Source organism: Kitasatospora sp. NPDC056273, assembly GCF_042268845.1.
In the GTDB taxonomy this organism is placed as follows: domain Bacteria; phylum Actinomycetota; class Actinomycetes; order Streptomycetales; family Streptomycetaceae; genus Kitasatospora.
Genome location: NZ_JBHJSJ010000058.1, coordinates 1 through 49,314 on the forward strand (window position 1 = coordinate 1; position 49,314 = coordinate 49,314).

43 protein-coding genes are annotated in these 49,314 nt (G+C 74.6%); 18 read left to right on the forward strand and 25 right to left on the reverse strand.

Going from position 1 to position 49,314, the window contains the following annotated elements; genetic code table 11:
• Positions 1-115 precede the first annotated feature (115 nt).
• The 4 genes from ACFCY1_RS34335 to ACFCY1_RS34350 form a co-directional block, all read right to left on the reverse strand.
• Positions 116-2,137, reverse strand: a complete 2,022-nt coding sequence (locus ACFCY1_RS34335) for an amino acid transporter (protein WP_375877115.1) — start codon at positions 2,135-2,137, stop codon at positions 116-118.
• A gap of 250 nt (positions 2,138-2,387) precedes the next feature.
• A complete protein-coding gene (locus ACFCY1_RS34340) occupies positions 2,388-4,019 on the reverse strand; it encodes a multicopper oxidase family protein (RefSeq protein ID WP_375877116.1) in 1,632 nt (543 codons plus the stop codon).
• Positions 4,020-4,165: 146 nt separating this feature from the next.
• The gene (locus tag ACFCY1_RS34345; protein WP_375877117.1) at positions 4,166-4,651 is read right to left on the reverse strand and encodes a hypothetical protein; all 486 of its coding nucleotides are present in this window, start codon (positions 4,649-4,651) and stop codon (positions 4,166-4,168) included.
• Between the two features lie 94 nt (positions 4,652-4,745).
• Complete coding sequence (locus ACFCY1_RS34350) at positions 4,746-5,639, reverse strand: LysR family transcriptional regulator (RefSeq protein WP_375877118.1); 894 nt, start codon at positions 5,637-5,639, stop codon at positions 4,746-4,748.
• 143 nt (positions 5,640-5,782) lie between these two features.
• Between ACFCY1_RS34350 and ACFCY1_RS34355 the strand changes: the two genes are divergently transcribed.
• The gene (locus ACFCY1_RS34355; protein ID WP_375877119.1) at positions 5,783-6,856 is read left to right on the forward strand and encodes a YncE family protein; all 1,074 of its coding nucleotides are present in this window, start codon (positions 5,783-5,785) and stop codon (positions 6,854-6,856) included.
• 37 nt (positions 6,857-6,893) lie between these two features.
• Here ACFCY1_RS34355 and ACFCY1_RS34360 read toward each other — a convergent pair whose 3' ends face one another.
• Positions 6,894-7,940, reverse strand: a complete 1,047-nt coding sequence (locus tag ACFCY1_RS34360) for a VanZ family protein (RefSeq protein WP_375877120.1) — start codon at positions 7,938-7,940, stop codon at positions 6,894-6,896.
• Positions 7,941-8,341: 401 nt separating this feature from the next.
• On the opposite strand from ACFCY1_RS34360, the gene ACFCY1_RS34365 reads away from it, so the two are divergent.
• The 10 genes from ACFCY1_RS34365 (at position 8,342) to ACFCY1_RS34410 (ending at position 18,056) form a co-directional block, all read left to right on the forward strand.
• Entirely contained in the window at positions 8,342-8,482 is a 141-nt protein-coding gene (locus ACFCY1_RS34365; protein WP_158077701.1) for a hypothetical protein, read from the forward strand.
• A gap of 34 nt (positions 8,483-8,516) precedes the next feature.
• Positions 8,517-8,834, forward strand: a complete 318-nt coding sequence (locus tag ACFCY1_RS34370; RefSeq protein ID WP_375877121.1) for a hypothetical protein — start codon at positions 8,517-8,519, stop codon at positions 8,832-8,834.
• Positions 8,835-9,017: 183 nt separating this feature from the next.
• Positions 9,018-10,658, forward strand: a complete 1,641-nt coding sequence (locus ACFCY1_RS34375) for a Rieske 2Fe-2S domain-containing protein (protein ID WP_375877122.1) — start codon at positions 9,018-9,020, stop codon at positions 10,656-10,658.
• An 11-nt stretch (positions 10,659-10,669) separates the two neighbouring features.
• Positions 10,670-11,740, forward strand: a complete 1,071-nt coding sequence (locus tag ACFCY1_RS34380) for a glycosyltransferase family A protein (RefSeq protein ID WP_117487059.1) — start codon at positions 10,670-10,672, stop codon at positions 11,738-11,740.
• A complete protein-coding gene (locus tag ACFCY1_RS34385; protein ID WP_241852879.1) occupies positions 11,737-12,834 on the forward strand; it encodes an NAD(P)-dependent oxidoreductase in 1,098 nt (365 codons plus the stop codon). Before ACFCY1_RS34380 ends, ACFCY1_RS34385 begins: the two co-directional genes overlap by 4 nt.
• A 20-nt stretch (positions 12,835-12,854) precedes the next feature.
• Entirely contained in the window at positions 12,855-13,874 is a 1,020-nt protein-coding gene (locus tag ACFCY1_RS34390) for a decaprenyl-phosphate phosphoribosyltransferase (protein ID WP_375877123.1), read from the forward strand.
• Complete coding sequence (locus tag ACFCY1_RS34395) at positions 13,868-15,031, forward strand: endonuclease/exonuclease/phosphatase family protein (protein WP_375877124.1); 1,164 nt, start codon at positions 13,868-13,870, stop codon at positions 15,029-15,031. The genes ACFCY1_RS34390 and ACFCY1_RS34395 overlap by 7 nt, the downstream gene beginning before the upstream one ends.
• Positions 15,024-16,064, forward strand: coding sequence for a glycosyltransferase family 2 protein (locus ACFCY1_RS34400; RefSeq protein ID WP_375877125.1), 1,041 nt, complete (start codon positions 15,024-15,026; stop codon positions 16,062-16,064). Before ACFCY1_RS34395 ends, ACFCY1_RS34400 begins: the two co-directional genes overlap by 8 nt.
• Positions 16,061-17,122 carry a YbhN family protein gene (locus ACFCY1_RS34405; RefSeq protein WP_375877126.1) on the forward strand — a complete coding sequence of 354 codons (1,062 nt, stop codon included), beginning with the start codon at positions 16,061-16,063 and terminating at the stop codon, positions 17,120-17,122. The genes ACFCY1_RS34400 and ACFCY1_RS34405 overlap by 4 nt, the downstream gene beginning before the upstream one ends.
• Positions 17,097-18,056 carry an aldo/keto reductase gene (locus ACFCY1_RS34410; RefSeq protein WP_375877127.1) on the forward strand — a complete coding sequence of 320 codons (960 nt, stop codon included), beginning with the start codon at positions 17,097-17,099 and terminating at the stop codon, positions 18,054-18,056. Before ACFCY1_RS34405 ends, ACFCY1_RS34410 begins: the two co-directional genes overlap by 26 nt.
• Positions 18,057-18,120: 64 nt before the next feature.
• Here the strand turns inward: ACFCY1_RS34410 and ACFCY1_RS34415 are convergent, their stop codons facing one another.
• The 3 genes from ACFCY1_RS34415 to ACFCY1_RS34425 all read right to left on the reverse strand — a co-directional run bounded on the left by ACFCY1_RS34415 (position 18,121) and on the right by ACFCY1_RS34425 (position 20,624).
• Positions 18,121-19,098, reverse strand: a complete 978-nt coding sequence (locus ACFCY1_RS34415; RefSeq protein WP_049656999.1) for a helix-turn-helix transcriptional regulator — start codon at positions 19,096-19,098, stop codon at positions 18,121-18,123.
• Between the two features lie 177 nt (positions 19,099-19,275).
• Entirely contained in the window at positions 19,276-20,094 is an 819-nt protein-coding gene (locus ACFCY1_RS34420) for a hypothetical protein (RefSeq protein WP_074002485.1), read from the reverse strand.
• On the reverse strand, positions 20,091-20,624 hold the full coding sequence (locus ACFCY1_RS34425) for a SigE family RNA polymerase sigma factor (protein WP_375877128.1): 534 nt from the start codon (positions 20,622-20,624) through the stop codon (positions 20,091-20,093). Before ACFCY1_RS34425 ends, ACFCY1_RS34420 begins: the two co-directional genes overlap by 4 nt.
• A gap of 228 nt (positions 20,625-20,852) precedes the next feature.
• Between ACFCY1_RS34425 and ACFCY1_RS34430 the strand changes: the two genes are divergently transcribed.
• Together ACFCY1_RS34430 and ACFCY1_RS34435 are read left to right on the forward strand one after the other, a co-directional pair.
• Positions 20,853-24,251, forward strand: a complete 3,399-nt coding sequence (locus ACFCY1_RS34430) for a S8 family serine peptidase (protein ID WP_375877129.1) — start codon at positions 20,853-20,855, stop codon at positions 24,249-24,251.
• Positions 24,252-24,470: 219 nt separating this feature from the next.
• Positions 24,471-24,872 (forward strand): YccF domain-containing protein, encoded by a 402-nt coding sequence (locus ACFCY1_RS34435; protein ID WP_375877130.1) that lies wholly within the window; start codon positions 24,471-24,473, stop codon positions 24,870-24,872.
• Positions 24,873-24,960: 88 nt separating this feature from the next.
• Here the strand turns inward: ACFCY1_RS34435 and ACFCY1_RS34440 are convergent, their stop codons facing one another.
• From ACFCY1_RS34440 to ACFCY1_RS34475, 8 genes are all read right to left on the reverse strand, one after another.
• Positions 24,961-25,392, reverse strand: coding sequence for an SRPBCC family protein (locus ACFCY1_RS34440; RefSeq protein ID WP_375877153.1), 432 nt, complete (start codon positions 25,390-25,392; stop codon positions 24,961-24,963).
• Positions 25,393-25,456: 64 nt separating this feature from the next.
• Entirely contained in the window at positions 25,457-27,088 is a 1,632-nt protein-coding gene (locus tag ACFCY1_RS34445) for an AMP-binding protein (protein ID WP_375877131.1), read from the reverse strand.
• 141 nt (positions 27,089-27,229) lie between these two features.
• Positions 27,230-27,469: a chaplin gene (locus tag ACFCY1_RS34450; RefSeq protein ID WP_079272115.1), complete on the reverse strand. Its 240-nt coding sequence runs from the start codon at positions 27,467-27,469 to the stop codon at positions 27,230-27,232.
• 98 nt (positions 27,470-27,567) lie between these two features.
• Entirely contained in the window at positions 27,568-27,942 is a 375-nt protein-coding gene (locus ACFCY1_RS34455; protein ID WP_375877132.1) for a hypothetical protein, read from the reverse strand.
• Complete coding sequence (locus tag ACFCY1_RS34460) at positions 27,939-30,509, reverse strand: Hsp70 family protein (protein WP_117487068.1); 2,571 nt, start codon at positions 30,507-30,509, stop codon at positions 27,939-27,941. The genes ACFCY1_RS34455 and ACFCY1_RS34460 overlap by 4 nt, the downstream gene beginning before the upstream one ends.
• Before the next feature lie 31 nt (positions 30,510-30,540).
• Positions 30,541-31,308: a nucleotide exchange factor GrpE gene (grpE, locus tag ACFCY1_RS34465; protein WP_375877133.1), complete on the reverse strand. Its 768-nt coding sequence runs from the start codon at positions 31,306-31,308 to the stop codon at positions 30,541-30,543.
• Positions 31,305-31,727, reverse strand: coding sequence for a hypothetical protein (locus tag ACFCY1_RS34470; RefSeq protein WP_049656716.1), 423 nt, complete (start codon positions 31,725-31,727; stop codon positions 31,305-31,307). The genes grpE and ACFCY1_RS34470 overlap by 4 nt, the downstream gene beginning before the upstream one ends.
• Positions 31,728-31,853: 126 nt before the next feature.
• Positions 31,854-36,080, reverse strand: coding sequence for a hypothetical protein (locus tag ACFCY1_RS34475; RefSeq protein ID WP_375877134.1), 4,227 nt, complete (start codon positions 36,078-36,080; stop codon positions 31,854-31,856).
• 292 nt (positions 36,081-36,372) lie between these two features.
• Here ACFCY1_RS34475 and ACFCY1_RS34480 point away from each other — a divergent pair, with 292 nt between their 5' ends.
• Positions 36,373-38,169: a hypothetical protein gene (locus tag ACFCY1_RS34480; RefSeq protein ID WP_375877135.1), complete on the forward strand. Its 1,797-nt coding sequence runs from the start codon at positions 36,373-36,375 to the stop codon at positions 38,167-38,169.
• A 46-nt stretch (positions 38,170-38,215) separates the two neighbouring features.
• On the opposite strand, the gene ACFCY1_RS34485 is transcribed toward ACFCY1_RS34480, so the two are convergent.
• Positions 38,216-38,758, reverse strand: coding sequence for a hypothetical protein (locus ACFCY1_RS34485; RefSeq protein WP_375877136.1), 543 nt, complete (start codon positions 38,756-38,758; stop codon positions 38,216-38,218).
• A 154-nt stretch (positions 38,759-38,912) separates the two neighbouring features.
• Positions 38,913-41,159 (reverse strand): heavy metal translocating P-type ATPase, encoded by a 2,247-nt coding sequence (locus tag ACFCY1_RS34490; RefSeq protein ID WP_375877137.1) that lies wholly within the window; start codon positions 41,157-41,159, stop codon positions 38,913-38,915.
• A gap of 311 nt (positions 41,160-41,470) precedes the next feature.
• Between ACFCY1_RS34490 and ACFCY1_RS34495 the strand changes: the two genes are divergently transcribed.
• Both ACFCY1_RS34495 and ACFCY1_RS34500 read left to right on the forward strand, forming a co-directional pair.
• On the forward strand, positions 41,471-41,752 hold the full coding sequence (locus ACFCY1_RS34495; RefSeq protein WP_049651130.1) for a metal-sensitive transcriptional regulator: 282 nt from the start codon (positions 41,471-41,473) through the stop codon (positions 41,750-41,752).
• Between the two features lie 82 nt (positions 41,753-41,834).
• Positions 41,835-42,752, forward strand: a complete 918-nt coding sequence (locus ACFCY1_RS34500; RefSeq protein WP_375877138.1) for a hypothetical protein — start codon at positions 41,835-41,837, stop codon at positions 42,750-42,752.
• A gap of 139 nt (positions 42,753-42,891) precedes the next feature.
• Here ACFCY1_RS34500 and ACFCY1_RS34505 read toward each other — a convergent pair whose 3' ends face one another.
• Positions 42,892-43,593, reverse strand: a complete 702-nt coding sequence (locus ACFCY1_RS34505; RefSeq protein WP_375877139.1) for an NAD(P)-dependent oxidoreductase — start codon at positions 43,591-43,593, stop codon at positions 42,892-42,894.
• Positions 43,594-43,716: 123 nt separating this feature from the next.
• On the opposite strand from ACFCY1_RS34505, the gene ACFCY1_RS34510 reads away from it, so the two are divergent.
• Positions 43,717-44,433, forward strand: a complete 717-nt coding sequence (locus ACFCY1_RS34510; RefSeq protein ID WP_375877140.1) for a TetR/AcrR family transcriptional regulator — start codon at positions 43,717-43,719, stop codon at positions 44,431-44,433.
• Between the two features lie 223 nt (positions 44,434-44,656).
• Here ACFCY1_RS34510 and ACFCY1_RS34515 read toward each other — a convergent pair whose 3' ends face one another.
• The 3 genes from ACFCY1_RS34515 to ACFCY1_RS34525 form a co-directional block, all read right to left on the reverse strand.
• Entirely contained in the window at positions 44,657-45,160 is a 504-nt protein-coding gene (locus tag ACFCY1_RS34515; RefSeq protein ID WP_375877141.1) for a hypothetical protein, read from the reverse strand.
• 155 nt (positions 45,161-45,315) lie between these two features.
• Positions 45,316-46,245 carry an SDR family NAD(P)-dependent oxidoreductase gene (locus tag ACFCY1_RS34520; RefSeq protein WP_049651126.1) on the reverse strand — a complete coding sequence of 310 codons (930 nt, stop codon included), beginning with the start codon at positions 46,243-46,245 and terminating at the stop codon, positions 45,316-45,318.
• A 40-nt stretch (positions 46,246-46,285) separates the two neighbouring features.
• Positions 46,286-47,173, reverse strand: a complete 888-nt coding sequence (locus ACFCY1_RS34525; protein ID WP_375877142.1) for an SDR family NAD(P)-dependent oxidoreductase — start codon at positions 47,171-47,173, stop codon at positions 46,286-46,288.
• Between the two features lie 72 nt (positions 47,174-47,245).
• Here ACFCY1_RS34525 and ACFCY1_RS34530 point away from each other — a divergent pair, with 72 nt between their 5' ends.
• The gene (locus ACFCY1_RS34530) at positions 47,246-48,184 is read left to right on the forward strand and encodes a LysR family transcriptional regulator (RefSeq protein ID WP_375877143.1); all 939 of its coding nucleotides are present in this window, start codon (positions 47,246-47,248) and stop codon (positions 48,182-48,184) included.
• A gap of 12 nt (positions 48,185-48,196) precedes the next feature.
• Here ACFCY1_RS34530 and ACFCY1_RS34535 read toward each other — a convergent pair whose 3' ends face one another.
• The 3 genes from ACFCY1_RS34535 to ACFCY1_RS34545 form a co-directional block, all read right to left on the reverse strand.
• A complete protein-coding gene (locus ACFCY1_RS34535; protein WP_049651123.1) occupies positions 48,197-48,550 on the reverse strand; it encodes a hypothetical protein in 354 nt (117 codons plus the stop codon).
• Entirely contained in the window at positions 48,547-49,020 is a 474-nt protein-coding gene (locus ACFCY1_RS34540) for a hypothetical protein (protein WP_375877144.1), read from the reverse strand. The genes ACFCY1_RS34535 and ACFCY1_RS34540 overlap by 4 nt, the downstream gene beginning before the upstream one ends.
• A 91-nt stretch (positions 49,021-49,111) precedes the next feature.
• On the reverse strand, positions 49,112-49,276 hold the full coding sequence (locus tag ACFCY1_RS34545; RefSeq protein ID WP_375877145.1) for a hypothetical protein: 165 nt from the start codon (positions 49,274-49,276) through the stop codon (positions 49,112-49,114).
• Positions 49,277-49,314: the final 38 nt, after the last annotated feature.

The window sequence follows — 49,314 nt, forward strand, 5'->3', positions numbered from 1 at the left end:
CCGCTCACCAGGAGCGGACGGGCCGGGGCGGACGGGCCGGGGCGGACGGGCCGGGGCGGACGGGCCGGGGCGTTACGGGCCGGGGCGTTACGGGCCTCGCAGCAGAGGCAGGCCGTCAGCCGACGTGGACGCGCGGGCGGCGCGAGCGGTCCGGCTCGGCCTCGCGCAGCACCTCGCGGGTGACGGGTGCGACCTCGCCCTGTCCGAACAGGAAGAACCGCAGGAACTGGGCGAAGGGGCTGCCCTCGGTCCACTCGAAGTAGAGGTGCGGCTGCTGCCCGGTGCGGTCCCGGATGTTGAGCGCCAGCGCGGCGAGCGCGTTCGGGATGCTGGAGCTCTCCAGGGTGAGCACCCGGTAGCGGCCGTGCAGCACCTCGCCGCGCACGGTCAGCGCGGCCTCGAAGTCGGAGGCGTCGCGGACGGTCACCTCGACGAAGACCAGGTCGTCCTCGCCGGGGATGTCGTTGTCGGCGCGGATCTGGTGGATCTTGTCGCGGTACTCGGCGAGGTCCCGGCTGTTCGGCTCGTTGGCGATCAGCCGCAGCGGCCGGTGGGCGTAGTCCCTGATGAAACGTTCCGCCACGTCGTCCAGGGCGACGCTGGTGACACGCAGCTCGAAGGCGCGGCGCAGCCGGGAGAGCAGCGAGACCAGGACGATCCCGGCGATGAAGCAGGCGCCGATCTTCAGGCCGTCCGGCCGCTCCAGGCAGTTCAGCACGGTGGTGTAGAGGAAGATCGCCGCGATGACCGCGAAGGCGACCGTCCAGCCGCGCTCGCGCTTCTTGTGCGCGGCGATGGTCACCGCGATGGCGGCGGAGCTGATCAGCACCAGCACGCCGGTCGCGTACGCGCCGCCCTGGGCGTCCACGTCGGCGTCGAAGATCCAGGTGACCAGGAAGCCGATCAGGGTCAGCACGATCACCATCGGCCGCACCGCGCGGGCCCAGTGCGGGGCCATGCCGTAGCGCGGCAGGTAGCGGGGCAGCAGGTTGAGCATGCCCGCCATGGCGGAGGCGCCGGCGAACCAGAGGATCGCGATGGTGGAGAGGTCGTAGACGCTGCCGAAGGCGCCGCCGAGGTACTCGTGGGCCAGGTACGCCAGGGCACGGCCGTTGGCGTCGCCGCCGGCCTTGAACTGGTCGGCCGGGATGAGCAGCGTGGTGATGAAGCTGGTGGCGATCAGGAAGCAGCTCATGATCACGGCGGCGGTGGTCAGCAGCTTGCGGGTGCCGCGGATCCGACCGGCCGGGTTCGCCTCGGTGTCGTCGGGGTCGCCCTTGATGTGCGGCATCACGGCGACGCCGGTCTCGAAGCCGGACAGGCCGAGCGCCAGCTTCGGGAAGGTCACCAGGGCCACGCCGACCATGACGATCGGGTTGCCGTGCTGGGCGGTCAGCGCGTCCGTCCAGTCGGTGACCACGTGCGGCGCCGAGACGATCTTCCAGAGGCCGACGGCCACCACGACCACGTTCAGCACCAGGTACGTCCCGACCAGGAACACCGCCAGGCCGATCGCCTCGCTGAAGCCCTTGAGGAAGACCGCGCCGAGCAGGGCCACCAGGACCAGCGTGATCACCACCTGCTTGCCGCCGAGGAAGCCGGTCAGGTGCGGGTTCTCCACCAGGTGCGCGCTCGCGTCGGCGGCGGACAGCGTGATGGTGATCAGGAAGTCCGTCGCCGCGAAGCCGAGCAGCGCGAGGACGAACAGCTTGCCCTTCCAGAACGACAGCAGCCGCTCCAGCATCGCGATCGAGCCCTCGCCGCGCGGGCTCTCCTTGGCCACCCGCCGGTAGACCGGCAGCGCGCCCAGCAGGGTGACCACCACCAGCACGATGGTGGCGATCGGCGACAGCACGCCCGCGGCCAGGGCGGCGATGCCCGGCTGGTAGCCGAGCGTCGAGAAGTAGTCCAGGCCGGTCAGGCACATCACCCGCCACCAGCGCTGGCCGGCGGGCGTGCCGTGCGCGGCGGAGTCCCCCGCCGCCGCGCCCCCGGTCGGCGCCTCCGGGGCACCCTCGTCGGCGGACTGCCGCGCGGGCTTCTCCGCGGTCACGTCCTCCAGCAGCCAGCTGCGGAGGCGTATTCGCGCCGACGGCGCGTCCGACTCCGCCGTCTCCGTCGAACCCGACGAAACCACCTTGCACCTCTTGTTTAAAGACCCCGTAAAAACGCCGTCGGGCGACGGCAGTGCGTCAGGCTATGCGACCGGCGTTAAGGATCCGCTACCGGGCCGCGTTAAGAAATCGTCATGACGCCGCAGGTCGGCGCCGGTGGCACGCCGGAGTGCGCCGGGTGCCGGAGACTGCGGGACCCCGAACCGGCGGAGCGGTTCGGGGTCCTTTCGGGGTGGAACCCGGGCACTTTCGCGCGGGGGGGGGAGTCCGCGATCAGGGCCGGTAGCCGAGGACGGTCATCATGCCCGTCTCCGCGTGGTAGACGTTGTGGCAGTGCACCATCCACAGGCCCGGGTTGTCGGCGTCGAAGTCGACGGCCAGGGTCGTGCCCGGCAGCACCACCGCGGTGTCCTTGCGCGGGCCGTCCCCGGGCAGCACGAAACTGTGACCGTGCAGGTGGACGGGGTGCCACATGGCGGTGCTGTTGCGGAACTCCAGCCGCACCCGCTCGCCCGCCGCCACCGGGTAGCGCTGCGCCGGGTCGTACCGGCGGCCGTTGAACGCCCAGTCGGCCTTCGCCATCCCGCCGGTGAGCTCCAGCCTCACCGTGCGGTCCGGCGCCTTGGCCGGCAGCCGGACGTCCGGGGCGGCCCTGAGCTGCCCCGCGGTGACCAGCCGACCGTCCAGCTCGGCCGGGCGGACGGCGGCGTCGGGCGCGGCGCCGCCGCCGGTGCGCAGCACGGCCAGGGCGGTGGCGTTCTTGCCCTCGGCCAGCGCGGTGAGCGGGAAGGCGCCATCCTTGGCGGTCACCAGCACGTCGTAGCGCTCGCCCATGCCGAGCAGCAGCGCCTGGGTGGTGGCCGGTTCGACCGGGAAGCCGTCGGTGTGGGTGACGGTCAGCTCGTGGCCGCCGAGGGCGACCCGGTAGGCGGTGTCGCCGCCCGCGTTGACCAGCCGGATCCGGATCCGGTCGCCGGGCTTGGCGGTGAAGGTCTCGGGCGCGGTCGCGAGCCGGCCGTTGACCAGGTGGAACGGGTACGCGACGTCACCGGCGTCGCCTCCCAGCAGCGGGCTCTGAGCGCCCATCAGCATCCGGGACGGGCCGGCGGCGTTCGGGGTGCTGCCCGCGCCGGGCGTCCCCGCCATGTCGTGGCCCGACATCCCCGTCATCCCCGGCATGTCGTGGGCGGAGCCGCCCGAGTGGTCCATCCCGCCCATGCCCCGGGCGAGTTCGGCGAGGACGGCGTCCGGGGTGCTGCCGTCGACGCCGTCCACCCAGTCGTCCAGGACGACGACCCACTCCTTGTCGTAGGCCAGCGGCTCCCTGGGGTCCTCCACGATCAGCGGGGCGTACAGGCCGCGGTCCTGCTGGACGCCGGAGTGCGGGTGGAACCAGTACGTGCCCGGGTGGGCGAGCGCGAAGCGGTACTCGAAGGAGGCGCCGGGCCGGACGTCGGCCTGGGTCACGCCCGGCACGCCGTCCATGTCGTTGCGCAGCGCGAGGCCGTGCCAGTGCAGCGTGGTGGGCTGCGGCAGGTGGTTGGCGAGGGTGACGGCGAGCGTGTCGCCGAGGGTGGCGCGCACCTCCTGGCCGGGCAGGCGGTCGCCGTACGCCCAGCTGCGGACGGTGCGGCCGCCGAGGTCCAGGGTGGTCTCGGTGGCGGTGAGCGCGACCTTCCGCTCCGGGCCGGGGTTGCGCCGGGCCTCGGCGGCGGCGACCTCGGGGCCGTTCGGGGCGAGGTAGCCGGCCGGGGCGGCGGCTCCGGTCGTGCCGCTCGTGGGGCCGTGGTCCATGGCCCCGTGGTCCATGCCCTTCATGGAGCCGGAGGAGCAGGCGGTGAGCAGGCCGGTCCCGGCGGCGGCGAGCGCGGCGCCGAGGACGGTACGACGGGTGGGTGTGCGCATGGCGGAATGCACCTCGTGCGGTGTGTGGGTGTGCAGGACGTCGCGTCGGCCGTTCCGTGCGCGGGCGCTCCAGGGCGCGAGCGGGCGCGTGGACGTGCGCGCGGGCGCTCCAGGGCGGGCACGGGCACGGGACGGCGGGCGCGCGCCTACTGGCGCAGCACCGAAAGCCGGGTGAGGAGTATCCGCCCGCCCCCGGGCGGGGGCAGCGCGCGGACGGCCCGCAGCAGTCGGGCCCGTACCTCGGCGGCGGCGTCGCCGCTGCGGCGCAGCAGCGGGCCGGCGAGGAGCAGCACCAGGGTCCAGCCGGCCAGGACAGCGAGGCAGACCGCCATCGGGTCCATGCCGCCGGCGATGGTCGGGTCGACGGCGGAGGCGGCCGAGATGGCGGGGTCGACGGCGGAGGCGGCCTCCATGGGCGTGGCGGCCGGGCCGTGGTGGACGGCGGCCGCGGGGTGCGCCGGGTGCACGGCCGAGGCGTGCGTCCCCGCTCCCTCGTGCCCGCCGGAACCACCGTGCCCGCCGCCCGGATGGCCGAGCGTGTGCATCGTCACGATGCCGAACAGCAGCGCGGCGAGCAGCAGCAGGCGCGGCGCCCACGGCACCGGCGGACCGAACGGCCGTGACCGCACCATCCTCCGCCTCCTGTCCCCAGCCGCCGCCATGTACCCCGGCAGGGTATCCCGGCCGCACGCCGCGGACCGAGCCGGGGCGCACCCCCGCGGGGGGCTACTCCGGCCCCAGCACCGCGGCCGCCACGTGCTCGCGGAACCAGCGGTGCCCCGGATCGGCCGAGTTGCGCGGGTGCCAGGCCATCCCCAGCTCCAGCGGGGCGAGTTCCAGCGGGATCGGGAAGGTGCGCAGGCCCAGCGCGGCGACGGTGTCCGGCAGCCAGTCCTCGGGGACGAGGGTGACCAGGTCGCTGTCCCGGGCGAGCAGCATCGCGCCGGTGTGGCTGGGCACGATGACCGCCACCCGGCGCCGGAGCCCGAGGTCGGCGAGCCCGGCGTCGATCGGGCCGAGCCGTTTGCCGCGCCGGGAGACGCCGATGTGGTCGGCGGCGGCGAACCGGCGGGCGGTGATCCGGCGGCCGTCGAACAGCGGATGGCCCGTCCGGGCGAGGCCGACCAGGGGAACGCGGAGGAGCTGCCGGGTGCGGACCTCCGTGTCCAGGTGGCCGAGCACGCCCAGTTCGACGTCCACCAGCCCCTGCCGCAGCGCCGGCCCGTCCTCCAGCGCCTCCGGCAGGAAGACCACGTCCACCCGCGGGGCCTCCGCCCGGACCCGCTCGACGAGGGCGCCCGCCGTCCGTACCAGCATCAGTTCACCGGCCTGCAGCGTGAAGGTGCGGTCGAGGTGGACGGGGTCGAAGCCGGCGCCGGGGCGCAGCACGCTGTCGCAGCCGTGCAGCAACGCGCCGACCTCCTCCCGCAGTTCGAGCGCCCGCGGGGTCGGGACGAGGCCCTGCCCGGCGCGCACCAGCAGCGGGTCCTCGACGGCGCGGCGCAGCCGGGCCAGCATCCGGCTGACGGCCGCCGGCGAGGTGCCGAGCCGCTCGGCGGCGCGGGTCACGCTGTTCTCCTGGAGCAGGGCGTCCAGCGCCCGCAGCAGGTTGAGATCCATCGGCCGTCCGCTCCTGACCTGGGTCTTTGCATTCCGGGCAACTATCCGATGCCGATCCTTGCATGGCTCCCGCCGTGGCTGCCGACGACAGTGGAAACGACCGCGAAACCGCGAGACCGCGAAGCCCTCCCCGAGGAGTCCTCATGTCGCAGCCCTCCCGCACCGACCGCACCGAGCGTGCCGACCGCACCGACCGCTCCGGCGACGTCCTCGCCGTCGTCAGCCAGAGCGGCTCGAACATCCTGTTCTTCGACGCCGCCACCGACCGGCACCTCGACACCGTCCGGGTCCTCGCCGAACCGCACGAGCTCTGCTTCGACCCGACCCGGCGGCTGCTCTGGTGCACCAGCGCCTACCGCTCGGGCTACTACGGCGCCAACAGCGGCCGCCGCACCGAGGTGACCGTCATCGACGCCGACACCCGGCGCGTCGTCGACGTGGTCGACCTCGCCCCCGAACACGGCCCGCACGGGCTGGCCCTGGACACCGCCCGCGGCCGGCTGTACGTCAGCATGGAGGGCGGCCCGGACCGGCCCGGCGGCGTCGTGGTCATCGACACCGGGACCCGCCGCCCGCTCGGCCGGATCGACACCGAGGCGCCCGGTCCGCACTGGTTCGCCATCACCCCGGACGGCCGGACCGGCTTCGCCACCAACAAGGAGGCACCCTTCGTCTCGGTCGTCGACCTCGACCGGGGCGTGCTGACCGCCAAGGTCGAGGTCCCCGGCAGCGAGGGCCTGGCCGTCTCCCCCGACGGCGCCCGGGTCTACGTCGCCGGCCCGTACTTCTCGACCACCGCCACGCCCGCCCCGACCCCCGGCATCCGCGTCATCGACGTCGCGACCGCGTCCGTCACGGACGTCCTCCCGACGGACTCCCCGGCCCTGCCGGTCCACCTCACCCCGACCGGCAGGCTGCTGGCCGGCGAGGTGCGCAGCGTCCCCGAGGCCGGCTCCCCGCTGGGGCGCCAACTCCCCGGCCGTCTCACGGTCTTCGCCGCCGACGGCCACCAGCGGCTCGGCTCCGTCGAGGTGGGCCTCTTCCCGCTCACCGTCACCTCCTCCCCCGACGGCCGCCTCGCCTACGTCTCCTGCGCCGTCTCCTCCACCGTCGACGTCATCGACCTGGAGGCGCTGGAGCCGGTGGCCCGACTGGAGGTCCCCCGGCTCGGCGAGGCGGGCGCGCACGGCCTGGCGTACCTGCCCCGCCCCGCCTGAACCCCGGGACGGACCACGGGAGTTCGAGGAGCAGGGACTACGAGGCAGCTGTCAGGATGCGGCCGTCGGCGCCCACGGTCAGGTCGAGGCGCACCGCCGGCTGCCCGGCGGCCGTACCCTCGCGGCGGTAACCAAGCGTACGGGCAGCGCCGTTCGGGCCGGCGGGGGTGACGGTCGGGGTCAGGCCGGCGATCCGGTCGGCGAACCAGGTGTCGGCGAAGGCCCGGCCGGCGGCGACGACCTGCTCCGGGGTGAGGGCTGGCGAGCCGGCCGCGTCGGCTGAGGGCGTGGCGGCGGCGACGGCGAGCAGACGGCCGCTGGGCTGCTCGATCCGGAGGTCGCCGCGGTCGGTGCTGACGTCCATGATCTGCTGGGTGAGCCCGGGGTCGGCGGTGGTCGTGGTGGTGTCCACCAGCGTGCGCGGGCCGAACACGCCCTCCGCCACCCGCTGCGCCGTCGCGATGTCGTCGGACGGCGGAGCGAAGAGGCCCGGCGAGTCCCGGTACGTGCGGATCCCGAAGTGGACCACCAGCCCCGCCCCCGCCAGCCCGACGGCGCCCAGCACCAGCCCGTGGACGAGGTCCCGGCGCAGCCTGGGCAGCCCGCGCCGCCGCGCCAACAGCCAGCCGGCGGCGAGCAGCGTCCCCAGCAGCGCGCCGGCCGCGTTGTCGACGAAGTCCGCACCGTCGCAGGCGCGTCCGGTCCCGAGCAGGGTCTGGACGACCTCGGTGACGGCGGACAGCACCGCGCAGCCCGCGAGCACGGTGACCGGCCGTCGGAAGAGCAGCACGCCGAAGAACGCCAGCGGCAGGTAGAGCGCGATGTTCATCAGCCCCTGCTGCGCCGTCGCGTCGGCCCACATGCCGGGCCCGATCGTGCAACTCGGCGGCCCCGAGTACCCGGTGGCCGTCGGTGTCAGCGTCACCGCCAGTTCGCCCGCCAGGCTCAGTCCCCACAGCACCGCCGTCGGGACCGCCATGCCTCTCCGGCGGGCCCACCGGGCGGTGCCGAGGGCGAGCGCCGACCCGAGGACGGCGAACACGAGCAGGAGGGCGGGGACGGCCGAGTAGCTTGCTTCGATCATCAGGTCTTCCGGGTCAAGGGTAGGCAAAGGAACGCTACCCCAGCCGTGGCACCGGCCTGCTCCGGCCCCGGACCCACCCTCAGGTCCCTCGCGAGACCGAGCCGTCCACGCGAGGGACCTGCACGTATTCCCTCCCGGGGGCAGCCGCCGGCTGTCCGCATCGCGGAACGCGGGACGGCGGCGGGCTGACACCTTCCGCCTGACCGAAACCTGCCAAGTCGACTGCCGCGCAGCTCATCCGGGGTCGGCGCGACGTCCCCTTCCTGGCCCGAAGCTGCCACGCGTTTGGTGTCACCCTGAACCCGTGTGAGCGCACCGGGGCCCGTGCGAATCTTGGGACCACCGAGGCCGCGGACGAACGAGAGCGGCCCGAAACCCCCCAGGATTCGGAGGACTTCCCCATGTTCACCTCCGCGCGTTCCCGCGGCCCCGTACGCCGGACGACGACCGGGCTCACCACCGCGCCGGTCGCCCCGCTTCCCTTCCGCCCGCTCCCGCAGGCCTTCCCGGCCGCGGTGGGCAGCGGCTTCTCCTGGGGCTGACCGGCCGGTTCCCCCAGAGCTCCCAGGACTTCCGGTGCACCTCGTCGGCGTGCTGCTGACCGCCGCGACAGGCGGGTCGGCGGGCGCCCGGCCGACCGTCGGGGCCGTGCTCTCGGCCCTGGACAGCGTCACGTCCGCCCGCGACGGCGTCGAGCACCTCCACGTCCACATCACCCCCCGGGGTGTCCGGTTGACCTTCTACCTCGCCGGCTGCGACCTGACCGACGCCGTCGGCCGCGCCATCGCGATCGCCCACCGGGCCGTCGCCGGCCCGACGGCGCTCGCCCGGTTCGCCGTCACGGACTTCAACGTGCTCGACCGGCCCGCCGGCCCGCGGCGCGACACCCACTGACGGCCGCTGACGACCGCTCACGGCCGCTCACGCCCGTCCACGGCCGCCGACAGGGCCCACGGACGGCCACTGACGCCCGCCCGGACGGCACCGCGGCCGCTCCCCCAACGGTGGCTCCCCCCACGGCCGTTGCCTCTCCCCGGCCGCCTCCTCCTGAAGTCGCTCGACCGCCATTGGAGACTCATGCGCATCACATCCGTCGGCCACGCCGGCCTGCACGTGGAGACCAGTGCCGGGCGCATCCTCTGCGACCCCTGGTTCAATCCGGCGTTCTTCGCCTCGTGGTTCCCGTTCCCCGACAACGAGGCGATGGACACCGCCCAACTGCACACCGCGGAGTACCTGTACGTCTCCCACCTCCACCACGACCACTTCGACGCCGAGTGGCTGCGGACCCGGATGTCCAAGGACACCGTCGTCCTGCTGCCGGACTACCCGGTCCGCGACCTGCGGACGTCCCTGGAGGACCTCGGCTTCCGCCACTTCGTCCAGACCCGGGACCTCGAACCGACGCAACTGGACGGCGGCGTCCAGGTGATGGTCAACGCCCTCACCTCGCCGACCGACGGCCCGATCGGCGACTCCGCGATCCTCATCGACGACAACGGCACCCGGATCCTCAACCAGAACGACGCCCGCCCGGTCGACGAGCCCCGGATCAGGTCCTTCGGGCCGCTCGCCGGGCACTTCCTCCAGTACTCCGGGGCGATCTGGTACCCGATGGTGTACGACTTCCCCGCCCGGATGAAGCAGACCGTCGGCCGCCGCAAGCGCCGCAACGGCATGGCCCGCGCCCTGAACTACGTCGAGCAGTACGGCGCCGAGCACGTCTTCCCGTTCGCCGGGCCGCCCTGCTTCCTGGACGAGGAGCTCTTCCACCTCAACGACCTGGACGGCGACGACGCCAACATCTTCCCCGACCAGTGGGTCTTCCTCGACTTCCTCCGCGAGCGCGGGGTGACCAACACCCACCTCCTCCTGCCGGGCACCGTGGCCGAGTTGGGCCCGGACCGCAGCTGCCGACTGGAGCAGGTCGACGAGCGGACGGTCGCCCGGATCCGCGACGACCGCACCGGCTACCTGCGCGAGTACCAGGCCCGCCGGGCCGATCGGATCCGCGCGGAGAAGGCCGGCTGGCCGACCACCCGCACCGACCTGCTGACCGGCCTGCGGGAGTGGGTGGAGCCGCTGCTGCAGTACGCCGACCGCACCTGCGAGGGCATCAACGGCCGGGTCCTGGTCGAGGTGGTGGACACCCCGGACGCGACCGGAGCCGAGGAGGGGGCCGACGGCGGGACCGGAGCCGGGACCGCACCCACCGAGCAGATCCTGTTCGACTTCCTGGACCGCCGGGTGGCCCGCTGGGCGGGCGAGGAGTGCCGCTACCGCTTCGAGCTGCCCCGGCCGCTGGTGGAGCGGATGGTCGCCGAGCGCTGCCCCGACTGGGCGAACGAGCTGTTCCTGTCCTGCCGCTTCAAGGCCGCCCGCAAGGGGCCCTTCAACGAGTTCGTGACCACCTTCTTCGCCTCTCTCTCGACCGAGCGGATGGCCTATGTCGAGGGCTACTACGCGGAGTTGAGCCAGACCGAGGAGCGCGCCCGGGCCGGCGACCACGTCGTCCAGCGGCTCTGCCCCCACCTCAAGGCGGACCTGGTCCGGTTCGGCTCCCACCGGGACGGCATCCTCACCTGCCGCCTGCACGACTGGGAGTTCGACCTGGCCACCGGCCGCTGCCTGACCAGTGACGACCGGAAGATCATCAGCGAGGCGCGGGTCAACCCGTCCGACGATGACCCGGACCTGCCCGAGATCCCCGCGGCCTGAACAGGACAGACATGACCCTTCCCCTGGTGTCGGTGGTCATCCCGCTCTACAACGACGCCCGCACACTGCCCGCCTGCCTGGACGCGGTGACCGCCCAGACCTACCCCAACCTCGAGATCGTCGTGGTCGACGACGCCAGCACCGACGACTCCGCCCTGGTGGCGGAGAAGTACCCGTGCCGACTGGTCCGCCAGGAGCGCAACGCGGGGCCCGCCGAGACCCGCAACCGCGGTGCCCGGGAGGCCCGCGGCGAGATCGTGTTCTTCCTGGACGCCGACGTCGGCCTCTCCCCGACCTCGGTCGCCGCCGCGGTGGAGCGCCTCGCCGCCGACCCGGAGACCGGGTCGGTGTGCGGCATCACCGCCAAGGAGCCGCTGCTGCCGACCACCCGGGTCGGGGACTACCGGATCCTCCAGTCGTACTACTGGCGGATCAGCTCCGAGGGCACCGTCACCCCCTGGTTCTCGGCCCTGGCGGCCATCCGCCGGTCGCTGTTCCTGGACTCCGGCGGGCTCAACCCGGCCCTGCGCCAGACCGAGGAGATCGACTTCGGCGTACGGCTGTCGGCCACCCACCGGATCGAGCTCAGCTCCGCGGTGGTCGGGCGGCACAACGACGAGGAGCAGCTGTCCGGGCTGGTCCGCAAGCTGTTCCGCCGGGCGCGCCTGCGGGTGCCGCTCTACGTGGACCACCGCGGCTTCATGCGCGGGTTCGAGACCCGCTCCCGGGCCGTCGCCGCGCTCGCCGCGGCCGGCGCGGTGGCCTCGCTGCCGCTGGCCCTGGTGTCCCGCCGGACGCTGCCGGCCACCGCCGCCCTGGCGGCCGGCGCCGTGCTCGCCGACCGCGGCTTCCACGCCTTCCTGGTCCGCGAGCGCGGGGTACCGACGGCGGTCGCGTACACCGCCCTGCACTTCGCGGCGGGCACCGCGGTGACGGCGGGCGCGGCGGTCGGGGCCGGCCAGTGGCTGCTGAGCCCGCGGTTCCGGCGGCTGTACCGGCGCCAGGTGCCCCCGGCGGGCGCCGCCCGTCCGCCGCTCGCCGGTGCCCCCGGCCCGACCACCCCGCCGGCAGGCCGCCCGTGACCACCGACAGCCCCGTGACGCCCGACGGCCCCCGCCCCACCGCCCGACCCCAGCGCGTACTGCTCACCGGCGCGGCCGGCTTCCTCGGCAGCGCCCTGGTCCGACGGCTCGGCAGCTCGCCCGTCCACCGGGTGGTCGCCCTCGACCGCCGCCCGCTGCCGCCCGGACTCGCCGCCCTGCCCTCCGTGGAGGCGGTGGTCGGCGACGTCCGGGACCGCACCCTGCTCGGCCGGCTGGCGGCCGAGGCGGACGTGGTGGTGCACGGCGCCGCCGCGCTGCCGAGCCACCCGGCGGCCGAGATCCGCTCGGTGGACGTCGACGGCACCCGCACCGTCCTGGACGCCGCCCGGCGGGCCGGGACCGACCGGGTGCTGCACATCTCCTCCACCGCGGTGTACGGCCTCCCGGAGCGCACGCCGACCCCGGAGACCCACCCGCTGGTCCCGGTCGACCCGTACAACGCCGCGAAGATCGCGGCCGAGCGGCTGTGCGCCGACTACCGCGACCGGGGCATGTGCGTGCCCGTCCTGCGCCCGAAGACCTTCATCGGCCCGGGCCGGCTGGGCGTCTTCGCGATGCTCTTCGACTGGGCGCTCGACGGCCGGGGCTTCCCCGTCCTCGGCGGCGGCCACACCCTCAACCAGATGCTGGACGTCGAGGACCTCTGCGACCTGGTGACCGCGGTGCTGACCCTGCCGGGCGAGCGGGTCAACCGGGAGTTCAACGTCGGCGCGGCCGAGTACGGCTCGTTCCGCGAGGACTGCCAGGTCGTCCTGGACCTCGCCGGCCACGGCAAGCGGGTCGTCCCGCTGCCGCTCGGCCCGGCGAAGGCCGCCCTGCGGACGCTGGCCGCGCTGCGGCTGTCCCCGGTCTACGGACGCCTCGTCCAGAAGCTCACCCGGGACTCCTGCGTCGACATCACCGACGCCCGCGAGGTGCTCGGTTTCACCCCCCGCCACTCCAACGCGACCGCCATCGAGCGCAGCTTCACCTGGTACCGCGCGAACCGGTCCGCCGTGGCCGGCACCACCGGCCGGACGCACTCCGACCGCTGGCGCGAGGGTGCCCTGCGCACGGTCAAGGTCCTCTTCTGACAGCAGCGAAGGGAACGGAAGTGAGTACTGCGAGCGAGTACCGCAAGGGCCTCGTCGGCCCGCCGGTGCATCCGCCCGACGGGGCCACCGGCCCCCCGCCCGCCGACCTGCCCGAGGAGCCCGGCGGGTCCGGGCTGCCCGGGGAGCCCCGGCGCGGCTCGCTGGTGCGCGGCCTGCTCCGGCTGGTCAGACCGTTCCAGTGGCCGAAGAACGCGGTCGTCCTAGTGCTGCCCCTGCTGGCGTCCGGCGCCTCGCCGTGGCCGGCCGTCGCCGACGCCCTGCCCGTCCTGGTCCTGTTCGTCCTCGCGTCCTCGGCCACCTACGTCGTCAACGACCTCGCCGACCGGGAGCGGGACCGCCGCCACCCGGTCAAACGCCACCGCCCGATCGCCTCCGGGGCCGTCCCGGTCCCGGTCGCCATCGTGCTCGGCGCCGTCCTCTACCTCGCCCTGCTGGCCGGCTCGGCGGCCGCGGGGGCCGCCGCGGTCCCCGTGCTCGTCTACGCGGTCACCAACATCCTGTACAGCTTCGTCCTCAAGCACGTCTCGGTGGTCGACGTCTTCGTCATCGCCACCGGCTTCGTGCTGCGGGTCTGCGCCGGCGCGATGGCGGCCTCCGTCCCGATCTCCTCCTGGTTCCTGCTCTGCGTCTTCTCGGTCTGCATCCTGCTCGGCTTCGGCAAGCGCCGGCACGAGCTGACCTCGGTGCAGGGCGGGCCCTCGGAGCTGCACCGGCCGGCCCTGCGCGCCTACTCCGTCCCGTTCCTGAACAGCATGGTCACCTTCGCCGCCTCGGTGACCGTGCTCGCCTACGTGTCCTTCCTGCAGAGCGACGCCGCGGCCGGCGGCATGCGCCAGCTGCGGATCCTGCTCTCCACCCCGCTGGCGGTCTTCGCGATCGCCCGCTACCTGCAGATCCTGCTGGTCAGCGAGGGCGGCGGCGAACCGACCCGGACCCTCTTCACGGACCGGACCATGCTCGCCGTCGGCGGACTGTGGCTGACCGGCTTCGGACTCCTGCTGGCGGTGCAGTCATGGTGACGGCCCCCCAGCCCGGGCGCTTCGCGCTCCCCCGGCCCCGACGGTCCTGGTTCCTCGCCGACCGGGCCGCCACCTGGCCGGTCCGACTGCTGGCCGCGGTGAGCGCCGGGTGGCTGCTGTTCTGCGCGCTCCAGGAGGCCCTGACCGGCCGGGCCTGGTTCTGGGTCGTCCCCGGGGCCGCCCCGCCCCCGGTCCTGCTCGGCGTCCCGCTGCTGGTGCTGCTGGCCGCGCTCGCCGTCCGGCTGCGCCGCGGCCGCGGCCGGGTGCGCTGGCCCGCCGTCATGGGCGTGCTCTCGCTCGCCGTCGGGCTGGACCAGTCGGGACTGACGCTGGCCGCGGCGACGGCCGACCGGACGGTGCCGCCCGGCGCGATCCACGTCGTCGCGCAGAACACCGAGTACTGGGGCTCCGACGTGGACCCGGACCGGTTCTACGCCTACCTCAAGGCCCAGAACGCCGACGTGTACCTGCTCCAGGAGTACCTGCACTGGGACGACGCGGCCGGCGCCGACGGCGCCCGCGAGGTGGACGACACCGCCCGGCTGAAGCGCGAGTTCCCGGGCTACCAGGTGGTCACCCGGGGCGAGTTGGTGACCCTCTCCCGGTTCCCCGTGGTGGCGCAGCCACCGGTCGGCCCGGACCAGGAGCTGCGGGCGCGCGGGGAGGGCGACTGGTCGCGCGTCTTCGCCGGGGCCAAGGTGCTGCGCACCGACCTCGCGGTCAACGGCTCGGTGATGTCCTTCTACAACGTCCACATGCTCGTACCGGTCGCCTACGGGATGCCCCCGCAGGACTTCCCGGCCGACGTGCACCGCCGGCAGCGGGAGCGCCGGCAGCAGTTCGACGGGCTGGTCCGGGACGTCCGGGCCAACCCCGACCCCCTGTTCATCGCCGGCGACTTCAACACCAACGCCGGCATGGGCGACCTCAACGAGCTGCGCGGCCTCACCCAGGACGCGGCGGACGCGGGCGACACGGTCCTGCCGATGTCCTGGGACGCCGGCAGCTGGCACGACTGGTGGCGCTTCGACTGGGCGTTCACCGCACACGGCTCCCGGACCCACCGCTACTCGCTGAGCAGCCCCGAGGGCACATCCGACCATCTCCGCCAGGACGCCTGGATCACCGGGCCCGCAACGGGAGGCACACATGGCTGATCCGGACGCACACATGACCGGTTCGGAGGCACCCACGGCCGGCGCACGGCCCACCGTGTCGGTGATCATCCCCAACTACAACTACGAGAAGACCATCGCGGCGGTCGTCGAGTCCGCCCTCGCGCAGACCTACCCCGTGCACGAGGTGCTCGTCGTCGATGACGGCAGCTCGGACCGCTCTCCGGAGATCGTCCGGCGCTACCCCGTCCGGCTGATCACCCAGCGCAACGGCGGGGTGTCCGTCGCCCGCAACCGCGGGGCGGCCGAGAGCACCGGGGAGATCCTGTTCTTCCTGGACTCCGACATCGCGCTGGACCCGGACGCGGTCGCGAACGCCGTGGCCCTGCTGGCGGAGCAGCCCGACCTCGGCTGCGTCCACGGGGTGGTCGGCAAGCGGGCACTGTTCGACGACGGCCCGGTCGAGCGCTACCGCGTCCTGCACGAGTACTGGTGGCGCCGGCGGGCCACCGGCCGGGTGCGCACCGTCTTCTTCGCCATGTGCGCCATCCGGCGGGAGGTGTACGAGGAGATCGGCCCGCTGGACGAGACCCTGCGCGAGTCGGAGGACGTGGAGTACAGCGAGCGGCTGGCGGCGAAGTACCCGATCCTGCTGACCGAGCGCATCACCGGCCGGCACGACGACGTGGAGCGGCTGGGCGCGCTGCTCGGCGAGCAGTACCGGCGCTCGCAGCTGCTGGTGGCGTTCGCCGGCGCCCACCGCTTCAGCCCCGGGGCGCTCAAGGCGAACCGGATGCCGGGGGTGCTGGCCACCGCCGCCACCTGGGGGAGCCTGCCGCTGCTGCTGCTCACGCCCAAGGCGGCCGTCCTCCCGGCGCTGGGCGTGGCCTGGTTCGCGGTGGCGGACCCGGGGCTGGCCCGGTTCGTGGTGCGCGACCAGGGGCTGCGGTACTACCCGGTGTTCGTCGGCTACCACTTCCTGCTGCACACCGCACTGGTGGCGGGCGTCGCCCGGGGCGCGGTACGGGCGCTCACCGAACGCGGCTTCCGGCGGCCGCGGCACCCGGCGTCATGACGGACGGTGTCACGAAGGACGGCGTCGCGACGGACGGTGTTACAGCGGACGCGTCCGGGGTCGGTCCGGGAGCCGGCCCGCCGCGGGGCCGGCGGCGGCTGCTGACCGCCGTCCTCCTGGTGGCCGGCATCGCGGGCCTGGTCGCGGTGGCCCGCAACGACGCCTGGAGCCTGGTGACCAGGATGGCGGACGGCTGGTCCCTGGCCCTGCTGGCGGTGTCCGTACTGACGAACGTCGGCGGGCTGCTGCTCGGCCTGCTGTCCTGGCGGGCCGTCCTGGACGACCTGGGGCCGCCCGTCGGGCTGTTCGGCAGCGCCCGGATCTTCTTCTGCGGGCTGCTCGGCAAGTTCCTCCCGACCCCGGTCTTCGGGCTGCTCGCGCACATCCAGCTGGGCGCCGAGTACGGGGCCACGGCCGGACGGATGGTCACCACCTACGTGGTCAGCCTGGGCATCACCATGCTGACCGCCTGCCTCGCCGCGCTCGGCATCGCGCCCGCCGTGCTCGGCGGCAACACCTGGTGGCTGGCCCTGCCGGTCCTCGTCCTGCTCTGCTTCGTGGTCCGTCCGGGCCTGATCGGCGCGGCGGTGGAACACGGCGCCCGGCTGTTCCGCCGGCCGCCGCCGTCCGGGCGCAACTCGCCCCGCGCGGTGCGGGTTTCGCTCGCCCTGGCCCTGCTGTCCTGGTTCTCGGCCGGCCTGCACCTGTGGCTGATCGTGGTCGCCCTGGGCGGGCCGCCCGGCCGCTCGCTGGCGGCCTGCGTCGGGGGCTTCGCGCTCGCCACCGTGGCGGGCACGCTGACGATCGTCCTCCCGGACGGCCTGGGCGCCCGGGAGATGGTCCTGGTGCTGTCGCTGTCGACGGTGATGCCGGTCTCCACGGCCGGCGCGGCCGCGATCGTCTCCCGGCTGGTCTGCACAGTGGCCGAACTGGGCACCGCCGGGGTAATGATTCTGGTGACCAGGTCGCGGCGGGGCACTGCCCCGGCCGCGCCCGGCGACACCACTGCCGATCCCCCTGGAGGGAAGACTGATGCGGTACCGCAGCATCGGAGTTGACGGCCAGTCGGCCAGCGTGCTCTGTCTCGGCGCGATGACCTTCGGCACCACCGTCGACGAGGAGACCGCGACGGCGATCCTCGACCGGTTCACGGAAGCCGGCGGGACGTTCATCGACACCTCGAACAACTACGCCTTCTGGGCGCCCGGTGCGAACGGCTACGAGAGCGAGGAACTGCTCGGCCGCTGGACGGCCCGCCGCGGCAACCGCGACGACCTGGTGCTCGCCACCAAGCTCGGCGCCCGCCCGGTGCCCGGACTGCCCTTCCCCGAGCACATCGAGGGCCTGTCCGCCCGCGCGGTGCGGGAGGCGGCGGAGGGCAGCCTGCGCCGCCTCGGCACCGACCGGCTGGACCTGTACTACGCGCACGTGGCCGACCCGGCCACACCGGTCGAGGAGACCATGGGCGCCTTCGCCGGGCTGGTCGCCGACGGCAAGGTCACCGCCCTCGGGTGCAGCAACCACAGCGCCGCCCAGCTGGCCGACGCCAACGACCTTGCCGCCGACCGGGGTTGGCCAGGCTACCGGTGCGTCCAGCAGCGCCACAGCTACCTGCGGCCGAGGCCCGACGCGGACTTCGGCGTCCAGAAGCACGCCGACGAGGCCCTGCTCTCGTACCTCGCGGCGCGGCCCTCGATGGCGCTGCTCGCCTACTCCCCGCTGCTCGGCGGCTCGTACTGCCGCCCGGACCGCCCGCTGCGCGCGGAGTACGAGCAGCCGGAGACGAAGGCCCGGCTGGCCGTACTGGCGGAGGTGGCCGAGGAGACCGGCGCCACCGTCAACCAGGTGGTGCTGGCCTGGCTGATCGGCCACCCCGTCCCGACCGTCCCGGTGGTCGGCGCCAGCTCCGTCGCCCAACTGGAGGAGAGCCTGGGCGCGTTGGACCTCGTCCTCGACGAGGAGCAGCGCCGACGGCTGGACACCGCGGCCTGACCGGACCTCCCTCCAGCCGTCGGGGCCTGTCGTGCGGGACAGGCCCCGGCCCCGTGCCCGTCGGTCAGAGCCAGCCCTCCTTGGCCGCGCGCACCCCCGCCTCGAACCGGCTGCGGGCGCCCAGCCGGTTCATCAGCTGGGAGCTCATCCGGCGCACCGTGCGCAGCGACAGCCCGAGCCGCCGGGAGGCCACCTCGTCGGTGCAGCCGATGCTCAGCAGGAGCAGCAACTCCCGTTCCTGGGGCGTCAGATCGTGCTCGTTGCGGCGCGGGTCCTGGCCGAACGGCGTGCCCGCCGCCCAGAACTCCTCGAACAGCAGGGCCAGCGCGCTCACCACCCCCGGGGTCCGCACCTCCAGCGCGCCCGCGCGGCCGTCCTGCGGGTCGATCGGCACCAGCGCGGTCTCCCGGTCCACCACCACCAGCAGCAGCGGCAGGAAGGGCACCGTGCAGGCCTGCCCGCCGAGCCGGGTGAACCAGCGGACGTACTCCAGCGTCGCCGGGTCGTTGCGGAAGCTCTCCTGGTAGACGCTCCTGATCCGCACCCCGCGCTCCAGCGCCTGCCGGTCCAGCGGCTCGCTGGCGTCCATGGTGTCCGGCAGTTGGGCGCCGCCGGGCAGCAGCGACAGGCACTCGCGCTCGGCGGTGGAGGCCAGGTCCTCCAGCCGCTTGCGGACCATGTCCAGCCCCTCCAGCCGGTGGATGACCTCGTACCGCGAGGCCCGGTTGGCGTTGAACCGGGCGCTCAGCGCGGTCACCGCCTGCTCGGCGGACTCGATCTGCCGCTGGCGCCGGCTGAGGTCAGCGGTGGCCCGCGAGAGCAGGAACCCGAACCCGACGTCCGGATTGAACGGCACCGCGTCCCGGCAGCCGTCCTCCAGGTTCACCAGGTCCAGCTCGGCCAACCGGTTCAACGCGACCCGCACCCGCTCCTCACTCCACCCCAACCGCTCGGCCATGTCGACGACCCGGAACCCCGGCTCCTCCACGATCAGCCGGTACACCGCCTCCGCCGACGGTTCGATGCCCAGCACCTCAAGCACAGCAGATACCCCCGTATGGTCCCGCTCGTCACCACAGGGAGGCTAAGCCAGCTAGCCGACTAGGTCTATACCAATATTTCTCGGATGCCCACCGCCCCGCCCCGGGGGCCGACAGCACGGGTCACGCCCCGCCGGGCAGGCGCACGGCGGGGCGGACGCGTCCCGGGCCGCGGCCGGTCAGAAGCGCCAGGCGGGGTCGTCGGCGATCGCCAGCAGCTCGTCCGTTCCCAGGCCCGCGCCGGACGCGCCGGCCCACTGCTGGAGCGTCACCGTCCGACCGTCGGCACGCTGCACGCGAACGTACTGGGAGACGCGGCCGCCCTGCGGGAAGGTCAGCGTCATCGCCTCGCCCCGGGCGCCGCCCGGGAGTTCGGCCACCTGGCAGTTGGTGCGCGGGGCCGCCTCCTGCGGCGAGGGCACGCCGGGGCGCGGCGTGACCTTGGGCAGGGCGATCGTGGCGCAGAGCGGTACGTTCGGGGCGTCGGCGGTCCGGTCGGCGCCGCCGACGAGCTCCACCTGGCCCACCGGGGACGCCCAGTCGACCCGGAAGGTGCGGCCGGGGATGTCACCGCCGCGCACCGTCGTGCCGCCGCCCGCCGGAAGGAGCCCGGCCAGGGTGGCGCCCAGCTGCTCACTGCTCCAGCCGGTGGGCCGGCCGCCGCCGGGGCCGAAGGAGTCCGGTCGCAGCGGTTGCGGGGCGTCGCCGGCCGCGCCGGCCAGGGTCAGCGGGCCGGTCAGCGGGTCGGCGGCCACCGCCGTGCCGCCCGGGTCGTGGGCGGCACCGCCGGTCGGCAGGCCCCCCAGCAGGGCGGTCAGAGCCGCGGCGGCTGCCACCCCGGCGCCGGCCCGCACGGCCAGCCGCACGCCGCTGCGGCGTCGTCCGGCGGCCACTGCCGCGTCCACCGAGTCGGCGGGCAGTGGCGGTTCGGTGCCGAGTCCGGTGGCGAGCAGGGCCCGCAGCTCGTCCTGCCCGTCGAGGGCGTGGTCATGTGTCACAGCAGTTCCTTCAGGGGGGTAGGGGTGACGGCCAGTTCGTCGAACGGGTCGGTCTCGCCGAGCAGCTCGCGCAGCCGGGCGAGAGCCCGGAAGGTGTGGCTCTTGACCGTGCCGGCGGTGCAGCCGAGCGCCTTGGCGGTGGCCGCGATGTCCAGGTCGACCCAGAACCGCAGGACCACCACGGCCCGCTGACGCGGCGGCAGCGCGGCCAGCGCGGCCCGGACCTGGAGGCCCAGCGAGGGGTCGGCTCCCTGGCCGGCCCGGTCGGGCAGCACGGGCGTCGGGTCCTCGTGCCGCCAGCGGCGCCGGGTGTGGTCGATGCAGGACCGGGTCAGCACCCGGTGGGCGTAGGCCTCCAGGTTGGCGATCCGGTGCCGCCTTCCCCACACCGCGTACAGCTTGGTCAGTGCGGTCTGCGTGATGTCCTCGGCGTGGTGCCAGTCGCCGCACATCAGGTACGCGGTCCGCCGCAGGTGCGGCAACCGGTCCTCGGCGAAGCCGCGGAACTCCTCCAGGTCTGCGCTACGCACAGGGCGTGCCCTCCGTTCGTCTCTGCCCTCTCCGACGGAGCGGACCCGCTGCCGGGATGTCACCGGAGGGGGAAAACCCGAGGGAACTTTCTGACGGGCCGTGACATCCTCTGCGGCCCCCTGCTCCGTCGATCCAGTGGCAGGGCCGACGAGCGGCCCGCCGAATCCAGGGCATCGCCCCACTGAGAGGACACTATGCAAGGCATACACAGAAGAGGCCCGAGGCGGGTGGGCCGGTGGCCGGCCGTCGCGCTGGGCGCGGTGCTGGCGGGGACGACCGTCGCCCCGGCCGGCTGGGCGTCGCCGGCCGAGGCACCCGCCGGGGGCTCCGCACCGGCGGCGGGCCGGCCGGTCCGGGTGACCCTGGTGACCGGCGACCGGGTCACCGCCCTGGTCGGCACCGACGGCGGGGTGTCGCTGGTCGCCGTACAGCCCGGGCCCGGACGCGAGGACGTGACCTTCACCCAGCGCTCCGGCGCCCCGGGCACGCTCACCCTGCTCCCCGCGGACGCCGTCGAGCCGCTGAGCACCGGGCGGCTGGACCCGCGGCTGTTCGACGTCGCCGGGCTGATCGCCCAGGGCTACGACGACGCGGGCACCGCCGAGCTGCCGCTGATCCTCGGCTCGGACCGACCCGGCGCCAAGGGGTTCGCCGCCGCCGCGCCGCCGGCCGGGGCCACCGTCGTACGCACGCTGGAGAGCGTGCACGGCGTGGCCCTGCGCGCCCCGAAGGCCCGCACGGGCGAGCTCTGGCAGCAGCTCGCCCGGCCCGGCGCCGGGCTCGCCGCGAGCGGGGTGGACAAGGTCTGGCTGGACGGCAAGGTGACCGCCGCGCTCGACCGGTCGACCGCGCAGATCGGCGCCCCGCAGGCCTGGTCGTCCGGCTGGACCGGCAAGGGCGTCAAGGTCGCGGTGCTGGACAGCGGCATCGACCGCGGGCACCCCGACGTGGCCGGCTCCCTCGGCGAGAGCTCCGACTTCACCCTCGCCGACCCGGCCCGCGAAGGCCCCACCCCAGTGGCCTCCGACGCGGACGGCCACGGCACGCACGTCGCCTCGATCGTGGCGGGCACCGGCTCCGCCTCCGACGGCCGGTTCAGGGGCGTCGCCCCCGAGGCCCGGCTGCTGGTCGGCAAGGTGCTGGACGACGAGGGCAACGGCCAGGAGTCCTGGGCGCTCCAGGGCATGGAGTGGGCCGCGGCCCGCGCGCCGATCGTCAACACCAGCTTCACCGGCGCCGCCACCGACGGCACCGACCCGCTGGCCCAGGCCGTCAACACGCTCTCCGCCCGCTACGGCACGCTCTTCGTCGCCGCGGCCGGCAACAACGGCCGGCCCGGCACCGTCGGCACCCCCGGCTCGGCGGACGCCGCGCTGACCGTGGGTGCCGTCGACCGCGACGGCTCGCTGGCCGGCCTCTCCAGCCAGGGCCCTCGCACCGGCGACCACGCCGTCAAGCCGGACCTCACGGCACCCGGCATCGGCATCGTCGCCGCCCGCGCCGCCGGGACGGACGGCCAGAACCCGGTCGGCGACCGGTACACGGCCATCTCCGGCACCTCGATGGCGGCCCCGCACGTCGCCGGAGCCGCCGCCCTGCTCCTCCAGCAGCACCCGGACTGGAAGGGGCCGCAGCTCAAGGCCACGCTCGTGTCCTCCGCCGCCCCGCTGGCCGGGCGCGGCGCGTACGAGCAGGGCGCCGGGCGGGTCGACGTCGCCCGGGCCACCACCCAGGAGGTGTACGCGACCGCCGAGGGCACCGGGATCCGCCTGGACGACGCGTCCGACGCGGCCCCGACCAGCCGGACCGTCACGTACCACAACGCCGGCGGCACGCCTGTCACCCTGGACCTGGCCGCCCGGTCCACCGGGCCGGCCGGCGGGTTCACCGTCGCCCCCGCCCGGCTGACCGTCCCGGCCGGCGCCAGCGCACCGGCCACCGTGACCGTGGACCCGGCCCGGATCGCCGCGGGCGCCTCGCTGACCGGCCGGGTGACCGCGACCGGCCCCGGCGGCACCGCCGTCACCACCCCGTACGCGCTCACCCGCGAGGCCGTCCGGCACGACGTCACCGTCACCGCAGTCGACCGCGACGGCGCTCCGGTGGGACCGGGCACCTGGATGACCCAGTCGATGATCGGCCTGGTCAACCTGGACACCCGGGAGTCCTTCCCGCTCCGGTTCACCGGCGGCACCGCCACCGCCCGGGTACCCGAGGGCCGCTACAACCTCGGCGGCAAGCTGGTCACCCCCGGCGCCGGGACCGCAAGCCCGACGTCCACCCTGTTCCTCCAGCCCGAGCTGGAGCTGCGCGGCGACACCAGGATCGCCGTCGACGCCCGGCAGGGCAGGCAGCTGACCGTCACGGTGCCCGGCCGCGCCACCACCGGCTGGTCGCTCTCCGCGGCCTACTGCTACCGCACCGGCGGCGACGAGGGGTGCGCCGACTCCTTCGCGGCCATCGGCCGGCCCGGCAACCTGTACGTCATCCCCGGCGGCCGACCCGGCGCCGGCCGGCTGGACTTCACGGCGCAGAGCGTCCAGAACGGCCCGCAGCAGCAGAACGGACGGCTGCCGGACCGCTACGACCTGCTGGTGCACACCACCGGCGGGCTCCCGGACCCGGCCTTCACCGTCGACCCCGGCGAGCTGGCCACCCTCAACACCCGCTACTTCGCCCAGGCCCCCGGCACGGCGGGCGACTTCAGCAGCTTCGCGGAGGCCGGCGGCGTCGGCGGCCTCAGCATCGCGGAGCCGAACTTCGCGCTGCCGGCCGTCCGCACCGAGTACTTCACCGTCAAGGACCAGCGCCGCGAGACGACCTTCGGCCAGAACGCCGGGCCCGGCGGCGAGATGGTCCCCTCCACGGTGAGCCAGAGCGGTGCCCTGCGCTGCGCGGCCGGCGAGACCTGTGCCGAGCGCTGGAACGCCGCCGTCATCGGACCCGGCCTCGCCCCCGGCCAGGGCGGCGCGGCCACCATGGCCCGCACCAGCGACGGCTTCCTCACGCTGGCGCCGCAGCTGTTCAGCGACGCCTCACCCGGCCACATCGGCTCACCGTGGACGCGGCGGCTGGACGACACCATCCGGATCGACCTGGAGCGGGACGGCAAGCGGATCGGCAGCAGCGCACGGGAGTCCGCCGACTTCGCCGTGCCGGCCGGCGACGCCACCTACCGGCTGACCGCGAAGGCCACCCGGTCCGAACCGTGGGCCGCGCTGTCCGGCACCGTCGAGGCGGTCTGGACCTTCCGCTCGGGAGCCGTCGCACCGGGCCCCGGCGGCGCCCCGCGCAGCACCCCGCTGCCGATCCACGCGGTCCGCTTCACCGCCCCGGTCAACCCGGACAACCAGGCGCCGCGCAAGCAGCACACGCTGCTCGCCGCCGTGGAGCGGCAGAGCGGCGCGCCCGCCGCGACCGTCGCCAGCCTGGAGGTCCAGGTCTCCTTCGACGACGGCGCCAACTGGCGCAACGCCCCGGTGCAGCCGGGCGACAGCGGCTACCGGGTCACCGTCGACCCGCCGGCCGGGACGGGCGGCTTCGTCTCGCTCAGGGCCGTGGCCCGGGATGCCGACGGCGGCTCCGTCGAGCAGACCACGCTCCGCGCCTACCGGCTGACACCGTGAAGCGGGCTCGGTGGCCCGGGGGTCTCCCCCGCGCCACCGAGCCGTCGGGCCGCCTCGCACCCGGCCCCCTTCGGCGGGCGCCGAACCCGAAGGAGTCCCTGTCCGGGACTGCTACCCGGACCGATCCCTGAGGCGCGACCCCTAAGGGCGTAGACACGCTCACCAGCGGGCATGGCACGGTTGCAGTGCAACGTCATCAGCCGTGAGAAGGTACCGATCATGAGTGCAGTGAAGTTCATCCTCAATGTCATCTGGTTGGTTTTCTGCGGCATTTGGATGGCTCTTGCCTACGTGCTCGCCGGAATCATCTGCTGTGTACTGGTCATTACCATCCCGTTCGGCATCGCCTCCTTCCGGATCGCCGGCTTCATCCTGTGGCCGTTCGGGCGGACGGCGGTGGAGCGGCCGGACGCCGGGCCGGCGTCGTGCGTCGGGAACGTGATCTGGCTGGTCTTCGCCGGGTGGTGGCTGGCGATCGGGCACCTGGTCACCAGCATCCCGCTGTTCCTGTCGATCATCGGCATCCCCTTCGGGTGGGCCAACCTCAAGATGATCCCGATCTCGCTGATGCCGCTCGGCCGCGAGATCGTGCCGACGGACCGGGAGTGGGGCGCGCGGTAACCGGGACACGGACCTCGACGGCCGGCGACGGGCAGCATCCCGCGCCGGCCGTCCGCGTTCGCCGGGGGGGGTGGCAGGGGGGCGGGCGTCAGCGGCCGAGGCGGGACTCCAGGGTGCGCAGGTCCGCGGTGAGGGCGGACCGCACCGGGCGGGACATCAGCGGGCCGGCCAGGCGGCGGCCGCCGCGGACGCGGATGCGGGCGAAGGTGCCGGTCCGGGTGGGCTCGAAGGTGTAGGTGACGCGCATGGGCATCGGCCCGGCGACGGAGACCATGTCGAGCACCGTCGGCGGGTCGTGGCGCGACACGCGCAGCACGTACGAGAAGGACCGGCCCAGGAAGTGCGCGGTCCGGGTGACCTCGGCGCCCGCGCCGAAGCCGCCGGTGTCGGCTTCCCGGGTGAGGGTGGCACTGCGGATGCCCCGGGTCCACTCGGAGTCGTGGCGCCAGTCCATCGCGTAGGCGGCGACCGTGGCGGGCGGGAGGGGGATCAGGCGTTCCACTGTGACGTCGAGCATGATCACACTCTCCCGCCGGGCGGGCCGGCGCGCTCCCCGGACTCGCCCGGGCGGAGGCGGGCCCCGGTCAGAGCCCCAGGATCCGCTGGGCCTGCGCCCGCATCTCGACCTTGCGGATCTTCCCGGTGACCGTCATCGGGAACTCCTCGACCACGTGCACGTAGCGCGGGATCTTGACGTGGGCGAGCCGGCCCGCGCAGTACCCGCGGACCGCCTCGGCGGTGAGCGGCTCGGCGCCCTCCCGCATCCGGATCCAGGCCATCAGCTCCTCGCCGTACTTGGCGTCGGGGACGCCGATGACCTGGACGTCGAGGATGTCCGGGTGGGTGTGGAGGAACTCCTCGATCTCGCGCGGGTAGAGGTTCTCGCCGCCGCGGATCACCATGTCCTTGATCCGGCCGGTGATGGCGAGGTAGCCGTCCTCGTCCATCACCGCGAGGTCCCCGGTGTGCATCCAGCGGGCGGCGTCGACGGCCTCGGCGGTGCGCTCCGGCTCGCCCCAGTAGCCGAGCATGACGGAGTAGCCGCGGGTGCAGAGCTCGCCGGGTTCGCCGCGCGGGACGGTCCGACCGGTGGCCGGGTCGACCACCTTGACCTCCAGGTGCGGGCCGACCCGGCCCACCGTGGCGACCCTCCGCTCGACCGGGTCGTCGACCCGGGTCTGGGTGGAGACCGGCGAGGTCTCGGTCATGCCGTAGCAGATGGAGACCTGCGCCATGCCCATCCGCCCGATGACCTCCTTCATCACCTCGCTCGGGCAGGGCGAGCCGGCCATGATGCCGGTGCGCAGGCTGCCGAGGTCGTAGCGCTCGAAGTCCGGGTCGGCCAGCTCGGCGATGAACATGGTCGGCACGCCGTACAGCGAGGTGCAGCGCTCGGCGGCGACGGCGGCCAGGGTGGCGCCGGGCTCGAAGGAGGGGGCGGGGATGACCATGCAGGCGCCGTGCGAGGTGGCGGCGAGATTGCCCATCACCATGCCGAAGCAGTGGTAGAACGGCACCGGGACGCAGATCCGGTCCTGCTCGGTGTAGGCGAGCAACTCCCCGACGAAGTACCCGTTGTTGAGGATGTTGTGGTGGGAGAGCGTCGCGCCCTTGGGGAAGCCGGTCGTCCCGGAGGTGTACTGGATGTTGATCGGGTCGTCGGGGGCCAACTCGCCCTGCCGTTCGGCGAGTCGGGCCGGGTCGGCGCGCCGTCCGGCGGCGGTCACGGCGTCCCAGTCGGGGCCGCCGAGCAGCAGGACGTGCTCCAACTCCGGACAGCGGGGCCGCACTTCAGAGATCATCCCGGCGTAGTCGGAGGTCTTGAAGCGCTCGGCGGCGACCAGCAGCCGGATGCCGGCCTGGTTCAGCACGTACTCCAACTCGTGGGCGCGGTAGGCCGGGTTGACCGTGACCAGGATCGCGCCGAGCTTGGCGGTGGCGTACTGGGTGAGCGTCCACTCGGCGCAGTTGGGGGCCCAGATGCCGACCCGGTCGCCCTTGGCGATCCCGAGTTCCAGCAGGCCGAGCGCCAGGGCGTCGACGTCGGCGGCGAGTTCGGCGTACGTCCAACGGCGGGCGGTGGCCCGGTCGACCAGGGCGTCGCGCCCGGGGAAGGCGCGCACCGCGCGGTCGAGGTTCTCCCCGATGGTGTCGCCGAGCAGCGGGACGTCCGAGGCGCCGGAGGCGTAGCTGCGGGGGGTCGGCGTGGTCGGCACGGGCGGGCTCCCTGGGGACGGCGGTGCGGGACGGGGTCCATGGTCGCGGGCGCCGGCCCCGCGCCGCCACCCCCGAACGGGGGTACGGACACGGCGCTGGGGCCGCCCGTCACGGTCGACGGACGGCCCCAGCGCGCGGGGTCACTTGTTGATGCAGGTGTTGCCGAACGCCGGGTTGAGGAGCCCGATGATGTCGATCGAGTTCCCGCAGACGTTGGCCTCCAGGTTGATCGGGACCTGGATCACGTTGCCGGACAGGATGCCGGGCGAACCGATGGCGGCCCCGTTGGCGGTGGCGTCGCCGGCGGACGCGGTGCCGGCCCCGGCGAGGACCGTCACCGCGGCGAGGGCGGTGGCGGCGAAGGTGGTACGCATACGCATTGCGTCACTCCTTGTGAGCAGAGCGGGTCGAAGTGTGACGATCACACCTCGCCCACGATCACAAGGGATGCGCTCCTCCGCACGCCGGATTCGCCCGTCTAGGGCGTGTCGCCCTCCCGACCCACCGGCTCCCCGCCCTCGGGGCCGGCGCCACCGAGCGATTCCAGCAGGTCCCGGGCCGGACGAAGGCCCGGCTCGGCCGCCACCGCGCGGTGCAGCAGCCCGAGGGCGAGCGGCCCCTCCCCGGCCGCCAGGGCCTCCAGTGCGCGGTTGTAGTCGATCCGTCCGGCGTAACGCAGCCGGAACAGCACGGACAGGTCCTCCCGGCAGGACGGGCAGCGCAGGGTCACCGGGTCCGCCGGAACCCTGCACAGCGGGCACGGCACCGGCGGGGCCCCAAGGGCCGCGACAGCGCCCCCGGCGCCCGGGACGGACACGGCGTCCACGGCGTCCACGGCGTCCACGGCGCTCATCGCGGCCCCGCCTCCTCCGGCCGGACCGGGCCGAGCGACTCCTGGGCCGGCTCGCTGCCCAGCTCCCGCTGCGCCTGCGCGTACAGGGCCAGCAGGTTCGACATGTGGGTGTTCACGTCCGCCATGTTGGGCGCCTCCACGGCCTCGTCCAGCCCGCGCAGCTCGGCCATGATCAGCTGGGCCAGGGCGGGCGAGACCATGCTCTGGGTCACGTAGATGTTGCACATGGTCAGCATCCGCATGGTGTGCCCGAGCGAGTCGCACAGCTCGTCCGCCTTGCGGGCCGAGCGCACCGCGCCGTCCCAGTCGGCGGCCTCCCGGCGCAGCCGCAGCTCGGCGGCCACCGACCGCAGCCGGTCCAGGTCGCTCGGGTCGAGGAGCTTCTCGCAGTAGTGGATGAACAGGCTCAGGTACGCCTCCGAGCCGCGCACCCAGCGCTGGGCCTTGAGCTGCTGCTGGGCCCGCTCCAGCGCCGCGTCCACCGACTGGCCGCGGGTCTGCCCGGCCGCCAGGTCGTCCAGGGTGTCCATCAGCCGCTGCGCCTCGCGCATCTCGGCCTCGGTCAACTCGCCGCCCCAGCGGTCGGTGAAGGACTCGATCTGCCGCTGCTGCTCCTCGACCTGCACCTTCAGCTCCGGGTCGAGGGTGACCCGCTCCAGCTTGACGGTCTTCTCGGCGCCGCCCTGGATCCGCACCGACAGCGTGATGGTGCGGTCCCGGTCGAGGCCGAAGGCGACCTCCACCGGGGTGCGGCCGCCCAGGCCCTCGGGCAGCCGCAGGGTGAGGTGGCCGATCAGCTCGTTCTGCTGGGCGATCTCGTGCTCGCCCTCGTAGACCGCGACCTCCAGCCGCTGCCGGCCGCTGCCGGAGACCACGAACTCCCGGCTGACCGGCGAACTCGTCGGGTAGCTGGTGTTCTTGGGGATGATGACGGCGAGGCGGCCGTCGTTCAGCTCGATGCCGAGGTTCTTCGGGGTGATGTCGAACGGGTTGGTGACCTGCGCCAGTTCGCCGCAGCCCGGGCAGACCTCACAGCCCGGCGGGTTCACCAGGCCGCAGGAGGCGCAGCGCAGGCCGACGTCCTCGGCGGCGGTGGTGGCCACCCTGGTGTGGCCCGGGGCGGCCGAGTTGAGCGGCTCGCCGCACAGCTCGCAGGCGGTGACGCCGGGGGCGGCCGGGGTGCCGCAGCGCGGGCAGTTGCCGCCGTGCACCACGGCGGTGGCCCGGGTGGCCTGCCGCGGGACCGTCCCGCCGCCGCCCGAACCGTCCAGCGCCTGCTCGCACTTGGGGCAGGAGGCCGCCCCGGCGTCGACCGGGAGGTGGCAGGTCGGGCAGGAGACCCGGTCGCCGCCGAGCAGGCCGGCGGCGCAGTTGGCGCAGTTGGAGGCGGACAGGTCGCCGGGGGCCCGGCACTCGGGGCACTCCACCTCGCCGACCAGCGCGGACTGCACGGCCGCGCCGAGCGCCACGCACTGCATCGGGTTGACGCCGCGCCGGATCCGGCGGGGGCCGAAGACCTCGCCGAGCCGGCGGGCGACCAGCGGGATCGCGGTCGAGCCGCCGACCAGCACCACCTCGTCGATGTCCCCGACGGTCAGGTTGGCCTGCATGATGGCCTTGTGGGTCAGCTCGATGGTGCGCTCGATCCGGGCCTCGATCAGCTCCTCGAAGCGGGCCCGCTCGAACTCCGTCTCCAGCACCAGCTGTCCGGCGCCCAGGCCCGGCAGGATGACCTCGGAGGACTCCTGGTGGGAGAGCTCGATCTTGATGGTCTCGGCGGTCGCGGCGATCTTCGGACGGTCGCGCAGGTCGGGTTGGTACTCCGCGCCGTACTCCTCCCGGATGTCCTCCAGCAGCGCGGTGGTGATCCCCCGGTCGAAGTCGTCGCCGCCGAGCAGGTTGTCGCCCTCGATGCCGAGCACCGAGACCGAGCCGGGCACCAGCAGCAGGATGGAGATGTCGAAGGTGCCGCCGCCGAGGTCGTAGACCAGGACGGTCTTCCCCTCCTCGCCCGCCTCGGAGGTGATCCCGTAGGCGAGGGCGGCGGCGGTCGGCTCGTTGATGATCCGCAGCACGTGCAGGCCGGCCATCCGGCCCGCCTCCTGGGTGGCCGCGACCTGCCGCTCGCCGAAGTACGCGGGAACGGTGATGACGGCGCGGTGGAAGGGCTCGCCGAAGCGCTGCTCGGCGTCCTCCTTGAGGCGGTGCAGGATGATCGCGGAGATCTCGATCGGGGTGTACGAGCGGCCGTTGAACCAGACGTTGACGTCGCCGTCGGTGCCCGCGGTGACCTTGTAGTCCACCTCCTTCAGGGCCGCCTGGACCTGCGGGTCCTTGAACTTGCGGCCCATGAAGCGCTTGACCGAGCGGATCACGTTGGCGCCGTCGACGGCGATCCGGCTGCGCGCGGTGGAACCCACCAGCAGCTCGCCCTTGCGGCCGCTACCGACCACGGAGGGCGTCGCCTCCTGGTTCTGCCGGTTGAAGATGATCTCCGGCTCGCCCCGGCGCAGGTGGGCGACCACGGAGTTGGTGGTGCCCAGGTCGATGCCGAGTGTGCGGTACATGTCGTTCCCCTCTTGCCCCTCGTGGTCCTGGCTACTTCTTGCGCTTCATCTGCCTGGCCTGCTCGGCCACGGCCTTGGCCCGGCGGCGGGCCCGGGGCGGGGCCGCCTTGGGCTGGGCCCGGGTGACCGGCGTGGCGGCTTCGGGTGCGTCGTCCGCCTCGGGTGCCTCGGGTGTCTCGGGCTTGACGGCCTCGGTGGCTTCCGTTGCCTCGAAGGCTTCGACGGTCTCGGCGCTCTCGGCGACCTCGGGTGTCTCCGGCTCGGTGACCGCCGGCTCCGGGTACGGGTCCGGGTACGGCTCCGACTCCGGTGCGGCGACCACCACTTGGGCCCGGCGCAGCACCTCGTCCCCCCAGAAGAACCCGGTCACCACCGTCCGCACCACCGTCTCCGGCGCCACCCCGGACCGGGCCTCGGTGCCCACGATCTCGGTCAGGTCCGGGTCGGCCGTCATGCCCTCCAGCCGCATCGGCCGCACCCTGGCCTTGGCGAGCTGCCCGAGCAGCCGGCGCCGGGTGGCCTCCAGGCCGGCGCCGCGCCCGAGCGCCACCAGCTCGCGGTCCAGGCCGAGGGCGGCGAGCGCGTCGTCCACCTCGACCAGGATGCCCAGCAGTTCGCGCTGCTCGGCCCGGGCTTCCTGCTTCTGCTCCGTCAGCTTGCTCCCCAGCAGGGACGCCCGGAAGAGCAGTCGGCCGAACGCCTGCTCCAGGTCGACGTCCTCGACGCCGGGCGGGATCTCCAGCGGCCGGTGCCCGTCAACCAGGGCTTCGGCGGGCGCGTCGGTGGGTGCGTCGGTCATTCGGGGACCTCGATCTGCGGCAGCACGGACAGGTCCGCCGCGTAGCGGGCGGGGACGGGCGGTTCGGGGTCGGCGCCGCCGGGGGCGGGCTCGGTGAAGTCGGCGGCCAGCTCGGCCCGGTGGAGGGCGGGCAGGGCGGCGGGCGGCAGCGGCGGGCGCTCGATCACCAGGAGCGGCTCGACGAGTGCGGGGGCGAGCAGCTCGGCGGCCTGGTCGACCGGTTCCGGCGGGAGGGGCCGCTGGAGGTCCGCCTCCAGGCGCCGGTCCGGGTTGCGCAGCAGCGCGGCGGCCTCCTGGATCTGCTGCCGGGTGTACCGGCCGGCCCGCATCGCCGGTCCGACGGCGAGGTTGATCTCGCGCACGCCGGCCGTGAGCGGGATGCCCAGGACCTCGTACGGCGACGGTTCGTGCAGTGGCATGGCGGGAGGTCTCTCTCCTCACGGTGGCGGTGGCGGTTCGGTCGGCGCTTCGGGTGACGGCTCGGCCTGCGGCGTACGGTCTGCGGCGTACGGTCCAGGACGCTCCCGACTGCCGTGCGGTTGCCGTCAGTAGAGCGACCTGATCCGCATCTGCATGGCGTGCAGCTCAGGGTCGTCCGGGCTGTACTCGACGGCCGTGCGGGCCAGCTCCTTGGCCTCGCGCAGTTTCCGGGCGTTGGCCTGCTGGACGGCGAACGAGCCGTAGACGATGCCGAGTTCGCGGCACAGCTGGTCGGTGTCCTCCTGGGTGCCGGACAGTTCGAGCGCCTCCTCCAGCAGCTTGATCGCCGCCCGGTAGCGGCGGGCCTCGTAGTGGCTGATGGCCTTGCCGCGCCAGAGGCTGACCATCAGGCGGCGGATGTCGGTCGAGTCGTCGTAGGACCTGGCCTTCTCGAGCATCGCGGCCTGGTCCGCGAACGGCTTGTCCTGCATCGCGTCCACCACGTGGTTGGCGATCAGCACCGAGACCCGGCGCGGGGCCTCGTGCTCGACCCCGCCCTCCCACTCCGGGTCGGCGCGCAGCGCCTCGGCCATCCAGGCGACGGCGCGCCGGTGGTCGTCGGCGAAGGCGGCCGAGCGGGCGAGCTGGCGCAGGACGAAGATCAGGCCGATCCGGTGGTCGGGGTCGGGGTTGAGTTCGACGAGCGCCCGCCAGGCGCCGGCGGCCTCCTCCAGTTCCGCGTCGGTGGCGTCGGGGTGGCTGAGCTGGCCGGCCCGGTTGCCGAGGGCGGCCTCCAGGAAGTGCCGGGCGGTCGGGTCCCCGGGGGCCAGCTCCAGGCTCTTCTCCAGCAGCCCGAGGGCGCGGGAGTAGTCCTTGTCCTCGTTGTTGATCTTGCGTGCCCACTGGGCGTAGGTGGCGCCGAGGTCGCCCCGCACCTCGGGGTCGTCGGGGGCCAACGCCAGGGCCTTCTCCAGGAGTTCGGCGGCTCCGGCCTGGTCGTCCAGGCTGTTCTTGAGCAGCGCGCGGGCGGCCCGGACCCCGGACTCGGCGGCGATCGCGGCGGCGTCGGCGGGCAGCCGGGCGCCGGGGACGGCCCGGGCGCGGGAGAGGCTGTCCAGGGCCTCGCGCCAGTCCTGGTTGCGGTGGTGCTCGCGGGCCTGGCTGACCAGGGACTCGCCGAGCAGTTCCTGCCAGTCCTCGCCGCGCCGCTGCTCGGGCACCGCGTCCAGGGCGGCGACGGCGGCGGCCTGCCTGCCCTGGAGCTGCAGGTAGCGCTGCGGGCCGAGTTCGCCGAACAGGCCGAGGGCCCGGGTGGGAGCGGGCGCGTCGGGGCCGGCCGGGCGCTGCCGCCAGGGCCGGACGGCCTGCTCGAAGGCCTCGGCCCAGCCGTCCGCTCCGGGCTCGGCGCGCAGCAGCCGGTCGAGGGTCGGGCCGAGCGCGAGGCGGCGGGCCGGGCGGCCGGGCAGGGTGATCCGGACGTCCTCCTGGGCGAGCGCGTCCGCGCAGTGGGTCTCCAGGCCGAGGCGCAGTGTCCAGGCGGTGACCTCGTCCCCGCTGCGCCCGGCGGCCCGGTCCAGGGCGCGCAGGTCGTCGCGGAGGCGGTCGAGCAGTCCGGTACGGGCGGCGGCCAGCCGCTGGGGCTCGGCGGTGCGGCCGGTGGTTCGGGCGGACTCGGCCCACAGCTCGGGCTGGTGCAGGGCGGCGACGAGGCTGCCGATCGTCCAGGCCCAGACCTCCTCGCCAGGGGCGTCGGGACCGTCGGCGGTGTCGGCGGCATCGGCGGTTTCGGCAGCATCGGAGGCACCCGCGGCGAGCCGGTAGCCGGCCAGGCCGAGCGCGTGCAGCACCCGGGGGTGGGCCGGGTCCCTGAGCAGCAGCTCGCGGTAGGCCTCCCAGGCCTCGCGGTGGCGGCCGTCGAGGACGGCCTGGTGCGCCTCGTGCTCGGCGAGCAGGGCGAGCGCGCCGGCCACCCGCTCACGGCCCGGCACCTCGCGCCCCGGCACCCCGTCGCCGGGGACGGGCTGGAGCGCCTGGCGCAGGTCGACGGCGGCCTGGCCGAGCCGACCGGCGGCGAGGGCGGCGCCGGCCCGGCGGACCAGGACGGCCGCGCGGGCCGCCCCGGCCTCGGCGGGCACCCCGGCCAGGGCCTCGTCCAGGCGGCCGAGTTCGGCGCGCAGCAGGGCGAGGTCGGTCCGGACGGGCACGGCCGCGGCGCCGTCGCCGAGCGCCACGGCCCAGCGGGCGAGCACCGGTTCGGCCTGCTCGGGGGTGCCGGCCCGGCGGGCGCAGTCGAGGACGGCGCGCAGCGCGGGGGCGGAGCAGCGGACACAGCGGGGCGGGGCGGCGGCCTCGGGGGCGTGCTGGTGGTCGGGGCAGGCCTCGCGGCCGCAGCCGCCGCAGGTACCGGTGGCGGGGCGGTCGCAGAGCGCGCAGTCGCCGGCCGGCTCCGCCACGGCCGTGCCGGAGGTGAGGAAGTGCCGGTACCAGTCCAGGGCGGCGGCCCAGTTGCCGGCCCGTTCGGCGAGCAGGGCGCGCAGCCGGGCGGTCGCCGGGTCGCCGGCCGGGTCGGGCGGGCCGAGCAGGGCGATCGTCCGGGCCGGGCGGCCGGCCAGCAGGGCGACGGCGGCCAGGTGGTAGCGGTCGCGCGGGCCGTGGCCGGCGTCGAGCAGGGCGGCGACCGGCTCCGGGGTGCCCTCGGCCAGGGCGAGGGCGGCGCGCAGCCGGGCCTGGCGGTGGGTGAGGGCGCCGGGCAGGGTGTCGGCGAGGGCGAGCGCGGCGGCGGCGCGGCGGCGCGGTTCGGCGTGGTCGCGGCCGGTGACCAGCAGGTGGGCGGCCTCGCGCAGGGCGGCTTCGCGCAGCGCGGCGCGGTAGCCGGGGGCGTCCGGGTGCTCGGCGGTGGCCTGCTGCCAGAGTTCGCGGGCGGCCGTCGGGTCGGTGTCCAGCCGGGTGCGGGCGAGCCGGTCGCGGGCCAGGGCCCGGCGGGGGCGCAGGTCCTCGTCGTCCAGTGCCTCCCAGCGGGCGAGGGCGCCGGCCGGGTCGCCGGTGCGGGCGAGGGCGAGGCCGTGGTGGAAGGCGGCGACGGCGGTCCAGCGGGTGCCCGGTTCGGCGCCGGCCCGGGTACCGGCTTCGGCCCCGGCGGCGGCCCCGGTGTCGGCCCCGGTGTCGGCCTCGGCGCGCAGGAGCGGCTCGGCCTCCTCGGCCCGCCCGGCGGCGAGCAGGGCGGCGCCGAGCCGGACCCGGGCGGGGCGCCAGTCGGGGGCCGCGCCGAGGCCGGCCCGGTAGTCGGCGGCGGCCTCGGCGGGGCGTTCGGCGCGCTCGTGCACCAGGGCGAGGCCGAACCGGGCCGGGGCGAAGCCGGGCCGGACGGTCAGGGCGGCGGCGAACTGCTCCCGGGCCCGCTCGTCGGCGCCGAGCAGCAGGGCGAGCCGGCCGAGGGCGTAGCGGGGGCGGGGGTCGGTCGGGCTCTCGCCGGCGGCGGCCGCGAGGTCGGCCCAGGCCGCCTCGGTGGCGCCGAGGCGCTGGCGGGCCAGCCCGCGGAAGAGCAGGCCGTCGGCGCGCAGGGCCGGGCCGCGCCCCCACGGGGAGGGTTCGCCGGGGCCGCGGCGCAGCGCCTCGTCGAAGGCGGCGACGGCGGGTTCGTCGCGGTGCAGGGTGTAGAGCTGGGCGCCCCAGCGGAACCAGAGTTCGGCGCTGCCGGAGGGGGCCGCGGCGGCGAGCAGGGCCTCGGCCTCGGCGGCCCGGTCGGTGGCGCGCAGCAGGGCGGCCCGGGCGAGCACCGGCCAGTCCCGGCCGGGCAGGGCGGCGAGGGCGCGGGCGGTGGTGTCCTCGCGCTGCTCGGGGGCGCCGTCGCGGCAGCGGCGCTGGAGCCAGTCGACGGTGCGGGCGACGGTCTCGGCCTCCGCGCCGGGCTCGGGGCCGGCGGCGGTGGCCTGGAGGTGGGCGAACAGCGGGCCGAGGTCGCCGTCGGGTGCCCGCAGCCGCTCCTCGGCGAGCAGGCGCAGGCTCCACCGGGGCAGTTGCCGGGCCGGGTCGGCGAGCAGCAGGTAGGCCTCGCGGTGCAGGGCGAGGGTGGCCTCCTGGTCGCCGGTGGGGACGGTGGCCTCGGCCTGGCCGAGCAGGGCGAGGCCGCGCTGCGGGCCCAACTCCCCCGGCGCGTCGGCGAGTCGGCGGGCCAGCCGGGCGTAGCGGCGGCGGGCCTGGGCGTCCCGGCCGGCGGCGAGCCGGGCGGCGGCGGCGGCCAGTTCCCTCGCCACCGTCGCGGCGTCCAGGGCCCGACGGCGGCGGGCCAGCACGACGGCGGCCGCCGCACCGGCCAGCGCCACCACGACCAGCAGCACCGCTAACAGCGCCATACACCGTCCCCCTGGGTTCGGACACCATCCACCCCATGACCAACTGGCTTCTGGAGATCATGAGTTGACGTCGTGTCGTGATGTTGCTCGGGCGCCATCAGAATAGGCCCTCGATCGGACAGCCGAACAGGAAAGCGCACTATCCTGGGCAGCGCGGCAGCCGTACGACAGCAGCACAGCAGCAGCTCGTCGGGAGCGGAACGGCAGCACAGCCAGCAGCGCGCCGGCGGTACCTGAACCAGCGCGTCAACAGCGGTCAACCGTCGGGGGTCGAGTGTCGGAGTCGCGTTGGGTGCCCGGGCTCCGGTTCGGGCCGGAGTTCGACCCCGAGCAGTACGAACTCCTGGAGTTCCACCACCGGGGCGGCGAGGCCGAGGTGTGGCGGGCGGTCCGCACCGGGCACAACGGGCGCAAGGAACTGGTCGCCGCGAAGATCATGCTGGAGCGCGACCCGGGCGAGGTGCGGCGCTGGCTCGGCCGCTGGGACGACGTCTCGCACAACGCGCACCGGCTGGGCGTCACCGACCTGGTCGTGCCCAGCTTCCTGCTCGGCCCCTCCCCGCACCGGCCCGGCACCCCGCCCGGCGGCGCGCTGCTGGGCTACCAGATCTCGCCCTGGGTCGAGGGCGTGCCGCTGCACACCTGGGCGCGCGGCCAGCGCGGCGGCCCGCCGGCGGTGGCCGAGGTGCTGGCCCGGCTCTGCCGGATCGTCGACGAGCTGCACCGCAAGCGCTGGGTGCACCGCGACATCTCCCCCGCCAACGTCCTGGTGGACGGCCAGGGGCAGGTCAAGCTGATCGACCTGACCTTCCTCGCCCCGCTGGACCACGCCCTGACCGTCGCGGTGTTCACCCCCGGGCACGTCCCGCCGGAGGCCGAGCAGGTCGGCGGCTTCCCGACCACCGCCAAGGACCTGTTCGCGGTCGGCACCCTCGCCCGCACCCTGCTGCTGCCCGACCACGGCCGCCTGGACCACCGGCTGGCCGCCGAACAGGCCCGCGCCGAACTGCTGGCGGCGGGCTACGGCGAGGAGTTGGCGCGCTGGGCCTGCGAGCCGCTGGCCCGCGACCCGGACCGCCGCCCCGCCCCGCTCGGCCCGTGGGCCGCCCGGGGCCGTGAACTGCTGCGCGCCCACCGGCCGGTGGCCCGCACCGCGGGCCTGGCCGTGCTGCCCGACCCGGCCGGGCGCCCGCTGGTGGTCACCGGCGGCGCCGACGGCACCGCGCTGACCGGGCCCGGCAGCCCCGGCCGGGCCCTCCCGGCAGGCCAGGGCCTCTCCGCCGTACGGGAGTTGACGGCCGGCTGGGCCGGACACCCGGGCGAGCTGGTGGTCTGCGCCGAGGACCGCGGCGGCACCCTGTGGGTCGGTACGGCCGCGGGCTGGTGGGAGGCCGCGCGCGGGGTCAACGGCCTGGCGGGCGCGGTCGGTTCGGCCGGGGAGATGACGGTGTGGGCGGCCGTCGGCGGCGCGCTGCGCTCGTACCGCTGGGCGCCCGGCCGCACCCTCACCGGCCAGGAGCACCCCGGCTGCCCGGCCGACCGGGTGCTCGCCGCCGAGGAGGAGCGGCCCGGCAGCTGGCTGCTGCTGGTCGAGCACCGCGAACGGCTGCTGAGCTGGCGGCCCGGCTCCGCCCGACCGCCCGTCCCGGTGGGCCCGGCCGGCCCGCTGCGCGCCGGGGCGCTGGCCCGCACCTCCGCCGGACCGCAGGCCGCGGTACTGCGGGCGGACGGCTCCGTCCAGCTGCACACGCTGGGCGCGGGGGCGGGGACAGCCGGGGCGGGAACGGAGGCGGGAACGGAGATCGGCGACGGCGAGCCCTCGCTCGGCCTCGCCATGGTGGGCCACCGCGGCGGCCCGACCGTCGCACTGGCCGGAGCGGGCGGCGTACGGCTGCGGCTGCCGGCCGGCGGCGCGTCCCGCCGGCCGCGCTGGTGGCGGCCGACGCTGCGCCCGGCCACCCGGGTCGCGCTGGCCATCGGCGACGACTGGCGGCTGTGCCTGGCGGCGGTGGTGGAGGGCGAGTTGCAGGTGTGGCAGGAGGACGCGGCGTACCGCTGGCAGGCGGTGGAGCTGCCGGAGGAGGGTTAGCGTCGGTGCGCTTCCGGGCAGCCCTGGAGCAGTTCGTCGGAGGGGGTCAGGCCGTGGCTTCCGGGCAGCCGTGGAGGAGCTCGGCGAAGGCCGCTCCGGCGGCGTCCCGCGGGAGGATCCGTTCCGCCCGGCGGCCGTCCGGCGTGCTGATCACATAGCGCTCGGCGTGGTACGAGAAGTCGTCCCAGGGCTCCCAGGTGTGGGCGCGCAGCAGGGTCCGGCCGCAGCGGGTGCAGCCGATCCACGGGACGAGGACCAGGTCGGCCAGCTCCGGTTCGCTCCAGCCCGTCACCACCTCGGCCTCGTCGCGCTCGCCGTCCAGCAGCCGTACCGGGGCGGGCGCGCCGTCGCCCGGGCAGCGCAGCAGGCCGGGGGCGAGCCGCTCGCGCTCCCCCCACTCCTCGGTGAGCACGGAGATCTGCGCCCGGTCCGTACCGCCGATCGGGACCTGGCGGGCGAGCAGGCCCTCGACCAGCAGACCGAGCCCGCTCTCCTGCTCGCCGATCGCCCGGCAGTCCTTGACGCCCTGGGCGGCGTCGGCGGGAAGGAGGTCGGCGATCCGGTGCCAGAGCGCGGTGTCTTCGTCCATGGGTCGGACTCTAGTCGCGGGCGATCGGCGCTGGTCGGCCAGGGTCTGCGGCGGCGGCGCGCACCGAGGCCCCGGAACCCTGGTGGGGTTCCGGGGCCTCGGCCCGGCGGTGGGAGCGGCTCGGCGGTGCGGAGCGGCTCGGCTGCTCGGCTGCTCAGCGGAAGCGGCGCAGCCGGAGGCTGTTGCCGACCACGAAGACCGAGGAGAAGGCCATCGCGGCCCCCGCGATCATCGGGTTGAGCAGACCCGCCGCGGCCAGCGGCAGGGCGGCGACGTTGTAGCCGAAGGCCCAGAACAGGTTGCTCTTGATGGTGGCCAGGGTGCGGCGGGAGAGCCGGATGGCGTCCGCCGCGGCCAGCAGGTCGCCGCGGACCAGGGTGAGGTCGCCGGCCTCGATGGCGGCGTCCGTACCGGTGCCCATCGCCAGGCCCAGGTCGGCCTGGGCGAGCGCGGCCGCGTCGTTGACGCCGTCGCCGACCATCGCGACGACCTTGCCCTCGGCCTGCAGCCGCTTGACGGTGTCGACCTTGTCCTGCGGCATGACCTCGGCGATCACGTGCTCCGGACCGATGCCGACCTCGGCCGCCACGGCCTCGGCGACCAGCCGGTTGTCGCCGGTGAGCAGCACCGGGGTCAGGCCCAGGGCGCGCAGCCTGCCGATGGCCTCGGCGCTGGTCGGCTTGACCGCGTCGGCGACCTCCAGCACGGCCCGGGCCTCGCCGTCCCAGCCGACCGCGATCGCGGTGCGGCCGGCCGCCTCGGCGGCGGCCTTGGCCTCGGCCAGCGCCTCCGGCAGGTACTGCGACCACTCGTTCAGCAGGGCCTCCCGGCCGGCCACCACGGCGTGGCCGTCCACCACGCCCTGGACGCCCAGGCCCGGGACGTTCTCGAAGCCCTCGACGGCGGGCAGTTCGCCGGCCTTGGCGGCGGCGGTGGCGATGGCCCGGGCGATCGGGTGCTCGGAGGCGTGCTCCAGGGCGCCGGCCAGGCGCAGCACCTCGGCCCGGTCCACGCCCTCGGCGGTGTGCACGGCGAGCAGGGTCATCTGGCCGGTGGTGACGGTGCCGGTCTTGTCCAGGACGATGGTGTCGACCTTGCGGGTGGACTCCAGGACCTCCGGGCCCTTGATCAGGACGCCCAGCTGGGCGCCACGGCCGGTGCCGACCAGCAGGGCGGTCGGGGTGGCCAGGCCCAGGGCGCACGGGCAGGCGATGATCAGCACGGCGACGGCCGCGGTGAAGGCGGCGGTCCAGCCTTCGCCGGTGCCCAGCCAGTAGCCGAGGGTGGCCACCGCGAGGGTGATCACGATCGGGACGAAGACCGCGGAGATCCGGTCCGCGAGGCGCTGGGCGGCGGCCTTGCCGTTCTGCGCCTCCTCGACCAGCCGGGCCATCCGGGACAGCTGGGTGTCGGCGCCGACCCGGGTGGCCTCGACCACCAGCCGGCCGCCCGCGTTGACGGTGGCGCCGGTGACGTTGTCGCCGACCCCGACCTCGACCGGGACGGACTCGCCGGTCAGCATCGAGGCGTCCACCGCCGAGGCGCCCTCGACCACCGTGCCGTCGGTGGCGATCTTCTCGCCCGGCCGGACCACGAAGCGGTCGCCCACGGCGAGGTCGGCGATCGGGATGCGCACCTCGGCCCCGCCGCGCAGCACCGTCACGTCCTTGGCGCCCAGTTCCAGCAGCGCCTTGAGCGCGGCCCCGGCGGTGCGCTTGGAGCGTGCCTCGAAGTAGCGGCCGGCCAGGATGAAGGCGGTGACCCCGGCCGCCGCCTCCAGGTAGATGTTGGACGAGCCGTCGCCGCGGGCGATGGTGAACTCGAAGCCGTGCCGCATGCCCGGCATCCCGGCGTCGCCGAAGAACAGCGCCCACAGCGACCAGAGGAACGCGGCGGTGGTGCCGAGCGAGACCAGGGTGTCCATGGTCGCGGCGCCGTGCCGGGCGTTGGTGAACGCGGCCCGATGGAACGGCCAGGCGGCGTAGGTGACGACCGGTGCGGCGAGGGTCAGCGACAGCCACTGCCAGTTGTCGAACTGGAGGGCCGGCACCATCGCCATCGCGATCACCGGCACCGCGAGCGCCACGGCGGTGAACAACCGCTGGCGCAGCGGGGCCAGTTCGTCGGCCGGCTCGGCCTGCCCGGCGCCCGAACCCCCTTCCGCGGCCGGGGGCTTGGGCAGCGCGGCGGTGTAGCCGGTGGCCTCGACGGTGGCGATCAGGTCGGCGACCTCGACCCCGCCCTCGAAGGAGACCTTCGCCTTCTCCGTGGCGTAGTTGACGCTGGCCGTGACCCCGTCCATCCGGTTGAGCTTCTTCTCGATCCGGGCCGCGCAGGAGGCGCACGTCATGCCGCCGATCGAGAGTTCCACCTCCGCTGAGGCGGGTGCCTGCGTAGTCATCGTCGCTCCTCGTGACGTCGTCGTGCGGTACGTTCGGCGGCCGGGCCCTCGTACCCATGGGGGGTATCGGGCGGTGCCGGGTTCATTTATACCCCTGAGGGGTATCCGCCGCAAGCCCTGACGGATACCCCCTGCCCGTATTTTTCGGGGGCGGCGACTGCTTGACTTGATACCCCCATGGGGTATTCACTCGTGGGCATCGAGCGGCGTCGAGCCGCATCGAGACGCACCAAGGCGCACCAAGGCGCGTCGAGCCGCATCAAGTCGCATCACGTCGCACCGAGCCCCCGCCGGAACCCGAGGAGGACCCCATGGCCGGCTACCACAACGACAAGGACCAGCTCCTGCGCCGCCTGCGCCGCGTCGAGGGCCAGATCCGCGGCCTCCAGCGCATGGTCGACACCGACACCTACTGCATCGACACGCTCACCCAGGTCTCCGCCGCCACCAAGGCCCTCCAGTCCGTGGCGCTACAGCTGCTCGACTCCCACCTCGCCCACTGCGTCCACGACGCCATCGCGGGCGGCGGGGCCGAGGCGGACGCCAAGGTCGCCGAGGCCACCCAGGCCATCGCCCGGCTCATGCGGGCCTGAGCGCCCGGCCCGTCCCCCTTCTGTCCTGCCGTCCTGCCGTCCTGCCGTCCCGCCGTCCCGCATCACGAGGAGAAACGCCGCCATGAACACCCCGCTGCGCATCACCGCCTTCACCGCCGGACTCGCCGCCTCCTTCGGCCTCGCCCTCGGCGTCGGCCACGCCACCGGCAACGGCCCCTCCCCCAAGCCCGCCACCGCCGCGCACGGCGGGCACGCCGGGCACGGCGGGCACGCTGGGCACGGCGAAGAGCCGGCGAACGGCGGCGCCGAGCACCTGCCCGGCGGGCTGCAGGTCTCCGAACGCGGCTACACGCTCAGCGTCGAGAACCCGTTCGTGACCGCCGGCTCCCCCACCGACCTGCGCTTCCGCATCCTCGGCACGGACGGCAAGCCCGTCACCGCCTACCAGCAGCAGCACGAGAAGGACCTGCACCTGATCGTCGCCCCGCGCGACCTGTCGACCTTCCAGCACCTGCACCCGACCCTCGCCGCCGACGGCACCTGGAGCGCCCAGACCGCCGTCCCCGCCGCCGGGGAGTACCGGGTCTTCGCGGACTTCACCCCGGCCGGGGCCAGCGAGGGACTCACCCTCGGCGCCGACCTGCACGCCGCGGGCGACCTGCGGCCCGCCCCGCTGCCGGAGACCGGACGGACCGTCACCGTCGACGGCTACACCGTCACCCTCGGCGGCGACCTCACGCCCGGGCGCAGCGGCACGCTCACCCTCGGCGTCAGCAAGGACGACCGGCCGGTCACCGACCTCCAGCCCTACCTCGGCGCGTACGGCCACCTCGTCGCCCTGCGCGCCGGCGACCTCGCCTACCTGCACGTCCACCCGGACACCGGCACCCCGGGCCCGGAGATCGGCTTCACCACCACCGCCCCGAGCCCCGGCAGCTACCGCCTCTTCCTGGACTTCAAGCACCAGGACACCGTCCACACGGCGGCCTTCACCGTGACGACGGAAGGCGCCGCCGCCCCGGCCGGCCACCAGCACTGAGCGGGCCCGTACGAGAGGTGCCGGGCGATCCCGCGGGGGGATCGCCCGGTACCTTTGCCGTTCACCCGATCGGGTGCGGAGCGGCTTGCCGGAGCACGGCGAGGAGAGAGGTTCCCGGGTGGATCTCGACTACGACCTTTCAGTACCCGACCGTGAAGCGGCGCTGGACGAATCGCGGCAGCTCCGCCTCGTCGACCAGGGCGACCGCGGCGTCCTCCACCGAGATGCGACTGCGTCCGTCAGCGTCCAGGACGGATTGGTCGCCACCGGTCCGGAAACGGCCGGTACGCTCGCCGGGAGCGATGTCCTCGGCCGGGCTGAAGTAGGTCCACAGCCGATTCGAGGTTCGCAGGACGGTCAGGGCGTCCCGGTGGCCGCGCACGGCGGCCGCGTACTCCCGGGGCAGTCCGAGCGCGTCGAGGCTCTCATGGATCAGCTCGTCATGGTCGGCGCGCACCACGCCCGGTTCGACCTCCAGGCTTCCGGCACCGCCGATCACGATCAGGCGCGTCCTGGGGTGGCTCTCCAGTGCCGTCAGCAGCGCGCGGGCGGCAGTCGCGTAGACCGTGGGGTCGGCGATGGAGCGACGGACGGTGTCGGCGAAGTCCTTGGCGGCGTTGCCCGGCTGGAATCCGCTGATCAGCACGTCCAGGCCGGGCAGCACGGCCGCGATGCTCGCCGCGTCGAGGACGTCGACGTCGGCCCAGGTGATGTTCTCGCGGGTCTCCTTGATCCGTGAAGTGTCCCGACCGAAGGCCGAGACCAGGTGTCCGCGCTGAAGCGCCTCGGTGACGACCCGGCTGCCGATGCCGCCAGTGGCGCCGATGACTCCGATGTGCATGGTTCTCCCCTCAACCTGCGTGCGAATACGGCGACATGACGGGCCGTCGGTCACCGCGGCGAAAACTATACGGCGTGAAGTTTCGATACGCCAACCAATCTGGTGACACTGTAGAGTGTCCGCATGGCGGCTACCGGGACCACAGGACGACGCGAGCGGCTGCGCGCCGAGACGACGGCCGAAATCAAGAGCGTGGCATTGGCGCTGATGGCCTCAGGCGGCCCCGACGCCATCACGCTGCGGGCCATCGCCCGAGAGATGGGCATGACCGCCAACGCCATCTACGGCTACTTCGCCACCCGCGACGATCTGGTCACCACGCTCATCAACGACGTGTACACCGCGCTGGCCGACGCCGTGGACGCGGCCTGGGAGGCCGCCCCCGCCAAGGACCCGGCGGTCCGGATCCAGGCATGGGCCACCGCCTTCCGGAACTGGGCCGTCGCCAACCCCGAGGGCTTCCGCCTCGTCTACGGTGACCCGGTCCCCGGCTACCACGCCCCCGAGGGCGGCGCCGCCCCGGACGCCGCGCGCCGGGTGTGCACAGGACTCGCCGCACTCGCGGCGGCTGCCTGGCCCCACACCGAACACCTCTACCGAGACAGCACGTTCGAGTGGCCCGACTTCGACCCCGGGCTCCGCGACAAGGTGCGCGAGGCCTTCCCGGAGCTGCCCCCCGCCGCCGTCGCACTCGCCCTGCGCGTCTGGGGACACCTTCACGGCCTGGTGTCACTGGAGATCTACGGCCACCTCCACACTCAGATGGCCAGCCCGGACAAGCTCTTCCGCGAGGAACTGGCCCAGCTCGTCCGAGCACTGGGCATCCCTCACCAGGGCTGAGCGGCTCCGCCGCACAGCCCGGATCGGGCTTGTCCCGCGGCCCGGTGAGGTGAGGAGGAGCGGAACACCGGTTCAGGACCTCGTGCGGGTCGGGGGCCTCACACCTGTCCGCAACCACCAACACCTGAAAGCAGTTGCGCGAGAAGTCGGCCAGGCCGACTTCTCGCGCAAACCTTCCCGCCTCACGCCACCTGCCCCTTGGCGGGCCGGAGCCCTGGCCCGATCAGCGCTGGATCTCGGCCCGCGCCCGCTCGTCCGGCGTGCCGATGTCCCAGAAGCGGACGATTCCGTGCGCGCCGGCGTAGGCGCCCGTACCGCCGGTGACGGCCATGTCTAGCGGGGCGCTCGATCCGGTCGTCCAGAGCGACTGCATCGCCAGGGAGCCGCCCTCGACCTCCATGGTGATGAGGCACTGCTTCGTCACCTCCCCACCGTGGAGCTGGACGACCTGGCACGATCCGCCCCCGCGTCCGACGCTGCGGCCGCCCTGGACGGTGGCGCCGGAGTAGACGTCCATGTCGCCCAGGCTCGGCCCGGCCGTGCCGAGGTCCAGCACCTCGTACTGGTCGTTCTGGACCTTGAGTTCGAGCACCTCGACGCGCCCCTTCCGCAGGCTGTCGGCGTCCGCGGTGCCCACGGCGGCGAATCCGATCGCGGCCGTGGCCAGCGCGGCGGCGACGAACCTCCTGGCCGTCAGGTACCTGCTGCTGCTTCCGTTGGTGCCCATGGAGGCTCCCCCTTCGCTGTGACCTCGTGCGCGAACTCCCTCGACGCTATGACCCGCGAGCCGGCCTTTTCCAAGACCAATCCCGTTATCGCGCCATACCTTCGCGGGCATGATCGGCTCACAGCGGAGCAGGTCCGGTCCGGTCCGAGCGGCGGTCAGCCGGAGGACTTCACCGACTCCTCCGACAGGTCCCAGAGCCTCCGGGCGTTCTCGCCGTCCAGCGCGTAGCGCGCGACGCCTTGCAGCGGGACGCCTCGGCGGTCGAGCACCTCGGCCTCGTCGCAGTCGGCGAAGTAGCGGCCGCCGACGCCGTCCAGGAGGGGTGAGACGGCGAGCAGGACGGAGGTCGCCGCTCCCTGGGCGACCGTCTTCATCAGCTCGGGCGGGATGGTCCCGCTGCCCCGGCCGTCGGTGTGGCGCTGGAGGTTGGTGAGGATCGCGCCGGGCATCAGGGCGTTGGCGGTGATGCCGTCGCCGGCCCAGCGGCGGCTCGCCTCGACCGCGAACAGGACGTTGGCGGTCTTGGACTGGGCGTAGGCGAGCCACGGGTCGTACGGGCGGAAGGCGAAGTGGACGTCGTCCCACACGATCGGCGACCGCTGGTGGGCGCTGGAGCTGACCGAGACGATCCGGGCGGCGCCGTCGGCGGCGAGCGCGCGGTGCAGGCCGGTGGCGAGGGCGAAGTGCCCCAGGTGGTTGGTGGCGAACTGCCACTCCCAGCCCTGCTCGGTGTACCGCTCCGGGCAGGCCATCACGCCGGCGTTGTTCACCAGGATGTGCAGCGGGCCCTGCCAGGCCTCCGCGAACGCGGCGACGGAGGCCAGGTCGGTGAGGTCCAGCCGGCCGACGTGCACCTCCCGGTTGCCGGTGGCCGCGGTGATCTCCTCGGCGACCCGCTGCCCGGCCGCCACGTCGCGGACGGCCAGGGTGACGGCGGCGCCGGTGCCGGCCAGCACCCGGGCGGTCTCCGTGCCGAGGCCGGAGGCGGCGCCGGTCACCACGGCGCGGCGGCCGGTGAGGTCGACGCCCTGCGCGACCTCGGCGGCGGTGGTCGCGAAGCCGTACGGCGTGCTGATCGCGTTCATCGGTGAACTCCTCTTCGGGCAACGGGTGTTGTCGACGCCCTCACGGTACGAGCAGGCGGTCCTGCTCGGTCGGCGGCGTGCCGCCGTACCAGTCGAGCGGGCGGCCCGCGCGGACGAGTTCGCCGTACAGGGCCGGGTCGACGGGCGCGGCGAACACCAGGTCCAGGATGTCCGCGGCCGCCACCGCGGGCGGGCGCGCCTCGCGGTAGTCGCCGAACCAGGGGCGCGAGGTCGCGGTGTCGACCATGCCCGGGCAGACGGAGGCGATCAGGATGCCGGCGGCGAGGTCGCGCTCGCGCCGCTCGGCGGCGACCGCCCGGACGGCGGCCACCTGGGCCACCTTCGAGGGCACGTTCAGCCAGCGCGGCCAGCCCGCCTCCTCGGCGGTGCCGTGGTGGATCGCGGCGCGCCAGGACTCGACGGCGTACTCCACCTGGTCGAGGGTCGCGCCGTCGAACAGGTGCCGCAGCCGGGGGTCCAGGTGGCCGAGGGTGCCCAGGCTGCTGGCCACCACGAGCAGTCGGCCGCCGGGGCGCAGCACCGGGGCGAAGTCGCGCAGCACGGCGTGGGTGGCGGTGTTGGAGACGTCGATGAACTCGTCGGCGCGCTCGGACTGCGACTCGCCGGGGAGCAGCCGGGCGACGGCGTTGGACAGGACGATGTCGACGCCGCCGTGCCGCTGCCGGAGTTCGTCGGCGAGGCGGGCGAGGGCCTCGGCGTCGGTGACGTCCAGGACCCGCCCTTCGACGCGACCGCGGGTGCCGGCCGACCGGGCGACCTGGCGGGCGGCCTCGGTGACGCGCTGCTCGCTGCGGCCGGTGAGCAGGACCAGGTCGGCCGGCCGCAGGCGGGCCGCCAGTCCCTCGGCGAGGGCCCGGCCGAGGCCCTGGTTGGCCCCCGTGACGAGGGCGGTGCGGGGATCGCTCATACCGACCACGGTAGGAACCGGCGCCTCCATGAGTCCAACGAAACTCTCGCACCTCTGCTATGCGTAGACGTCATGGACTTCACGGACGTCTCGCTGACCGCGCTGCGGGTGTTCCGGGCCGTGGCCGAGCAGGGCACCTTCACGGCGGCCGCGCAGGCGCTGGGGTACACCCAGTCGGCGGTGTCCCGGCAGATCGCCTCGATCGAACGGGCCGCGGGCGCGGAGCTGCTGGAACGGCGCCGCGAGGGCGTCCGGCTGACGGCCGCCGGGCGGGTGGTGATGCGGCACGCGACCGTCGTGCTGGACGAGATCGACGCGGCGGCCCGCGAACTGTCCGGCCGGCCCGAGGAGGGCGGGACGGTCCGGCTCGGCTGGGTGCCGACCGCCGGTACGACCCTCGTCCCGCAGGCCCTCGCCGCGCTGCGGCGCAGCGACCCGGGGGTACGGGTGACCAGCCGCGAGGGCGGCACGGCGACGCTGGCGCGGGCGCTGCGGGCGGGCGGCATCGACCTCGCCCTGCTCTCCTCGGCCCCGCCGTTCCGCGCCCCGGACACCGAGTCGCCGCCCCTGGTGCTGCAGACCCTCACCGAGCGCGCCCTGTGCCTGGCCGTGCCCGCGGCGCACCCGCTGGCCCGCGGGGAGTACGTCGACGTGGCCGACCTGCGCGGGCAACGGTGGATCGCCGGGCCGTCCGCCGGGGCCGACCGGCTGATGGGGGTGTGGCCGGGGCTGGACGAACGGCCCGAGATCGCCCACACCGCCCGCGACTGGCTCGCCAAGCTGCACCTGGTGGCGGCCGGCGGCGGGCTGACCACCGTCTCCCCCGCCATGGCCGCCGCCGCACCGCCCGGCGTACGCGTCCTGCCGGTACGCGGCGGCCCGCAGGAGGTGCGGCGGCTGCTGCTGGCCCGCCTCCCGCAGCCGCCCACCGACCCGGTCCGCCGCCTGGCGGCGGCGCTGCGCGCGGCAGCGGTGGCGGAGGCGAACGGCGGTCCGCAGGAGGCCCGTTGAGCCCCGCGAGCGTCAGTCCGTGGCTTTGGGGTGACCGACTCCCGCGTAGGTGATCCAGGCGGTGCGGTTGGCATCGTCGATCAGGTACCAGATACGCCCTCCGCCCGTGACCTCATATTGCCAGCATTCCAGGGCTTGCCCCTTGAACGCGGAGCTTCCGAGGCGACCCTTGAGCCGGTGTTGACGGTCGGCATTGCCCACGCCCCGCGGAGCGGCACGGATCGCCTCGAAGGCACGCCGCAAGTTGCCCGCCGCCTGGCGGGCCAGTTGCTCCCAGCCATCGGCTGCTTCGGAGCTGGCGAAGCGGAGGTCGAATTCGTCGCCGATCGGAGGGGGCGCGGCTCGATCCCCGCGCTTCGGGCTCACTCGGCCGCCTCGGGTGGCGGGACGGGCCCGAGGTCGCCCTCGAGCTCACGGGTGAGGATGGCGAGCAGGGCCGGATCCGCATAGACCTCGGCGCTGTGCTTCCACTGGGTGAGGAGGAGAGCGATCGGCGCGAGGTTGTCCAGCGCCACGGCGCCGCGCGCCGTGTCCACCAGCTCGGTGAGAAGGGTGTCGATGTCCTCCTCGGGCAGGAAGGTGCTCCACGGCAGGGCTTCGGGCAGTGCCTGGCGCAGCGCGGCGACGTTCTCGGTCCGGACCAGCCCCGCAAGCAGCCTGGAGGTGAAGTCCACGACGCTGGCGTCACGTTCCATCTGGTCGACGCTCATCAGGGCGAGGTCCTCGGCATCGCGTCTCCGGAGTCTGAGCGCGCGGACCTCGTCCAGTCGGCGCGTGGTCGCGGCCGGGTGGTGGAGCAGCTCGCTGAAGGGCACATCCTCGTAGGCCGCAGTCATGACATCCACAGTAGCTCGGATGTCGTGCTCCCTAGCGATTTGCGGGACATCACATACCCGAAAGAGGTATTCACACGCAGGGCGCGAGTGGTCAGCGGCCCGGGCGGCAGGGGGCGGGGGTGCCACGGGTCGGGTCGGCGGTGACGGCCGCCGCGACGGTGCCGGCCAGGCAGGCGATCAGGCAGCGGGTGACGGGGTGGCGTACGGCGCGCAGCAGGGCGGGCGGGCGTGTGGCGGGGGCCGGGTGGTGCGTCATCGAGGGCTCCTTCGTGGGGGGGTACGGCCGTCGGGGGC

Excerpts from the sequence above, each read along its gene's own strand:
- ACFCY1_RS34340 (WP_375877116.1), bottom strand. The coding sequence starts at position 4,019 with ATGCGCACACCCACCCGTCGTACCGTCCTCGGCGCCGCGCTCGCCGCC.
- ACFCY1_RS34345 (WP_375877117.1), bottom strand. The coding sequence starts at position 4,651 with ATGGTGCGGTCACGGCCGTTCGGTCCGCCGGTGCCGTGGGCGCCGCGC.
- ACFCY1_RS34350 (WP_375877118.1), bottom strand. The coding sequence starts at position 5,639 with ATGGATCTCAACCTGCTGCGGGCGCTGGACGCCCTGCTCCAGGAGAAC.
- ACFCY1_RS34355 (WP_375877119.1), top strand. The coding sequence starts at position 5,783 with ATGTCGCAGCCCTCCCGCACCGACCGCACCGAGCGTGCCGACCGCACC.
- ACFCY1_RS34360 (WP_375877120.1), bottom strand. The coding sequence starts at position 7,940 with ATGATCGAAGCAAGCTACTCGGCCGTCCCCGCCCTCCTGCTCGTGTTC.
- ACFCY1_RS34365 (WP_158077701.1), top strand. The coding sequence starts at position 8,342 with ATGTTCACCTCCGCGCGTTCCCGCGGCCCCGTACGCCGGACGACGACC.
- ACFCY1_RS34375 (WP_375877122.1), top strand. The coding sequence starts at position 9,018 with ATGCGCATCACATCCGTCGGCCACGCCGGCCTGCACGTGGAGACCAGT.
- ACFCY1_RS34380 (WP_117487059.1), top strand. The coding sequence starts at position 10,670 with ATGACCCTTCCCCTGGTGTCGGTGGTCATCCCGCTCTACAACGACGCC.
- ACFCY1_RS34395 (WP_375877124.1), top strand. The coding sequence starts at position 13,868 with ATGGTGACGGCCCCCCAGCCCGGGCGCTTCGCGCTCCCCCGGCCCCGA.
- ACFCY1_RS34400 (WP_375877125.1), top strand. The coding sequence starts at position 15,024 with ATGGCTGATCCGGACGCACACATGACCGGTTCGGAGGCACCCACGGCC.
- ACFCY1_RS34405 (WP_375877126.1), top strand. The coding sequence starts at position 16,061 with ATGACGGACGGTGTCACGAAGGACGGCGTCGCGACGGACGGTGTTACA.
- ACFCY1_RS34410 (WP_375877127.1), top strand. The coding sequence starts at position 17,097 with ATGCGGTACCGCAGCATCGGAGTTGACGGCCAGTCGGCCAGCGTGCTC.
- ACFCY1_RS34435 (WP_375877130.1), top strand. The coding sequence starts at position 24,471 with ATGAGTGCAGTGAAGTTCATCCTCAATGTCATCTGGTTGGTTTTCTGC.
- ACFCY1_RS34450 (WP_079272115.1), bottom strand. The coding sequence starts at position 27,469 with ATGCGTATGCGTACCACCTTCGCCGCCACCGCCCTCGCCGCGGTGACG.
- ACFCY1_RS34455 (WP_375877132.1), bottom strand. The coding sequence starts at position 27,942 with ATGAGCGCCGTGGACGCCGTGGACGCCGTGGACGCCGTGTCCGTCCCG.
- ACFCY1_RS34460 (WP_117487068.1), bottom strand. The coding sequence starts at position 30,509 with ATGTACCGCACACTCGGCATCGACCTGGGCACCACCAACTCCGTGGTC.
- grpE (WP_375877133.1), bottom strand. The coding sequence starts at position 31,308 with ATGACCGACGCACCCACCGACGCGCCCGCCGAAGCCCTGGTTGACGGG.
- ACFCY1_RS34470 (WP_049656716.1), bottom strand. The coding sequence starts at position 31,727 with ATGCCACTGCACGAACCGTCGCCGTACGAGGTCCTGGGCATCCCGCTC.
- ACFCY1_RS34475 (WP_375877134.1), bottom strand. The coding sequence starts at position 36,080 with ATGGCGCTGTTAGCGGTGCTGCTGGTCGTGGTGGCGCTGGCCGGTGCG.
- ACFCY1_RS34485 (WP_375877136.1), bottom strand. The coding sequence starts at position 38,758 with ATGGACGAAGACACCGCGCTCTGGCACCGGATCGCCGACCTCCTTCCC.
- ACFCY1_RS34490 (WP_375877137.1), bottom strand. The coding sequence starts at position 41,159 with ATGACTACGCAGGCACCCGCCTCAGCGGAGGTGGAACTCTCGATCGGC.
- ACFCY1_RS34495 (WP_049651130.1), top strand. The coding sequence starts at position 41,471 with ATGGCCGGCTACCACAACGACAAGGACCAGCTCCTGCGCCGCCTGCGC.
- ACFCY1_RS34500 (WP_375877138.1), top strand. The coding sequence starts at position 41,835 with ATGAACACCCCGCTGCGCATCACCGCCTTCACCGCCGGACTCGCCGCC.
- ACFCY1_RS34505 (WP_375877139.1), bottom strand. The coding sequence starts at position 43,593 with ATGCACATCGGAGTCATCGGCGCCACTGGCGGCATCGGCAGCCGGGTC.
- ACFCY1_RS34510 (WP_375877140.1), top strand. The coding sequence starts at position 43,717 with ATGGCGGCTACCGGGACCACAGGACGACGCGAGCGGCTGCGCGCCGAG.
- ACFCY1_RS34515 (WP_375877141.1), bottom strand. The coding sequence starts at position 45,160 with ATGGGCACCAACGGAAGCAGCAGCAGGTACCTGACGGCCAGGAGGTTC.
- ACFCY1_RS34520 (WP_049651126.1), bottom strand. The coding sequence starts at position 46,245 with ATGAACGCGATCAGCACGCCGTACGGCTTCGCGACCACCGCCGCCGAG.
- ACFCY1_RS34525 (WP_375877142.1), bottom strand. The coding sequence starts at position 47,173 with ATGAGCGATCCCCGCACCGCCCTCGTCACGGGGGCCAACCAGGGCCTC.
- ACFCY1_RS34530 (WP_375877143.1), top strand. The coding sequence starts at position 47,246 with ATGGACTTCACGGACGTCTCGCTGACCGCGCTGCGGGTGTTCCGGGCC.
- ACFCY1_RS34540 (WP_375877144.1), bottom strand. The coding sequence starts at position 49,020 with ATGACTGCGGCCTACGAGGATGTGCCCTTCAGCGAGCTGCTCCACCAC.
- ACFCY1_RS34545 (WP_375877145.1), bottom strand. The coding sequence starts at position 49,276 with ATGACGCACCACCCGGCCCCCGCCACACGCCCGCCCGCCCTGCTGCGC.